Below are 57,461 nucleotides of genomic sequence, written 5' to 3'. Positions count from 1 at the left end.
GCCTCGCTCGCGCCGGTCCCGCTCGGCGAGCGCGCTTCGCCAGTCGACGTCCGTTCCGCGCCGGAGGCAGTCTCGGAGCCACGGCAGCGCGTGCTGGCGGTCGACGGCTTGTGAGGGCGGGATGAGCCGAACAGCCTGTTCCTCGATGGCCACTGCTGACCGCTGGTGCCGTGCGGCAATCTCTGCCATGGACAGCCCTTGGCCGATCGCCACGAGCAGATCGGAGCACTCCGAGTCGCTCCACGGACTCCCCTGTCGTGCCATCGGTGTGCTGTCACGCCGCTGTTCGCTGCCCACCGGCCACCTTCCGTACCAGGTCCCTGGCTCGAAGCTCGCTTGCTTGCTTCTCTTCGATCGGCCCGGCGGCGTCCGCCAGCGCCCGCTACCGACCGAAAAGCGCCCCCAAGGTCATACCAGAGGACTTCCGCAGCTGGGCGGCGATCAGCGGTTCGAAGCCATAGCGGATGGCCTCAGCGGCAGCGGCCCGGACCTCAGCGTCGGTGACCTGCTGGCCCCGAACAGACTCCAGCAGACGCAGCGCCGGGGCGGGTACGGTCATGCGCTGGCCACCGCCCTCGAAAGTGGCGCTCCCGTCGGCATGATGGATGACACGCTCCGGCGCATGCTCCGGAGGTGCCAGGGCCCCGGCGATGGCCTGGACGGATCCGCCGCTCGGCGCGGCGACTCGTTGGACAGCCACCTGCGGGTGAAGCGGCATCCACAGCTGGCGCACCCTGGCCGAACTCGGTCGGCACAGCACCATCCCGAGCGGATCCACGAGATACAGCGGCTCACCCGGCGGCAACGCAACGAAGCCAGCATCGGCGTAGTAGCCGACCAACTCCTCGTTCTCTTTCAGCAGCGTGCCGAGCACGACCCTGTAGCCCTGCTCGCGAGCCTCCCGGGCCGCCCGCTGCAGAAGGTGCCGGCCCAGCCGCCGGCCGCGGAATTCCTCGGACACCGCAACCGCTGACGCCTCGACGACACGTTGCGCCAGGCGCCGACGGTGGTCATCGCTGAGCCCCGGGATGGTGCTGATCCAAGACAAAGGCGGGCAGGTCACGACCACACCGGCCACATCACATCTGGTCGCTTCAGCCACCCACGCGCCAAGACCCACGCGTGCTGCGACACCCTGTGGTGACCCCAGAGCGCGGGCCACGCATCGTGCCTCGTCAGGGTCTTCGAACTCCACCAGCTCCAGCAGAGCAGCGGTGGCATCGTGATCGTCTGGCCGGGCCGGGCGGAGTGTGAACCCGCCGGCTGCTTGCCGATGCAGGCGTGCGCGGTGGCGTCCCTTGGATGCTCGTCCCACGGGCCGTCAACGACCCGTCGCGGGATCCGATACGCCGGGATGGGCCAAAAGGGGCGCGACCGCCAGAGGGCCGATGCGCGGGTATTTGCCGCGGCCCGACCGACAGTTCGTGCGTGCCGGCGCCCAGTCAGCTGTCACTCTCGTCGGATGCCTGCGGATCAGTTGGCGCCGGTGCCGTGTGAAGGTCAAAGGGGCCCCCACGAGCAGACAGGGCCGTTGGATGTGATGTGGACTTCAGGACCTGGCGGCGGTAGGGGATTCCGGACCCGTACTTTCGGGCCTCGATCTGCTGTGGGTTGTGCTGCCACTCCTCGAGGTGCTGCGCGATGGCGTCGAGCAGATCCCGCTCGGCCGGAGTGCCGGCCTGCACCGGCGCCTCTCGCAGGACAGCAATGACGGTGACCGCTGTGGGGAACGCGATGCCCGTGTGCGCTTTGCCTTCGGTGATGCTGGTCTGAAGACGAGTGAGGGTGGTGTCCAGCGGGTCTTTGAGCCAGGGAGCGGAGTCGGCGAAGCCCGGGTGCTCTGTCAGCCAGACAAGAAGCACCGCACACTCGAAGGCGTTGAGGTCGACGGCGCTGCCGGCGAACAGGTGGTGGAAGATCCGCATCAGGAGATCACGCCGACGGGGCGTATGGCGCCGCTCGTAGAGGCAGTGATGGCACAGCCAGTCCATCGCCGCGTAGGTCCGGGCGTCCTTGGGAGTGCGGAACCTGCCGATGAGGTCTCCGGCCTTGACCGGGTCGCTGCACAACCCGCAGGCAATATCAGCGTGTGCCGGCTTGAGCATGCGGGGGACGGGGAGTTGGGCGATACCTTCGGGCCGTTTCACCCGTGGCTTAGGGGCCGGCGGGGCGTATGAGTCCGGGGCGTTCAGCCACCGCCGCAGGACTCGCAAGGCTTCGCCCAGGTCAGCCTCGTCTGCGGCTGCCCAGTCCTTGATGCCGACGGTCTTGGCGAGCCGCTTTCGGACCTTATCGGGCGAGGCAGCCAGCAAGAGGGCGACGGCGCTGATGCCTGTGTCGGTCCACGAGCGCCGCTCCGCACCGCGCATAGCGTGGATCTCGTCGAGCGACGGGAAGTCGTGGCCGGCCATGTCCAGGGTGACTTCTTCGATGGTCATGCCGTCTGCTTTCGCCAAGATGGGTGGTCGCTCCAACATGGCGGTGTCTGCATGGTGCCCCGGTGCCTGGTCACCGGTTCGGTGCAGCAGGATCGCTCGGGCGAGGGAAGCAAGCATTGCGCCGGTGACGCCTGCCGCCGTCAAACGAACAGTGGGCCCCCTTGGCGGGATAGCACCGTCGGACGCCGGGTCTGGGCAAGCATCGCGCGGCGCCATCCCCGCCGGTTCGTGAAGCGGTTCGGGTCCAGGCGCGGGGAGCGGCTGCGCCATTCGGCCAGGTGCTGGGCCACCGCCTTGAGGACCACGGTCTGCGTGTCGATGGCACCCGGTTCGGCGCCTTGGTGCACGACGCGGACCACGGCGTGCGTGGGGCGGTGGGGCAGGTGAATCGAGGTTGCCTGGGTGTCGATGCCGTGCTGGAGCGCATCGAGCGCTTCCCGCAGCGGCTTTGATGGCGTCGCGCAGCTGCTCCGCGTCGGCATCGCCCCGCTGCCCGACGCCCATCACGTAATTGAACTGCATCTGGACAGCCGCGAAGGATGCATCGGTGGCGCCCGCTAGCGGACCTACCCAGCCATTGAGCGTCTGGCGAAGCTCGGCTTCATCAAGCGCGTCGAGCTCGTCCTCGGACAAGAGCAGTCGACGGGGACCGTCTGATCGTGGCACAAGCGAGGGGTCCTCGATCCACCGCTCCACCAGCGTCAGGGCCTCTCCGAGATCGAAGAGGGAGAACCACTCGCGCCCGCGCAGCTGCCGATCCCGGTTAATCAGCGTGTTGATCTCCCTCGCTGACCGCTTGGCCGCGCTGCCCGCCCGGCCGGCCAGGATGTTCAGCTCCTGCCGAGCCCGGCGCTTGGTGAGGAAGACCACTGGGTCACACAGCCAGCAGGGCACGCCCTCGGCGGCGGCCGCCCGCTGCCGACACCAGGAGCACACAAATCCTGGGCACTCCGCGCAGAGCGAGTCCGCTCCCTCCGGAACGTCCACGTACGCCCCGGCAGGCAGAACGGCCCGGAGCTGATCAGCCACCGACCGGCATTCCCGCTTGCACTGCTGGGCTGCCAACGCCATGCCCCTGCGCCGGGCCAGTGCCTTTCGCCGTACGGGCATCTCTGTCGGGTAGGTGTCCGTATCGACCTCAAGGTGCTCGCCCAGCGCTGCACGATAGGCATCCAGCAACGTCTCGTCGGCGCTGCAGTCGACCTTGCGGTTGTCGAAGTCGTCAAGGCACTTACACGGCAGCCGTTCTGCGTACCCTCCAAACGTCGCCCCGAAAGAGCCGCACAGCGGGCACACGGTCCATCGATAGGGGTGATCGTTCTCCGAGTACATGGCCAGGCCCTCGTCAGGGATCCCGCCCAGGGACAACAGCACCTGCCCCCGCCACCGCTCAGCGACCTCCATCGGGACGTCGGCGCACTCCACTTCATGCCCCTCCCACGGCATGCAGACGTAATCACTGTTCGTGGCGCCGGCGGCGAACGCCGCCCACCCCGCCGGTGGGCCTCGTCGGCGCCCTGCCCGAGGTGACGTCCACGACGACCTCGCTCGATCTCGCACCCGGGGAGTCGTGTCTGCTGTACACGGATGGGATCACCGAAGCCGTGGGCGGGCCGCTCGGCGATGAGCTCTTCGGCGAGGAACGACTGCGGTCCGCGCTGAGCGAGTGCGCGGGACTGCCCGCCGAAGCAGTCGTGGAACGGATCCGGATGCTCGCCGCCCAGTGGGTGGGCACCGGCCGCCACGACGACATGGCCGTGGTTGCCATCACCGCGCCCCACCGTGCACACCCCGACGCCATGGACCGCAACACCGGGGGCAGGTACCCGGCATGAGAACCGTTGCTGCGACACGAGGTGTGCCGATGACCGCCGATGGCCGGGAAGCGGCGGTGGCGGCCGGCCCGTCCCCCGGTGTGGGGCCGGGGGCCCGTCCGGGGAGCCGCGTACGTCCGGGGTCCATGGGCGGCCGCCCGTCGGGTAGGTGTGCGTCATGACCACTACGTCCGCTGCGACGAAGGAAAGCCTGGCCGCCCACGTGGAGCGCCTGTGGGACGCGGTGGTGTCCGTGGACGAGTACGCGGCCGTCCGCCGGGTGTACGACGCGGTGGACGCCGGTGTCCCGCCCGAGGACGTCCTGCTCGACATCATCGCGCCCGTCCAGCACCGGGTGGGTGAGCACTGGGCGGCGAACCGGATGACGGTGGCTCAGGAGCACGCCGCCACGGCCATCAACGACCGGGTCATCGCGGCCCTCGCGCATCACCGGCCGGCCACCCCGGCGGCGGAGCCGGGACGTCTCACGGTGGCCTGTGTCGACGGTGAATGGCATGCGCTGCCGGCGCGTCTCCTCGCGGAGGTGCTGCGGCTGCGCGGCTGGCAGGTGGACTTCCTCGGTGCGCAGGTGCCCGCGCCCCATCTGATCGCGCATCTGCACCGGACCGGGCCGCGGGCCGTCGCGCTGTCCAGCTCGATCGCCACCCGGCTGCCCACCGCACATGCGGCGATCACTGCCTGCCAGGCCGCGGGCGTCCCCGTGCTCGTCGGTGGCGCCGCGTTCGGTCCCGACGGCCGCTACGCCCGGCTCCTGGGGGCCGACGCCTGGGCGCCGGACGCCCGCACCGCCGCCGGCTTCCTCTCCCGGGGCCTGCCGGACACCAGGCCCCCCGCGCTCGGGCAGCAGCCCGTCGACGACCTGCCGCACCTGTCCGATCAGGAGTACTCCCTGGTCGCACGCAGCGCGCCCCAACTGGTCAGGGAGACCCTGACGCAGTTGGAGGAACGGTTTCCGGCGCTGCGCGACTACGACGACCGGCAGCGGCAGCACACCGCGGAAGACCTCGCGCACATCGCCGAGTTCCTCGCCACCGCGCTCTACACCGACGACGACGCACTGTTCAGCGGCTTTCTCACCTGGACCGGGGAGATTCTCACGGCCCGCGGGGTTCCGGCGCACTCCCTGCTCCCGACGCTGGACGCACTCGACGCACAGCTGAAGGACTTCCCGCGGGCCCGGCGCATCCTCAGCCACGCCCGCCGCACCCTCGACACCGGCCCCGACCCCCGAACCTCCGCATGACCACTCACCCGACCGACGACCGCTCCACCCTCGTCACCACCCCGGACAAGCACACCGCCCACCTCCACCTCACCGGGGACCTCGACCGCACCACCGCGGACGAACTGCTCGCCCTCGCCCTGCGGCAGATCGCCGAGCAGCCCGAACTCCGCGACCTCCACCTCAACTGCGCGCGGGTAGCGGCCTGCGACCCGATGGGCCTCTCCGTCCTGCTGGCCCTCCACCGCCGCACGACCGCCGCCGGGGTCCACCTCCATCTCGACGACCGCCCGCCCGCGCTGGACCGCCTCCTGACCGTCACCGGCACCCTCGGCCCCCTCACTGCCCCGCCCGGACGGAGCAGCTCCCCCACGGGCTGACGCGTGTCCCACGGGGCGGCCGCCGGCACCGAAGCCCGTCGGCACCGAGCGGTGCCGGCTCATGAACCTGGCCCACCGGGGCATACGCGGAGGCAGCACCCCGTCCCGACCGGGCGGGGCGGGGCGGGGACAGGCGCGGGCGACCGTATGGCACGACGAGCATCCCGGGGGAGTGGCGTATGACTGACGGTCAAAAAGCTTCGGCCGGAATGGACGGAATAGCCGGGACAGGCAAGACAGGCAAGACAGGCGGGACAGGCGGAACAGAGGGAATGGCCGGAACAGGGGAGGAAGGCGGTGGTCAGCTGCCCATCGCCGAGCACGGTCTGATCGGGGATCTGCGGGCCGCGGCGCTGGTCGGGACCGACGGCCGGATCAGCTGGTTCTGTGCCCCGCGGTTCGACTCGCCCAGCATTTTCGGGGCTCTGCTCGACGCCGGGAACGGCGGGCACTGGCAGATGGGTCCCGTCGCGGAGGTCGCCAAACACCAGCAGTTCTCTTCGATCGACGGCGCGTCCGAACGGCCCGAGCAGGCCCTCGACCACTGGGCGGGCTACCGGGGATCCGCCCCGGTCCGGGTGGGGAACGCCGCCGCCGGTCAGCTCACGGTGCGGGCCATCGGCGAGAACCTCGTCACCGACAGCCTGGTCTTCCGCTACGACCCGAAGGTCTCTCCGGACGGTCTGGACGGCACGGAGGGGACCTTCTCGATCTGCTCGTTCTGGTGGGTCGAGGCGCTCACCCGGACCGGGCGGACCGAAGAGGCCAGGGTGGCGCTGGAGAAGATGTTCACCTACGCCAATCACCTCGGTCTGTACGCGGAGCAGATCGGGATGACGGGCGAACACCTGGGGAATTTTCCGCAGGCATTCACCCACCTCGCACTGATCAGCGCGGCGACGAGACTGGACGCCGTCATGACGCAGGGACGGCCCGCGGCGGTGCGCGGTCCGGCGTAATTGGCCTGATCATGGCGGTCGGCGGCGGTCGGCGGCCATTCCCGATACCGGGTGACGGTGCCCGCCCGCCGGACCGTATGAGCCGGGCCCGGGCGAGCCGGGCCCCGACCTCAGGATTTCAGGGCGTCGGCCATGTCGTCGGCCAGTGTGAAGTATCCAGCGGTGCCGGTGACATCGAAGAGCCGGCGGACGACCTCGTGGAACGGGCCCGCGACGATCAGCTCACGCTGCTGCCGGTGGTGGGCGCGCTGCGCGGCGAGCAGGACGTGCAGCACCGTGGAGTCGGCGAAGTCGGTGAGCGACAGATCGACGACGGTACGTCGGACACCGGAGTCCTCCGCCAGCGCGCAGGCCTCTTCCAGGAGAGGGGCGCTGTCGTGATCGAGGGACCCGCTGACACGGACGGCAAAGACGTCGTCCTCGACAGTGTGGGTCACCTCAGCCGGTGTATGAACGTACATGGGCGACAGCATGTCATGCTTTTCGGGCACAGGTTCTAGGCAACCACTTGTTCGGCCAGACCAAAGGCCGACCCCCGTATGGCCCTCACCGCCCGGCCGATGAAGCGGCGTCCGGGCACCGGCATCTTCGCGCTCGTCCGGTGCGTACCGCGGCGCCGCCCGCATTTCTCATGAATTCTTCAGGAATTCCGCGACGGAGTCCTCCCGTCCACCGGCTGCGCCACTCAGCGGGGTGATTGTTCCATCGACACGCATAAGGGCCGCGGCACCGGGCAACAGGGCTGCTCAAACGACCTGAATCCCGGAGGTGGAGCATGAACACGGTTTTCGAGGACGTATGCGACACACAACTGCCGGCGCCCTGTGACGGGCCGTCGCCGCGGTCCGGAAGATATTCCACCACGCTTCCGCGCATCGGGGACGCGGGGAGTGTGGCGCCCCACGACGCCAAAGCGCTGTCGCCGCTCTTCTTCGAGCGGCTCGCGGAACTCGAAGAGGGCACCCCCGAGTATCAGTACGCCCGCAATACGCTCATCGAGATGAACCTGTCTCTGGTGCGCTATGTGGCGTGCCGGTACAGAAGCCACAGTGACCAGATGGAGGACATCGTCCAGGTCGGCACCATCGGCCTCATCAAGGCCATCGACCGGTTCGATCTCACTCGCCGGACGGAGTTCGCGGCCTTCGCCATTCCCCATGTCCTCGGGGAGATCAAGCGGTTCTTCCGCGACACCAGCTGGGCCGTTCATGTTCCGCGCCGGCTCCAGGAACTCCGCATCGACCTGGCCCGGGCCATGGAGCATCTCTCCACCGTCCTCGACCGGGAACCCACGGTCAAAGAGCTGGCCGAACACCTGCAGCTCACGGAAGAGGAGATCATCGAGGGCATCGTGGCCGGGAATGGCCACACGGCCGTCTCCCTGCACCTCTCCGGCGACAGCGACAGCGACACGGCCCGGACCGGCGGCGGACCCGCCTTCGCCGATCTCCTCGGCACCACCGATCCCGCCACGGAACACGTCGAAGACCGGTACGCCCTGGCCTCACTCCTGCAACTGCTCGGTGAGCGCGACCGGCTCATCATTCATCTGCGCTTCGAACGGGAGATGACCCAGGCCCAGATCGGTGCGGTGCTCGGCATCTCCCAGATGCATGTCTCCCGACTGCTCGCCCGCATCATCAAGCAACTGCGGAAAGGCATGCTCGGGCAGAAGTGACCCGGAGCGCACACTGCATTGGAGGTGAGTCCCCTGCGGGAACAGTGCCCGCCCCGGGCCGTACCTCTCGTGTTTCCCGGCGTGTGGTGATAATGCCTCAGCGGACACAGAAAATCAGGTGGGCCGGACAACACCGTGTTGTCCGGCCCACCTCGAAGAAGGGATTGCGGCGACTACCAGCGGTACCACCGGCCGCGCTTACCGCCGGCTCCCGCGGAACGCAGGACAAATCCCAGCGCCCATATGACGAGTACGGCCACGGCGACATACCAGAGTGCCTTCAGGGCGAATCCGGCGCCGAAAAGCAGCAGCGCGAGCAGAAGGACGAGAAGCAGGGGAACCATAGCTATCAACCTCCGAGACCTCGTGTGCCCGGGCGGCGGGTCCACATACAACGTTTCTTTGGAGAGGGACGGGGAATCCGTCGCGCGGACGGCGCCCCCTGACGCATCACGTCCCGTATCACGCACGACGGCGCGCAGTGGTGCCCTGACGGCAGCGCAACTGACCCCCGCCGAAGCGCTGTTGAATCCGTGTGTGTTCCGGAGGCATGGGGTGGATGGATCGGGGTAGGCGCCCCGCTGCAGCGTCCGCGGGTGCCGGGCGCGCGGGAAGGCGAGATGACCACCATCGTGAGCGACACCACCACCGCGCAGCGAGAGACCGACACGGCTTCTGTACTGCCGGAGGTGACGCAACCGCAGAAGGTGGCACCGCGCGACGCCAGGGAGCTGTCGAAGCAGTTCTTCGAACGCCTCCAGGACCTCGAAGAGGGCACGCACGAGTACCAGTACGCGCGTAACACCCTCATCGAGATGAACATGTCGATGGTGCGCTATGTCGCCCGCCGCTACCGCAACCGCGGCGACGACATGGAAGACGTCATCCAGGTGGGCACCATCGGCCTGATCAAGGCCATCGACCGCTTCGACATCGCGCGTGAGGTGGAGTTCTCCACCTTCGCCGTCCCCTACATCCTGGGTGAGATCAAGCGGTTCTTCCGTGACACCGGCTGGGCAGTCCATGTGCCCCGCCGCCTTCAGGAACTGCGCAGCGACCTGGCCAAGGCCAAGGAGCACCTCGCCGCCAAGCTCGACCGCGACCCCACCGTCCGCGAACTGGCCGGCCACCTCAACCTGTCGGAGGACGAGGTCATCGAGGGCATCGTCGCCGCCAACGGCTACACCGCCGGCTCGCTCGACACCCCCGCCGACCCCGACCCCTCGGAGCAGCGCCGCACCCTCGTCGACGTCCTGGGGGAGAACGACCCGGCGCTGGAGGCCGTCGAGGACTTCCAGGTGCTGGCTCCGCTGATCGACACGCTCAACGCGCGGGAACGGCGCCTGATCGAGCTGCGCTTCGGCGAGGAGATGACCCAGTCGCAGATCGGCGAGGTGCTCGGCGTCTCCCAGATGCATGTCTCCCGGCTGCTCACCCGCACCCTGTCGAAGCTCCGTGCCGGGATGCTCACCGAGAAGTGAGACCGCGGGCGCGGTGTGCGGGAATGCGGGCCCGTTGATCCGGCCATGAGCCTCTCCGCTGTCCGGTACTCGACGTGCCGGACATGTCAGACGCATAAGGGGGGCCGGGTCCGGGCATCCGCGACGGCGAACGTTTTTCGTAGTCGGAAGGAACCGGAAGATGCTGATGGCCCACCCTGCGGTGCTACGGGAACTCCTCCAGGAATACGAGGCGTTGGAGCTGCTGCACGCCCGGCAGGGCAAGGCCGAGGTGCGCCGGAGGATGGACGACATCGCCTACACCCTGTGCGTCTCCACCGGCACCCGCGATGTGGACGCGGCACTGATCGCCGCCCGCCACCGGCTCCCCGGCGCCCGGGTCCGGGACGACTCCCTCCTCACCGGCTGACCGGCCGGCGGTCCGGCGGCCGCTTCGGCCCGGGCCGCCGTCACACCCCGCCCTCCCCTCTCCGAGCCCCCGCCGCCTCGGGTGCCCCTCCCCGGGAGGCGCGGCTGTGGTGCCAGACGGCCGCGATCACCAGGGCGCAGCCGACGGCCTGGGCTGGGGTGGGGCGTTCGCCGATGGCGAGGCCCAGGCCGAATGCCAGCACCGGCTGGAGCAGCAGCAGTGCCGCACCGGTCTGCGGCGCCAGCCGGGGCAGCGCGGTGGCGATCAGCAGCCAGGCCAGGACCTGGCCCACCAGGGACAGGGCGAGCAGCCAACCCCACGCGGGCCAGCCCGGGTTGAGGTCGATGCCCGTCCACAGACCGCCCAGTACCGCCGCCGTCCCGGCGGCCGCCGCGGTCGACACGCATACCGGCGAGACGGTGTGTCCCTGCCCGCCGCCGAGCCGCATCAGGAACAGATACCCCGCATACGTCACGCCCGCCGCCGTCCCGAACACCACACCGGCGACCGGGTCGCTGCCCGGCGCCGACTGCCCGATCGCACCGCCCGCCAGCGCGACACCCGTCAGCATCACCGGGACCATCCATACGAAGCGCCTGGTGAGCCGGGTGCCCGTCACCAGCCGGGCGAGCAGCGGAAAGACCACGACCTGGAGGTTCAGCAGCACCGTGGCGACCGAGGCGCCGACGGTGCGCACGGCGGCCGCCCAGAACACCAGGTCGATGCCGAGCAGCACGCCGGCCCCGAGGTCCATCGACCGGTGGCGCAGCGGCCGGGGGCCCACCCTGCGCGCTTCCCGTACGGCGAGCGGCACCAGGACGAGCAGGGCGAGCGCACAGCGCAGAAACGCCCCCGTCCCCGCGTTCGTCCCCGACAGCTTCATGAACACGGCCGAGGCCGAGATACAGGCCGACCCGGCGATGACCGCCAGTACCGGACGGGCCGGACCGCCGGCCGCCCGCCGGGTGCCGTTCCCGTCCGGCGGGGTGGACACCTGCTTCTCCCGCAACGTCATGAACTCCACTGTGCCCGGCGGGATTCATAACGAAAAGCGATGATTCCATGGCAGTAATCGGTAGCATCCGTGGGGTGTTTGGAATGGACAGGCTCCGTGCGCTGGCCGCGGTGGCCGCACATGGTTCGATCGCCCAGGCCGCCCGTACGCTGCACATGACCGCGTCCGGGGTGTCGCAGCAACTGGCCAAGCTGGAGCGCGAAGCCGGGCACGCCCTCCTGGAGCCCCACGGGCGCAGTGTCCGCCTCACCCACGCCGGCCGGATCCTGGCCGGTCACGCCGACCGGCTTCTCGCCCAACTCGCGGTCGCCCAGCACGACTTGGCCGATCTCGGGCGCGAGGTGGTGGGCCCTCTCCGGATCGGCGGTGTGGGCAGTGCCGTCCGTAACCTGCTCCCCGACGCGCTGGCCGGCCTCGTCGCCGGCCACCCACGGCTCACCCCGACGGTGGTCGACGGGGAGGCCGTCGACCTGATGCCCCGGCTGGTTCACGGCGAACTCGACCTGCTGCTGATCGAGAGCTGGGCCGGCTGCCCGGTCCCCGCCCCCGCGGGCGTGACCCTGCGCACCCTGGTCAGGGAGGACGTCCGGGTCGCGCTGTCCGAGCGGCATCCGCTCGGCGACCGCGCGACCGTCGACCTGGCCGACCTCACGGGCACCCCGTGGGCCTGCTGTTCCCCGGGCACCGCGCCCCATGAATCCCTCGTCCAGGCGCTTCGCTCCCGTGGCGTCGAGCCCGACATCCGCTATCTCCTCGCCGAGCACTCCACCCAACTCGCCCTGGTCGCAAGGAATCTCGCCGCGGCCCTGGTCCCCGAGATGTCCTGCCGGCCGGCCCCGCCCGGCGTACGGTTCCTGGCCACCCGCCCTGCGCTGCGCCGCGACATCCGGGCCGCCTGGCTCACCCGCGGCGCGAGCCCGCCGGTACGCGCCTGCGTCGCCGCCGTGGAGGCCCGTCAGGAAGCCGAGGAGGTTCCGGGAGTCCAGGGGGCCCAGGAAGTCATCGCCGCTGATGAGGCCGGCGTGGAGGAATGAAGGCGGCGGGCGCCGGACGGCCAGGTATCCGGCGGCACGGACCGCGACCTGAGAGGCCCCCCACCGACGTCATCGACTTCCTCAACGCCGACCTGCCCCGCCACACCCGCGTCTTCCGCGACGACGTGGCCCTGCTCGCCCTGGCGCCGTCCCGCGACGCAATCGACGGGTTCGGTCCCCCCCCGGCTGACGGGCTCAGTCGCGCTGATGGGCGTCCCGTGCCGCGTCCACGAACTCCTCCAGGGCCCGCCAGAAGGGGCGGTAGGCGGCATCGAAGGCGTCGTGGCCGTCGGGGGCACCGGTCAGGTCGGCCCTGAGAGCGGCGTAGAAGGGGCGGGTGGCCTTCTGGAGGGCGAGGGCACAGGTGGCGGCCGAGGGCGGGCCCTCCAGTTCGACGACCCGTGCGCAGCGGCGGATCTTCGCGTACTCGGCGACCTCCCGGTCCTGGAGTTCACCGAGTGCGGTGGTACGGGCTTCGGAGCGGGGGAGCCGTAGCACGGTGGAGACCTCCCAGAACAACTCGCCCATCCGGTGGGTCTGTTCGATCAGATCCAGATAGGCGGTGCGGCGGCTCTCCCGCAGCCGCTCGGCACGCTGCGAGCGCGCGGCGATCTCGGCCTGGATCCGGGCGGCGCGGGCGCTGCCGCGGCTGGTGACCCAACTGGCGAGCACCGCCGTGCCACCGGTCACCGCCGCGATTGCCAGAGTCCATACCGTGCTGTCGCCCACGCGGCGCCACAATACCGAGCGGCTCGGGCGCACCGGACGCCGCTATGACGGGAACTCGCCCGGCGGCACCGTGCTCGTGGAGGCGTTGCCGCCGATCACCTTGTTCAGGGTGAAGGTCAGCACCGTGTACTGGGTCCCGCCGCTCACCTGCACCGTCCGGAAGTTCGCCTTGTCGTCGAACTTCTCGAAGCTGCAGCCACGGGTGAAGGAGTTCTTGGCCCCGTTCCAGTCCTGGCCGGTGGTGAAGTACACCGTGTACACACCGCTGTTGACGCTGCGTACGGTCGCCTTCGACCCCTTGCGGACGTACACGGAGAAGGCCGTTCCGCCGCCGCGGGTCAGCGTCACCACCGCATCGGAGGCGGTGCCGTTGTTCACGGTCAGCCGGCCCAGACCGCCCCGGCTGCCGTCGCGCACGAAGGCGCCGTTCGCCAGCCGCCGGTGCTTGGCCCGTTCCGTACGCGGCAGGCGCAGCGTGGCGCCATAGCCGAGGGCCTTGAGCGCGCGGACGGCCTCCTTGACGCTCTCCGGGCCGTGGGCGGTGTCGAGTTCGACGCGCGGGGAGGTGGCACAGCGGCCGCCGGTGCCGCGGGCGCTGCGCAGGTCCTGCCCCAAGGCCCTCAGCGCGGTGGCGAGTTCGCTGTTACCCGAGAGGGCGTTGTCCGGTGTGGCGGCCGTCTGCAGCGCGTCTGCGGCGGTCTCGGCCCTGGTCGCGGCGGTGTCCAGGGCCCTGCTCAGCGCACCGCCCTCGCGCGCTCCGTCGACCGTGCGCAGCGCGCTGTCGAGGGGGCGGAGGGCGCCGGTCAGCGCGTGGCGGTAGGCGTCGGGGTCGACGGTCGGCGTACGGCTGGCGGACGGTGCCGAACCGGCCGCCGAGGTGCTGCCGCCGCCCGCCCGGGCACCGCTCGCCCCGTCCGACGAACAGGCCGCCAGCGGCAGCGTCAGAGCGAGGGCGGCCCCTAGGGCGGCCGTCCGGCGGCGCGTTCTGCTCGGTGTCGACAGCGATGTCGATTTCGGGGGCGATGTCCGGTCCGAGCCCGTCGGTCTCTCAGCCGTCATGCGCGCAGACGTGTGCCCCATCATGAGTCCCCCGATTCCCCCGGTATCCCCCGACTTCCGGCGACTGCCGGAAGAACCAGATTTCTCCGGCCAGAAGTGGCTGTCAAGTCCGTTGCCGGGGGCGGAAGTTGCTCACGCAAGCGCAGTGGCGCGGAGGTCGCCCGGAATTCCCGGCTCCGCACCGGTGCGCCGATCACCTGCGGATACGCAGTGCTCGTGGGCGAGTGGGAGGGGAGACGCCGGGGAACGCGGTACGTGGCCGTATGGCCGCCCGGCCGCGGACAAGGCCCATACGGTCCGCCGTGACGGCATGGGTACCGGCCCGGCGCCGCCCACCCGCCGTCCCGGACGCACCCGACCGGGACGGCGGGCCCCGCGCCCCGTACGGCTATGCCGGGCCCCGCAGCGGCCTGACCGGCGGGTTCTCCCGGTGGGCCGTTCGATACCTCGCCGCGCGCGTCCCGGCCTCCGACCTCCCCTCGGACCTAAAATCGGGACATGCCCGCAGGGGAGTTCCCGACCCGCTCGCCCAGGGGCGGGCCGGTGTCCAGCGGCTGATCCGGAGGGCACATGACCACCGACGACGAGGGACGGCGGGGACGGCTGACCGGCACCGCGCGGCCGGACGGACCGCCGCGCACGCCGGCCCCCGAGCCCGCCACCGCCGCTCCCGATTCCGCTTCCGGCACCCCGGCCCCCGAGCCCGCCACCGCCGCTCCCGGTGCCACGGGTCCGCATGCGTCCGCTCCCGACGCCGTGACCTGCCGCGGCCTGCGTTATGCCTTCGGTGAGACCAAGGCCGTGGACGGCGTCGACCTCTCCGTCCGGCCCGGTGAGGTCTTCGGTCTGCTCGGTCCGAACGGCGCGGGGAAGACCACCGCGATCCGCTGTGTCACCACCCTGCTGCCCGTCCCGGCCGGCATGGTGCGTGTCTTCGGGCACGACGCGGCGAAGGAGCGGATGGCGGTGCGCCGGCTGCTCGGGTACGTCCCGCAGCAGCTGTCCGCGGACGCCGGGCTGACCGGGCGGGAGAACGTCGCGCTGTTCGCCCGGGTCTTTGACGTCTCCCGCCGCGAGCGCGCCGCACGGGTTGCCCAGGCGCTGGCGGCGGTCGGCCTCACCGAGGCGGCCGGGCGGCTGGCCAAGACGTACTCCGGCGGCATGATCCGCCGCCTGGAACTCGCCCAGGCCCTGGTCAGCGCGCCACGGCTGCTGATGCTCGACGAGCCGACGATCGGCCTCGACCCGATCGCCCGTACCAGCGTGTGGGAACACATCAACGCCGTACGGGCCGCGACCGGCATGACCGTCCTGGTGACCACGCACTACATGGACGAGGCGGACCAGTACTGCGACCGCGTCGCCCTGATGCACCACGGCCGGATCCGAGCCCTCGGCACCCCCGACGAGCTGCGGGCCGCCCTGCTCGCCCGCCGCCGCGCCGCCGGCACCCCGGCCACCCCCGCCGCTCCTGTCACCCCCACCACAACACCTGCCACCTCCTCCGCGCCTGCCGCCTCCGGCACCCCTTCCGCCCCGTCATCGGCCCCATCGCGCCCGTCCGACGCCGTGCCGACCCTGGAGGACGTCTTCCGGGACGTCGCCGGCAGCGGCCTCGACGAGCAGTCAGGAGACTTCCGCGATGTCCGAAGCACCCGCCGCACCGCCAACCGGGTCGGGTGACACCGCCACCGACCCCGTCCGGCTCGACCTGCTGCTGGTCCCGCCGCGCGCCCGCACCGGCTGGCGGGTGCCGGCCGCCCGCGTCGTCGCGATGTGCGTGGTCGAACTGCAGAAGCTGCGCCACGACCGCACCGAGCTGTACACCCGGGCCGTCCAGCCCGCCCTGTGGCTCCTGGTATTCGGCGAGACCTTCACCCGCCTCCGGGCCATCCCGACCGGCGGCACCCCGTACATCGACTATCTGGCGCCCGGCATCATCGCCCAGTCCGCCATGTTCGTCGCGATCTTCTACGGAATCATGATCATCTGGGAGCGGGACGCCGGCATTCTGACCAAACTGCTGGTCACCCCGACCCCGCGGTCCGCCCTGATCGCCGGGAAGGCCTTCGCCGCCGGGGTGAAGGCGATCGTGCAGGCCGTGGTGGTGATCGTCATCGCCGCACTGCTCGGTGTGGCCCTGACCTGGAACCCCCTCCGGCTGCTGGCCGTCGCCGTCGCGGTCCTCCTCGGCTCGGCTTTCTTCTCCTGTCTGTCCATGACGATCGCCGGGATCGTGCTCACCCGGGACCGCCTGCTGGGCATCGGCCAGGCCATCACCATGCCGCTCTTCTTCGCCTCCAACGCCCTCTACCCGGTGGCCATCATGCCCGGCTGGCTCCAGACGGTCAGCATGATCAACCCGCTGACTTATCAGGTCGACGCCCTCCGCGGCCTCCTCCTCGGCACACACGCCCACCTGGTCCTCGACTACACCGTCCTGACAGGCGCCGCCGCACTCGGCATCGCCGCCGCCGCGTCCCTGCTGGGGCGGCTGGCGCGCTGACGGGGGCGTGATCCACGGCGGCGTGACCCGCGGTGCGGTGACATCCGCTACGACGAAGACGAGGAACGTGACGAAGGCGATGAAGACGGCGAGCAAGGCGAGCCGGAAGGCAACGACTACAACGACGCCCGGCCCGGGTTGAGCAGTCGGTCCACCGCTTCCACCGTGCGTCCGGCGCCGTCCTCCCGGGCGAGTTCCGTCGCCAGCAGGCGGCTCCGTTCCGTGTGCTGTGGCCGGTCGACGGCCCTGCGGATCAGCTCGGCGAGCCGGTTGGCGTCCAGTTTTCCGAGCGGCAGGAAGCCGGGGGAGGCGCCCAGCGCCACGAGCCGGCGGGCCCAGAACGGCGCGTCCCCGAAGGCCGGCAGGCCCACTGCGGGTACCCCCGCGCGCAGGCCCGCTCCGGTCGTGCCGGCACCCATGTGGTGCACCACCGCGGCCATCCGCGGGAACAGCCAGTCGTGCGGTGCCTCGCCGATGGTGAGGACGGCGTCGTCGCTCACGTCCAGACCGACCCAGCCGGTCTGGACGACGCCTCGCACCCGGGCCCGCCGCAGCGCGCCGACGACCAGCTCGCCGATCCGCTGCGCGTCGCGGGGGTCGCCCACGCTGCCCAGGCCGATGCGTACGGGGGCGGGACCGGCGTCGAGGAAGTCCTGTAGTTCCCGGGACGGTTGCCGGTCCGCCTGCTCGGGCGGCCACCAGTAGCCGACGACCTCCACGCCGGGGCGCCAGTCGGCGGGGCGGGGGACCACGGTGGGGCTGAAGCCGTAGTGGACGGGCCATCGCTCCTCGGCCGTACGGCGGAAGGTCTCCGCGGTGTTCATCTGCGGCACCCCGATGCGCTTGCAGAATTCCCGCGAACTGGACCACGGGGTCAGCCCGGTGGTGAACATCAGCTGCCCCAGTGCGCGATTGGCCCAGGCGCCCAGGGAAGGGACGCCGACCGGTGGCGGGAAGTCCCCGGTGGGATGCAGCGGCTGCAGCCCCAGACCCATGCTGGGAATTCCGAGTGCCTTTGCCAGGTGGTAGCTGTGGAACATGGTCAGGCCGCTGCACAGCAGCAGGTCGGTGTCCTTCTCGGCGGCGGCGATCAGGCCGTCGCCGAGTTCCTCCAGGTGCTGGATTATGTCCTTCAGCCATCGGCCCGCGCGGAGTGAACCGCCTATTCCGGAATTGTTCAGACCGCCCTGTTCCGCGATTCCCAGTGCGCGGGGGTCGCCCGGCAGCGGACGGAACTCGCAGTTGTTCCGGCGGACCTGTCCGGCGAATGCTTCGTAAGTGGCTATGGCCACGGGGTGTCCGGCTGCCCGTAACCGGGTGGCCAGACCGAGGAACGGTGCGATGTCGCCCTGGGTTCCGGTGGCGGTGATGAGGACTGTCATGGCGGCATCGTAGGGTCCGGGGCGACGGGCCATACGTCGTTTTCCGGCGCCGGCCCGGGAGTTCGTGCGGCGGGCCGTGACCGACGGATTGCGGAAGCCGATCGATAACGAAACAAAATCTTCGATGGCTAGCCTGCAAAGCTGTCCGGCACCAGCTCCTGACTTCCAAGGATCTCCCGTGTCCACAGCTTCCGCCCGAGGGAAATCACCCGACGGCACACACCTGCCGAAGGCCGTGCCGCGGCTGAGTCTGCGCGAGAATCTCGTGGGGCTGGCGGAAATGCGGCGCGACCAATTGGCGTTCCTGGTGCGCTCCGTGCGGACCCATGGCGACATCTTCCATATGCGCCTGGGTGGACTGCCCACGGTGATGGTCAATCACCCCGACTATCTCCAGCACGTCCTGGTCGACAACCACCAGAACTACGACAAGGACAACTTCCTCTATCGCGCCACCCGGACCGTGCTGCGCGAGGGGCTCATCGCGAACAAGGGCGGCGAGCCCTGGCGCCGGCACCGCCGGATCATGCAGCCCTCCTTCAGCCGCTCCAGCGTCGCCGACTTCACCACGAACATCAGCGATCTGACCGGCGACCTGCTGCGGCAGTGGGAAGAGCCGGCCGGCCGGGGCGCGGTGGTCGATGTCACGACCGAAGTCGCCAATCTCGCGCTGCGGATCGTGCTGCGCGCGCTGTTCGGGGTCGACGCGGACGACCGCGGCCGGCGCTTCGAGCGGGACTTTCTGGAAGTGAACGCCATCGCGGGAGATTTCTTCCGGTTCCCGTTCCCGCCGCTTTCCTGGTATTCCCCGTCCCGGAACCGGCTGCGGCAGCTGATCCGGGAGATGGACGACTTCATCGCGTATCTCATCGATGCCCGCCTGGCCCGGGAGAGCGACAAGCCCGACCTCTTCACGCTGCTGCTCAACGCCATGGACGAGGAGACCGGCACCGGGCTCACCCATGCCCAATTGGCCAATGAGATCCTGGCCATGATCATCGCCGGGTACGAGACCTCCAGCAATTCCATCTCCTGGATCTTCTACCAGCTCGCCGCACACCCGGATATCCAGCACCGGGTGCACGACGAGGTGGACGGCGTGCTGAACGGACGCCTACCCACGCTCGACGATCTGCCGCGGCTGACCTACACCCGCATGGTGATCGACGAGACGCTGCGCCTTTTCACCCCGGCATGGCAGACCATGCGGCACGCCGTCGCCGACGACATCATCGGCGGATACCGCATTCCCAGGGGCACCGATGTCTATCTGAATCTCTTCACCTTCCACCGGCACCCCGATTTCTGGCCCGACCCGACCCGGTTCGATCCCGAACGGTTCACCCCGGAAGAAGTCGCCCGGCGCCCCCGCCACGTCTACCAGCCCTTCGGCAGCGGGCCCCGGCACTGCCTCGGCAAGCATTTCGCGCTCACCGAACTGCACATCATCACCGCCATGCTCGCCCAGACCTTCCACATCACCAGGCCGGCAGGCCAGGCCCCCGTGGGATTTGCGCCCCTGATCACGCTGCACCCCAAGGGCGGTATACACCTCCGGCTGAAACGCCGCTGATGCATCGCAAAAGAGGACATGAATGCCCCTGACTCCGCGTACCCGCGCCTCGCGCCGGACGCCTTCCCTCAGAGAGATTCCCACCGTCACTGCGCGGGACGGCATCGGCGGGACGCTGGCTTTCAAGCGCGACCAGCTCGCCTTCCTCGGCGACGGACTGGCGCGGCACGGAGACATCTTCCGGTTCCGCCCGCTCGGCATCCCCATGGTCATGGTCAACCACCCGGACCACATCCGGCACATCCTGGTCGAGAAGGGCGAGCAGTACGACAAGGACGCCGCCATCTTCAAGGTGGTCCGTCCGGTCCTGCGCAACGGCCTGATCGCCAATGCCGACATGGAGTTGTGGCGCCGCCAGCGCCGCATGATGGCACCGCATTTCACCCCGCGCACGGTCAGCGCCTTCGCCCGCAACATGACGGACGAGACCGTGCAGATGCTGGAGCGCTGGGAACGCCGCAGCGCCACCGCCGAAACCCTCGATATCACCGACGAAATCGGCCAGTTGGCGCTCCGCATCGTGAACCGGTCGCTCTTCAGCGCCGATGTGGGCGCCGCCGCCCAGGCCTTCGAGCGGGCCTTCGGCGAGGCGAACAGCATTCTCGGTGCCTTCTTCCGCTTCCCGTTCCCGCCGCTCAGCGTGCCGACGCCCAGTCACCGGCGGCTGCGCCGCGCGATCAACGGCATGGATGAATTCGTCTCCGGCTTCATCCAGCAGCGGCTGAACGACGAGGTCGCCACCGGTGAGGAAACCGATCTGCTGACCCTTCTGCTGCACTCCGTGGACGAGGAGGACGGCAAGGGAATGGACCTGGAGCAGCTGCACCACGAGGTCCTCAACATCTGCATCGGCGCCTACGAAACGACCACCAACACCCTTTCCTGGGCGTTCTACCTCCTGGCCCGGCACCCGGAGATCGAGGAGCGGCTGCACGCCGAGGTCGACGAGGTGCTCGGCGGCCGGGTGCCGGTATTCGAGGATCTGCCGAAGCTGGTGTACACCCGCATGGTCGTGGAGGAGACGCTGCGGATCTACTCCCCGGCGTACCAATTCATGCGCCGGGCACGGGAAGAGGACGAGATCGGCGGCTATCGGATGCCGGCCGGCACCAATGTCCTCATCAACAGTTACTTCCTGCACCGGCACCCGGACTTCTGGGACGACCCGGAACGCTTTGATCCCGAGCGTTTCACCCCCGAGCAGGTCGCCCGGCGCCCCAAGCACGTCTACGTACCGTTCGGCAGCGGCCACCGCATCTGTATCGGCAAGCACTTCGCGCTGACCGAACTCACCCTCGTACTGGCCACCGTGGCGCGGCACCACCGGCTGGTCATGCCCGAGGGCGCCCCCGAAGTGCATCCGGAGGCCCTGATCACCCTGCACCCCAAGGGCGGAGTGCACTTACGGCCGGAGCCGCGCACATGAACCGGAATGACCCGCGCGGTGCGTCGGCCGCGGTACCAGCGACAACAGCGGAGGCACCCGTGCCGGACATCTTCTGTCCGTTTCCCCACCGGATCAATCCCCATGTCGAAGAGGCCCGCGCGCATCTCGTGGACTGGACGCGACACACCGGGCTGATAGAGCGGGAAGCCGCCGGAAAGCGCTTTGCGAAAGCCGACTTCGGCTGGTTCGCGGCAATGGTGTATCCCACCGCGGACGCCGCCCGGCTGAATCTCATGGCGGACTGGTTCGCCTGGCTCTTTCTCGTCGACGACCAGCTGGATGACGGCAGCGTCGGGCGCAGCCTGGACTGGGCTCGGGACATCGTGGACGGAATGCGCGCGGTCCTGGAGAGCCCGGACCACGGCGCGGCGGCCGCGGCCGATCCGAACGTCCCGGTGGCCGTCTCCGCACTCGCCGATCTCTGGCTGCGTACGGCGCCGGACGCCACCGCGGACTGGCGCCGCCGGTTCGTCCGGCATCTCGACGACTGCCTCACCGTCGCCGCCACGTGGGAGGCCGGTAACCGCGTCGAGGGCACGGTGCCGGACGAGAAGACCTATATCGAAATGCGCCGGCACACCGGTGCGATCTATGTCTGCATGGACCTCATCGACATCGTCGAGCGTATCGATGTCCCGGAGTCGGTTCATGGCGGTGCGGCGTTCACGGAGGCGCTCGACGCGGCGTGCAATGTCGTGTGCTGGACCAATGACGTGTATTCGCTGGAAAAGGAGCGCGCGCTGGGCGAGGTGCACAATCTCGTCCATATCGTGGAGCATCATCGAGGCCTGGACACCCACCGGGCGCTGGAGGTGGTCTGTGCCGCCACCTCGACCGAGACCAGGCTTTTCCTCGCGAAGGAACGGGACCTGCTGGCGGCCTTTCCCGGGCACCATGCGGTACTGCTCCCCAGCCTCGCCGGTATGCGGACCTGGATGCGCGGAAACCTCGACTGGTCCAGGAGTACCAAGCGCTATCGGGCCGTGGACGGCGAGGAACACATACGGCCGGACGAGTACCTGGAGGCGAGTCTCATGAAGGTGGACCAGTGACCGCGGCAGGGGGCAGACCCGCAGCCGCGCAGCCCGGCCCCGCCACCCCCGGGGATTCCACCGCCCCCGATGCCTGGCACCTCCTCAAAACGGCCCGGGAACTGACCGAGCCGGAACTCCGCAAAGCGGTGGACCGCCTCGCGGAACCGGTCCGCTCGGTGGCCGGCTACCACTTCGGCTGGTCGGACGAGCGCGGCCGTCCGGCGGACGGGGGCGGCGGAAAGGGGGTACGCGCCGCCCTGGTCCTGGCCGCGGCGCAGGCCCTCGGGGCGGCGGCCGAGGAGGCGGTGGCCCCCGCGGCGGCGGTGGAGCTCGTCCACAACTTCTCCGTCGTGCACGACGACCTCATGGACGGTGACCGGGTGCGCCGGGGCCGTCGTACGGCGTGGTCGCTGTTCGGCCCCACACAAGCGGTCCTGACCGGCGACGCCCTCCTGGCCGTCGCCGTCGACACCCTCGCCCACCGCTTCCCCCGGAGGAGCGCCGAGGCCGTCCAGGAACTCTCCGGGGCCCTGCTCGCGCTGGTCGCCGGCCAGGGCGCCGACCTGGCCTTCGAGACCCGGGCGGACGTCGGCCTGGAGGAGTGCCTGGACATGGCGGCGGGCAAGACGGCGTCCCTGCTCGCCGCGTCCTGTGCGCTCGGTGCGCTCGCGGCGGGTGCCGGGGCCGAACGGGTCGATGCCCTGCGGCAGTTCGGCCGGCACCTCGGGCTCGCCTTTCAGCTCGTCGACGATCTGCTGGGTGTCTGGGGCGACACCGCCGTCACCGGAAAGCCGGTCGGTGCGGACCTCCGGTCCCGGAAGAAGAGCCTGCCCGTCGTCGCGGCCCTGCGCAGCGGCACCCCGGCCGGCGACCGGCTCGCCGCCCTCTACCTCCGTACGGACCCTTTGAGCGACGCCGAGATCCGTACGGCCACCCGGCTGATCGAGGAGGCCGGCGGCCGGCGCTGGGCACAGGAAGAGGCCGAACGACAGCGGACCGCCGCCCTCAACCGCCTGGCCACCGCCGACGCCACTCCGGCCGGCGCCCACGCACTCACCGCGCTCGCCGACCTGGTCACCCGGCGGGAGCTCTGATCACCTGGCGGGGCCGCTGAGCTGGTCGGACGACGTCGTCCGCTGCTGCGTTGCCGCGGACTCACCGTCGTCATAGCGGGCTTGGGCGGAAAGCACCTCGCCCGCATGCGCCCGGGTCCAGTCCGAAAGGGCGTCGAAGACCGGGATGAGGGTGCCGGCCAGGGGCGTCGTGGCGTACTCGACCCGCGGCGGGACCCCGGGGTGATGGGTACGGGCGACCAGCCCGTTCCGCTCCAGCTGGCGCAGCGTGTGGGAGAGCACTTTCGGCGTGATGGCGGGCAGCCGCCGCTGCAACTCGCCGAACCGCACCCGGTCGCCGTCCTGATCGAGGACCCACAGCACATCTGCGGTCCACCGGCCGAACAGCAGCTCCATCACCGGGCCGATCGGGCACGATTCCCCGGCTATGCCAGTCATGTGGCTCCCCTCACAACCGAATTACTATCCATTTGGTTACTACGATCTCCGCGATAGTAGCTTGAGGCACGCCCGCGAAGACGCGTACTACCTCCTCAGGGCCGCTCCATCATCCGGCTGAGCAGCGCACCAGCAGCTCAGCCAAATCCTCCTGACCGTGCCCGGCTTCGCGGCGAAATGGATTCACCTCAGGCAGGTGGCGCTGCCGAATGCGATGAGCGGGCAAGCGTCACCGAAAGAGTGCTGCGCCGAATACCGCACACACTGCGGGCTCAATTCTCCGGCCTGTCACCGGACCGTGCGCGGCAAGGAATGGAGAGGGGAAAACTGCCCATGGAGAGCAAGACACCGCACACCGGGCGAGAGGCGAGCGCCGCCGTACCGCACCACCCGTCGGCCGACGCGCCGCAGGTCTCGGGCCGGCTCCCGCGAAGGAAGGCATTGCAGGTCGCGGGGGCCGCACTGGCGACCCTGGGCCTGGCTGCCGCTCCTTCGCCCACCAGCTTCGCGGCGCCCCGGAGCAGGCCGAAAGGCGAAGAGGTCAAGTCGCTGGAGGAGTTGTACGCCGATGCGCGGGCCGAGGGCGGCAGGCTGACGATTTACGGCGGCGGAGATTTCAAGGAGATGCTGGCGCCGGTTGAGGAGGCGTGGGCGCGGCGGTTCCCCGGTGTGGTGATGACCATGATTGTGGACTACAGCAAATTCCACGACGTGCGGGTCGACAACCAACTGGCGACGGACACGCTCGTTCCGGATGTGGTGCACTTCCAGACGCTGCACGATTTCCCCCGGTGGAAGCAGGAGGGCAAGCTCCTGCCGTACAAACCCGCCGGGTTCGATAAGGTCCATGACATATTCAAGGATTCCGACGGTGCGTGGACGGCCGTCGCCGCATACGCCTTCAGCTACCTCTACGACACCGCTGCGGTGGGCGGTGCGCCGCCGCGGAGTGTGCGGGATCTCGCCGACCCCAAATGGAAAGGGAAGATTGCTTCTTCCTATCCCAACGACGACGATGCGACGCTGTACCTGTACAAGTTGTATGCCGAGAAGTACGGCTGGCCGTGGCTGTCGCGTCTGATGGGCCAGGACATCCAGTTCCAGCGCGGTACCAACAACCCCGGCGACGCGGTCCGCACACAGCAGAAGACCATCGCCATCGGCACGGCGTCGGTCTCCGCTCTCGCCTCCCCCCGTACCGAGGTCGAGTGGGTGCTGCCCACCGATGACCCGTTCATGGCGTGGGGGCAGCGGGCCGCGATCCTCGCCGGGGCCAAGCACACCGCGGCGGCGAAGCTCTATCTGAACTGGCTGCTGTCCACCGACATGCAGGCCGCCAACAATGCCTTCGGCTGGCCCGTGCGCACCGACGTGCCCACGGCACCGGGCCTGAAGCCGATCTGGGAGTACGGCAACGCCCACCTCGATGGCTTCGCCGCGTTCATGGCCGACCGTGCCGAGGTCGAGCGCTGGCGCCAGACGCTCACCTTGTACGTCGGGGAGGTCCAAGGGGCGCCGAGTCCCACCTGGCTCGGCCTCCACCCGGGTGCCGCGCGCTGAGCGGAGCGCTCCGTCCACCCCGGTGTGCCGCAGCCGGGGAGAAGCCTCTCAAGAGGGAGCCGGGCGGCGGCTTTCCACCGCCCGGCTCGCACGAGGCGCTGCGTCCGCTGGTCGCCGACGTCTCACCCGAACTGCGCACCCGGGGGCCGGCGGCTCAGAGCCAGCGGCGCCGCTTGAAGACGAGGTACAAGCTGGTGCACACGACGGCCATCAGGACGATGGCGACCGGGTACCCGAACACCCAGTGCAGCTCCGGCATGTGGTCGAAGTTCATGCCGTAGATGGTGCCGACCAGTGTCGGCGCGAAGAGGATCGCGGCCCAGGCCGAGATCTTCTTGACCTCCTCGTTCTGCTCGAAGCCGGCCTCGGCCAGGGCGCGCATCTCGGCGTTCTGCTGCTGGTTCACCAGGGTCGCGTTGACGGTGAGAATGTCCTGGAGCGCCTGCCGGAAGCCGTCCACGCGCTCGGTGATGTGCACGACGTGGTCGGCCACATCGCGCAGATAGCGGCGCAGCTCCTCGTCGATGGCGTATTTCTCGAAGCCCGCGGTCAGGCCCTCCAGGATGCCGTTCAGCGGGCGGGTGGCGCGCTGGAATTCGACCATCTCGCGGGAGAGTTCATAGATCCGGCGGGAGACCCGGGGGTCGCCGCCGAAGACCTCGGTCTCGATTTCGTCGATGTCGTTCTGGACGCCGTCGACGACCGGTGCGTAGCCGTCGACGACGGCGTCGAGAATCGCGTAGAGCACGGCCTCGGGGCCGCGCTTGAGGAGTTCGGGGGTGTCCTCCATGCGCCGGCGTACGGCCGAGAGGTCGGGGGCGCCGCCGTGCCGCACGGTGATCACGAAGTCCCGGCCGACGAAGACGTGCAATTCGCCGAAGTCGACCTCCTCGGGGTCGTCGAGGTAGCGCGCGGCCCGCAGGACGACGAAGAGCGTGCCGCCGTAGCGCTCCAGCTTGGGCCGCTGGTGGGCCTCCAGGGCGTCTTCGATGGCGAGCGGGTGGAGGTCGAACTCCGAGGCCAGCGTGACCAGTTCCTCGGGAGTGGGGCGGTGCAGGCCGATCCAGGCGAGGGTTCCGGAGGCGGCGCGCTGCTGCCGGAAGGCGTCGGCGAGCGTGTCATGGGTGCTGACCCGCTGCCCGTCGCGGTAGAGGGCGGCGCTGATGATGGTGGTGTTCTCGGCCGGTGGTTCCGGTGTGGCGGAGCCGCCCGTGGTCTCGGCGGGCTGGGTTCCGGCGGGCCGCTTCTTGGCGGGTTTGCGCAGGCCACGCAGGCCACGCGGCCGACGGCCGGGAGGATCGGAGCTCACGGCGGAACGGACCTCCGTCACAAGGGGGATGAACGGGCACACAGAATCTCGACGCAGGATATCTGCCGAGGATGTCCGCACAGGTCAGCGGGCATGGTGCAGGATGGAACCGGGACGTGACGCGGAGTGTCGCGCCCACCGAGCTTTGTGCGTTTATCCCTACAATTGCGCGATGCAGATACCGCAGACAGCCAGCGCTCCCCTGGGTGAGGTGATTCGGTGAACGGCCCCGATGCCACCGACGAGCAGTGGGAAGGGCTTGCCGAGGTCGTCCCGCTCCGCAGCAGCAGCGAGTGGCCTTCCTGGCCCGACCACCGTGCCCTCCCCGAGGAGGAGCCGGCGGAGCAGATGCGCCGGTTCATCGTCATCCGCGTCCAGACCTTCGCGGACGCCCGCGAGGTCGCCGAGTATTTGATGGCGCAGATCCCCGTCCTCCTGGACCTCAGCAGCGCCGACACCGATGTCGCCAAGCGCATCCTGGATTTCTCCAGCGGAGTCGTCTTCGGGCTCGGCAGCGGGATGCACCGTGTCGACACCAATGTCTTCCTGCTGGCGCCCGTTGGCACCGAGGTCGCGGAGACGGCACTGGGGGGCATCCCCCGTTCGTAGGAAGAGCTGTTGGGCGTAACGGTTCTCCGGTCGGGGCGCTGCATAGCGTCCCCGCATGAATACCGACACTGTCCGGCCGGCGGTCACCGCGTTACGGCTGTCCGCCTTCAAGGCCCATCGCGGCGTCACCCTGCCGCTCACCCGGCTGACCCTGCTGAGCGGTGGGAGCGGCAGCGGCAAGTCCAGTGCGCTGCAGGCCTACGAGATCCTCGCCCGGCTCGGCAGCGGGGAGTCGCTCACGCGGGCCGTGGGGGAGGTGGCGGGCAGCCCGGCGGCGTGTGTGCCGGCGGGTGCGCGCCCCGACGGACAGGGGCGGCGGGGGTTCCGTATCGGCTGCACGGTCGACGGTCCGGCCGGCCCGGTCACCCTGGATCTCGCCGTGCAGGCCGAGCCCGAACTGCGCATCGTCGGCGAGCGGTTGACCGGTGGTGGCGAGACCTTGTTGACCACCGCGCTCACCGACCCGAACCGCCCCGCCGTCCAGGCGGCCTGGTACACCGCGGGGGCGACTCCGGTGACCCGGGCGCCGCTGCCCGACGACCGGCTCGGCACCGCGCTGCTGCCGTTGCGCGTCGCGGGCAAGACGGCGGGCCAGCGGCTGGTGCTCGCCGCGGCCGAACAGGTCGTGGTCGCGCTGCGGTCGGCGTTCGTGTGCGACCCGCGGCCTGAAGTCATGCGGGAAGCGGGGGCGGGCGGTACGGGGGAGGCCGGGCGGGGCGCTGGAGGCGGTGCGGACGGCGCCGAGGGGGCGGGGCGTATTGCCGGGCCGCGGCGCGGTGGACGGGAAGCGGGCTCGCGGGGCGGCGGCCCGGGGCAGCCGGGCGGGGCCGGTGGGGCTGCCGGGGCCTGGGGGACGCGGAACCGAAACGGGAGTAGTGGCCGGGAGGCGGGCGGCCGGGCCCGTGATGCGGAGAGGGCGCGAGGCGAGGGGCGGCTGCGGCCGTCCTGCGACAACCTGCCCGCGGTGCTGGAGCGTACGAGCCAGGAGTGCGCACGCCGGCATGCGGTGCTGGTCGCGGCGGTACGGGAGGCGTGTGCCGGTCCCGTCGAGGGGCTGCGCGCGGTGCCGCGGCCGGCGGGCTGCGGGGGAGAAGGGGCCGCCGATGCCGCTGTGGCGGCCGGGCCGGGTGGTTCACCGGGGCCACGGGCCGGGGCGGCGGGCGCGCCGGCGGTGCGGGCCGTCCTCGACCGGGGGGCACTGGGCGAGCTGCCCGTCGAGCAGCTCGGCGACGGCGAGCTGCGGTTCCTCGCCCTGGCGCTGGTGCTCCTCACCGGGCCGGACGTACTGGCCATGGACCCGGTGGGGGAGGTTCCCTCCGCTCACCAGCAGATGACGGTGCTGGCGGACGGTATGGACCGCTGTCTGGACCCGAGGCAGGCGCGTGAGCTGGTGTCGCTGGCCCTGCGGATGACCGAGCGCGGGCATGTACGGCTGCTGGGGACGGTGCGCGATCCCTCGGTCGCCGAGGGGGTGCCCGGTGTGCAGGTGCTACACCTAGGGGTATGAGCGAGGATCTTCATGCGCTGCAGCGACGCCTGGCCGAGTTCGCGGCCGCCCGGGACTGGCAGCAGTACCACACGCCCAAGAACCTGGCCGCGGCGCTCAGTGTCGAGGCCGCGGAACTCGTCGAGATCTTCCAGTGGTTGACGCCGGAGGAGTCGGCGAAGGTGATGGCGAACCCCGGGAAGGCCGCCCGGGTCGAGGACGAGGTCGCGGACGTGCTGGCGTATCTGCTGCAGTTCTGCGAGGCGCTGGGGATCGACCCCTTGACGGCGCTCGCTGCGAAGATCGAGCGCAATGAGTCACGGTTCCCGGCGGTCCGTCCGGCACGGCCGGACCGGCCGCGGGAGGGCGAGGAGTAGGGGAAGCGCGGGGCGGGACGGGCCAGGGCGCGAAGGGCCCGGGGCGGGGCCGGCGGGGTGCGAGCGCCGGCCCCGCTTCTGCGTTCTCCGGCCCTCGCGCGCCCGGCTCGTACCACTCCTGCGTCGCGCGACCCGTGGCCCCCTCCGGCTTTTCCGTCGGGTGTTTCACGTGGCATGTGCCGGTCGTGTGAGAGGTGGGGCTGTCGGGGTGGGAGGGGAGGGAGCGGGGCCGTAGCCGCCGCTTGTCACTCTCCGGAGTCATGGATCTTTCCACATCGCCTCGCTTGTCCACAGATCTGCGAATTCCCCTGGCTTTTTTGGGTGTTCGCATTCACTCTGGGTAGTGGAAACAGTGCAGGGTGCAGGCGAATGGAGAGGGAAGGAGGGAGCGGATGGACGCGGTGCGGATCATCGCGGCCAGTCGGCGCGGGCTGGCGGAGGCGAACACGGTTCAAGGAGTGATCGTCGAGGCCTGGCAGGCGCAGGCCCTGGCAGAGGCGGTCGGCAGTCACCTCGCGATATTCGGGCCGTACGAAGTGCGGTCCAGGGCCCGGGGGCTGGGCGACGCGGGCGGGCGGTTCAGCGGGGGACTGCTGTGCCCGACGTCGGTCACCGGCGGGCTGCGGGCGGCTCAGCTTTCCGAGGTGCGTGATGCCAAGGCGGCTTTAACCGGCCTGAGCCGACTGCTGCGAGAGGTGTGCGAGGCGCTGGTGGCGGTGGTGCTGCTGGCGGACGAGGAGGGGATGTACTGGACCTGCGTCGAGGCGATGGACACGGTCGATGAGGCGAGGGACCGCGTGGCCGGAATACTGGAGAAGCTGGAGGTGCGCGACCGGAATCCCGCCTGAGCACCACCGCACCGAACCGACCGCGACCCCGCGGTACGCATGCCCCGAGCGGTAACTCACCGACCGCGGGCCGGGGGCGCTCGCGCCCGGCACCCCGACGGTACGTCCGAGCCGTCACGCCTGCCTCTCGGCTGCCACTGCCACTGCCCCTGCCCCTGCCGCTGCCATTGCTGATTGCACCCGCACGACCGCGCCCCCGCCGCTCGCCCCACCACCCGCCCACCCCCACTGCACCGCTCCGTGCTCCGGCGGTTGGGGAGACGCCCGGAGTGCAGGATGGAGGCATGGACCTACGAATCTTCACCGAGCCCCAGCAGGGGGCGTCCTACGACACTCTGCTGAAGGTCGCCAAGGCCACCGAGGATCTTGGTTTCGACGCCTTCTTCCGTTCGGACCACTATCTGCGGATGGGCAACGTCGACGGGCTGCCCGGCCCGACCGATGCCTGGATCACGCTGGCGGGCCTCGCCCGTGAGACCCGGCGCATCCGGCTCGGGACGCTGATGACGGCAGGCACCTTCCGGCTGCCGGGTGTGCTCGCCGTCCAGGTGGCGCAGGTCGACCAGATGTCCGGCGGCCGGGTCGAACTCGGCCTCGGGGCGGGCTGGTTCGAGGAGGAGCACAAGGCTTACGGCATTCCGTTCCCCAAGGAGAAGTTCGCGCGGCTGGAAGAGCAGCTGGCGATCATCACCGGCCTCTGGGCCACCGAGACAGGAAAGGAGTTCACCTACGAAGGGACCCACTACCGGCTGGAGCATTCGCCCGCACTGCCCAAGCCCGCCCAGGGCAAGGTGCCGGTGCTGATCGGCGGACACGGTGCGACACGCACGCCGCGGCTGGCGGCGCAGTACGCCGATGAGTTCAATATCCCCTTCGCCTCGCTCGAAGACAGCGAGCGCCAGTTCGGACGGGTGCGGGCGGCCGCGGAGGCCGCCGGGCGGAAGAGCGATGAGCTGGTGTACTCCAACGCCCTGGTGGCCTGCGTCGGGAAGGACGACGCGGAGGTGGCGCGACGGGCCGCGGCCATCGGGCGCGACGTGGACGAGCTGAAGGCCAACGGCCTCGCGGGCTCACCCGCCGAGGTCGTCGACAAGATCGGCCGCTACGGGGCGATCGGCGCGTCCCGTGTCTACCTCCAGATGCTGGACCTGGACGATCTGGACCACCTCGAACTGATCTCGGCACAGGTGCAGTCGCAGCTGAGCTGACGCCGGCGGGGCGGCGCTGCCGGAAAAGCGGTGGGGATCGGGCGGTCGTACGGCAATACTCGGACGGGTGTTCCTGACGATAACCACCACCGGCAGCGCCGAACGTCCCGCGACCGACCTCGGATTCCTGCTGCACAAGCATCCCGACAAGGCACAGCAGTTCTCGACGTCGCACGGCACCGCGCACGTCCTCTATCCGGAGGCCGACGCACAGCGGTGCACCGCCGCACTGCTGTTGGAGATCGATCCGATCGCCCTGGTGCGCCGGAGCCGCGGCAAGGGCCGGGGCGGCGCCCCGGATTCGGCGCTGGGCCAGTATGTGAACGACCGGCCGTACGCGGCCTCTTCGCTGCTGGCGGTGGCGCTGCGGAGCGTCTTCGCGAGCGCGATGAAGGGGCAGTGCACGGCACGGCCCGAGCTGGTGGCGCGGGCGTTGCCGCTGCGCATCGAGGTGCCGGTGCTGCCCGCCCGGGGCGGCGCGGAGCTGGTGGACAAGCTGTTCCGGCCGCTGGGCTGGACGGTGCGGGCCGAGGCGGTGCCGCTGGACGAGACGTTCCCCGAGTGGGGTGACTCCCGCTACGTCCGGCTCGTCCTGGAAGGCGAGCGGACGGTCGCCGAGGCGCTGCGGCATCTGTATGTTCTGCTGCCGGTGCTGGACGACGCCAAGCACTACTGGGTCGCGCCCGACGAGGTCGACAAGCTGCTGCGGGCCGGTGAGGGCTGGCTGGAGGACCACCCGGAGCAGCGGGTGATCGTCGGCCGCTATCTCGCGCGGCGTCGGTCGCTGACCCAGCGGGCCATGGAGCGGCTGGAGCTGGAACGGCTGGCCGAGTCGGACGGTGTGGCCGCCGAGGAGCTGGACAACGCGGTGGACGAGGAGGCGGACACCGAGGAGAAGCCGGTGCCGCTCGCGGTGCGGCGGCGGGAGGCGATCCTCGCCGTGCTGCGCTCGGCCGGGGCGGCGCGAGTGCTCGACCTGGGCTGCGGACAGGGCCAGTTGGCCGGTGCGCTGCTCAAGGAAGGGCAGTTCACCGAGGTCGTCGGCGTGGACGTGTCGATGCGGGCGCTGCACGAGGCGCGGCGCCGGCTGCGGCTGGACCGGATGCCCGAGCGGCAGGCGGAGCGCGTACGGCTGGTGCAGGGGTCGCTGGCGTACACCGACAGCCGGCTGACGGGGTATGACGCGGCGGTGCTCAGCGAGGTCGTCGAGCATGTCGATCCGGCGCGGCTGCCGGCGCTGGAGTACGCCGTGTTCGGGTCGGCCCGGCCGCGCACGGTCGTCGTGACAACGCCGAACGTCGAGTACAACGTGCGCTGGGAGTCGCTGCCGGCCGGACGGGTGCGCCATCCGGACCACCGCTTCGAGTGGACCCGGGAGGAGTTCCGGCAGTGGGCGCGCGCGGTGGCCGCCCGGCACGGCTACGAGGTGACCTTCGGCCCGGTGGGGCCGGACGACCCCGAGGTCGGGCCGCCCACCCAGCTCGCGCACTTCCACCGGGCCGGTGACGACAACTGCGGCTCAGAGGGCGGCGGGAGCGGCCGGGCCCGGCCGGGGCCGGAGGACGGCAACCGCGCTGCGGACGGCAGCGCTTCGATGAGCGGAAAGGAGGTCGCGGCATGAGGGACGACGACCGCACGGCGTACGACGCGAAGAGCCGGCACCCGCACGAGGACCGGCCGGAGAGCGGGACCGAGCAGGACAGCGGGACCCGGCCGGCGGGCAGCAGCGGCCGGGAGCACGGGGAGCAGCCCCGGCGCGCACCCGGGCCGCGCACGCTCGCCGTGCCCGACCTCTCGCTCGTGGTGCTGATCGGCGCCACCGGCTCCGGCAAGTCCACCTTCGCCGCCCGGCACTTCCGGCCGACCGAGGTGCTCTCCTCCGACTTCTGCCGGGGGCTGGTCAGCGGCGACGAGAACGACCAGAGCGCCAGCGGCGACGCCTTCGACGTCCTGCACTTCATCGCGGGCAAGCGGCTGGCCGCCGGGCGGCTGACCGTCGTGGACGCCACCAATGTGCAGTCCGAGGCGCGCGCCCAGCTGGTGCGGCTGGCCCGGGAGCACGACGTCCTCCCGGTGGCCATCGTGCTGGACATGCCCGAGCAGGTCTGCGCCGCACGCAACGCGGCGCGCGCCGACCGGGCCGGGCTGCCCCGCCGGGTCATCCAGCGCCACCAGCGTGAACTGCGGCGTTCCCTGCGCCACTTGGAGCGGGAGGGCTTCCGCAAGGTGCATGTCCTGCGGGGCCCGGAGGAGGTGGAGTCCGCAGAGGTCGTCACGGAGCGGCGGTTCAACGATCTGCGCCACCTCACCGGCCCGTTCGACATCATCGGCGACATCCACGGCTGCCGTTCCGAACTGGAGACCCTGCTCGGCAGGCTGGGCTATGCGCTGGTGCGCGACGCGCTCGGCCGGCCGGTGGACGCGGCACACCCCGAGGGCCGTACCGCTGTCTTCGTCGGTGACCTCGTCGACCGCGGACCGGACAGCCCCGGGGTGCTGCGGCTGGTGATGGGCATGGTCGGGGCCGGGCACGCGCTCTGTGTGCCGGGCAACCACGAGAACAAGCTCGGCCGTTACCTCAAGGGCAAAAAGGTCCAGCACACCCATGGGCTCGCCGAGACCGTCGAGCAGCTGGAGAAGGAGGACGAAGCCTTCCGCACCGAGGTCGGGGAGTTCATCCGCGGCCTGGTCAGCCACTACGTCCTGGACGGCGGCTCCCTTGTGGTGTGCCACGCCGGACTGCCGGAGAAGTACCACGGCCGGACGTCGGGACGGGTGCGCTCCTTCGCTCTGTACGGCGACACGACCGGTGAGACCGACGAGTTCGGCCTGCCGGTGCGCTACCCGTGGGCCGAGGACTACCGCGGCCGCGCCGCCGTCGTCTACGGCCACACCCCCACCCCGCGCGCGAGCTGGCTCAACAACACCCTCTGCCTGGACACCGGCTGTGTCTTCGGCGGGGCGATGACCGCGCTGCGGTGGCCGGAGCGCGAGCTGGTGGACGTACCGGCGGAGCAGGTCTGGTACGAGCCGACGAAACCGCTCGCGTCGGAGGCACCGGGCGGGGCGGACGGCCGCCCGCTCGATCTGAAGGATGTGACCGGGCGGCGGATCGTGGAGACCCGGCAGATGGGCCGGCTCGCGGTCAGGGAGGAGAACGCCGCGGCCGCGCTGGAGGTGATGAGCCGCTTCGCGATCGACCCGCGGCTGCTGCCGTACCTCCCGCCGACGATGGCGCCCTGCGCGACCTCGGCGGAGGAGGGGTATCTGGAGCACCCCGCGGAGGCGTTCGCCGGCTACCGCGCCGACGGTGTGCGGGAAGTGGTGTGCGAGGAGAAGCACATGGGGTCCCGTGCGGTGGCCCTGGTGTGCCGCGACGAGGCCGCGGCCGCCGGGTTCCCGCACGGCCCCAAGGGCATCGGAGGCGCCCCCGCCGGTGTGCCGAAGGGGGTGTCGGGCGCCCTCTACACCCGCACCGGCCGCCCGTTCTTCGACGACCCGGAGCTGACCGAACGCGTCCTGCGGCGGGTCCGGGACTGCGCCGAGGAGGCCGGTCTGTGGGACGAGCTGGAGACCGACTGGCTGCTGCTGGACGCCGAGCTGATGCCCTGGTCCCTGAAGGCGGCGGGTCTGCTGCGTCAGCAGTACGCGGCGGTGGGCGCGGCGTCCGGCGCGGCGTTCCCGGGTGTGCTCGACGCGCTGGAGGCGGCAGCCGCCCGGGGCGTCGAGGTGTCGCCGCTGCTCGGCCGGCAGCGGGACCGGGCGGCGGACGCGGCCGCGTTCACCGAGGCGTACCGGCGCTACTGCTGGCGCGTCGGGGTGCGGTCGGCCGGCGACGGGGCACCGGAGCAGCCGGACGGCGGCGCCGGGCTCGGCGAGCTGGACGGCATCCGGCTCGCACCGTTCCAGATCCTCGCGGTCCGGGGCCGCAGCCTCGCCGGGCTGCCGCACACCGAGCAGCTCGCCCTGCTCGACCGGCTGATAGCGGCCGAGACCGCGATGGCGGCCCGGGACGGCGGCGCCCCGGACCGGCCGGGGCTGCTCGCCGTGACCCGGCGCCTGCTCGTCGACACCGAGGACGAGACCTCGGTCGCGGCCGGTGTCGCCTGGTGGCAGGAGCTGACCGCCGAGGGCGGCGAGGGCATGGTCGTCAAGCCGGTGCAGGCGCTGGTCCGGCGGGCCGACGGACGGCTCGTCCAGCCGGGCGTCAAGTGCCGTGGCCGCGAGTACCTGCGGATCATCTACGGGCCGGAGTACACCCGCCCGGAGAACCTCGCCCGGCTGCGGGGCCGACACCTGGGCCACAAGCGCTCGCTGGCGCTGCGGGAGTACGCGCTCGGCCTGGAGGCGCTCGACCGGCTGGCGGACGGCGAACCGCTGTGGCGGATCCACGAGGCGGTCTTCGCGGTGCTCGCGCTGGAGTCGGAGCCGGTGGACCCGCGGTTGTAGGGCGGGTGGGGGAGGGCCCGTCGTCCGCCCGGGGAGCGGGCCCGAAGAGGAGGGACGGCCGTACGGAGAGGGACGGCCGTCCGCCCTCCCCGGCCCGGCCGCCCGGCCCGACGGAACCAACATCGCCCGACTCCCTCCGTAGAGCCGTCCGAGCGGCCAAGATGGACGGATGGGATTCCAAGTCGACTCCGAGGCCGGGCGGCTGCGCCGGGTCATCCTGCACCGACCCGATCTGGAGCTGAAGCGGCTCACGCCCTCGAACAAGGACGCCTTGCTCTTCGACGACGTGCTGTGGGTGCGCCGGGCGCGGGCCGAGCACGACGGGTTCGCCGATGTGCTCCGGGACCGCGGGGTGGAAGTACACCTCTTCGGCGATCTGCTGGCCGAGAGCCTGCAGATCCCCGAGGCACGGCGGCTCGTCCTGGACCGGGTCTTCGACGAGAAGGAATACGGGCCGCTGGCCACCGACCATCTGCGGTCGGCCTTCGACGAGCTGCCGGTGCCGGAGCTGGTCGAGGCGCTGGTCGGAGGCATGACCAAGCGGGAGTTCCTGGAGCGGCACGCCGAGCCGGTCTCGGTCCGCTTCCATGTGATGGACCTGGACGACTTCTTGCTCGGCCCGCTGCCCAACCACCTCTTCACCCGCGACACCTCCGCCTGGATCTACGACGGGGTGTCGATCAACTCGATGCGCTGGCCCGCCCGGCAGCGCGAGACCGTGCACTACGAGGCGATCTACCGGCATCATCCGCTCTTCCGCGGTGCGGGCTTCCACGTCTGGTCCGAGGGGCAGGCGGACTTCCCCTCGACGATCGAGGGCGGCGACGTCCTGGTGATGGGCAGTGGCGCGGTCCTGATCGGGATGAGCGAGCGGACCACGCCGCAGGCCGTCGAGCTGCTGGCCCGGGGGCTGTTCGCGTCGGGTTCGGCGCGCACGATCGTGGCGCTGGACATGCCCAAGCGCCGGGCGTTCATGCATCTGGACACCGTCATGACGATGATCGACGGGGATACCTTCACCCAGTACGAGGGGCTGGGGATGCTCCGCTCGTACACCATCGAGCCGGGCTCGGGCGATCAGGATCTCAAGGTCACCGACCATCCGCCGGAGCACATGCACCGCGCCATAGCGGCCTCGCTGGGCCTCTCGGACATCCGGGTGCTGACCGCGACCCAGGACGTCCAGTCGGCCGAGCGTGAGCAGTGGGACGACGGCTGCAATGTGCTGGCGGTGGAGCCGGGCGTGGTGGTGGCGTACGAGCGGAACGTCACCACGAACACCTTCCTCCGCAAGCGCGGCATCGAGGTGATCACGATCCCGGGGAGCGAGCTGGGGCGCGGCCGCGGCGGGCCGCGCTGTATGAGCTGTCCGGTGGCGAGGGACGCGGTGCCCGGGGCAGCCTGAGCGTGACCGGTATACCGCCGGGGAGCGCGGACCGGCCGTGCGGAAGCAGGTAGCCCGTATAGGGATACAGGTGTTCGTATATAATTCCAAGGTCCGAGTCCGTTCCGACCGCCGCGAACCAGGAGCCCACCCATGGCGATAGACCTCACGGGCCGCCACTTCCTCAAGGAGCTGGACTTCAGCGCCGAGGAGTTCCGCCGACTGATCGACCTGGCGGCCGAGCTGAAAGCGGCCAAGCGGGCCGGCACCGAGGTCCCCCGCCTCCAGGGGAAGAACATCGCCCTGATCTTCGAGAAGACCTCGACCCGGACCCGCTGCTCCTTCGAGGTCGCGGCCGCGGACCAGGGCGCCTCCACTACCTACCTGGACCCGTCCGGCTCCCAGATCGGGCACAAGGAGTCGGTGAAGGACACCGCCCGGGTCCTGGGCCGGATGTTCGACGGCATCGAGTTCCGCGGCAGTCGGCAGTCCGATGTCGAGGAGCTGGCCGCGTACGCCGGGGTGCCGGTCTTCAACGGGCTGACCGACGACTGGCATCCGACCCAGATGCTCGCCGACGTACTGACCATGGTCGAGCACGGACCGGGCCGCCCCCTGACGGAGACCGCCTTCGCCTACCTCGGCGACGCCCGCAACAACATGGGCAACTCCTACCTCGTCACCGGCGCCCTGCTCGGCATGGACGTCCGGATCGTGGCGCCCAAGCAGCTCTGGCCCGAGGAGACCGTCGTCGCCGAGGCGCGGCGGCTGGCCGAAGCCAGTGGCGCCCGCGTCACCCTCACCGAGGACGTGGCCGAGGGCGTGCGCGGTGCGCACTTCGTCACGACCGACGTCTGGGTCTCCATGGGCGAGCCCAAGGAGGTCTGGGACGAGCGGATCGAGCTGCTCGCCCCGTACGCGGTCACGATGGACGTGCTGCGCGCCACCGGCACGCCGGACGTGAAGTTCCTGCACTGCCTGCCCGCGTACCACGACCTGGGCACCGCGCTCGGCCGGGAGATCCACGAGCGGCACGGACTGTCGTCGCTGGAGGTCACCGACGAGGTCTTCGAGTCCGCGCACTCCGTCGTCTTCGACGAGGCGGAGAACCGGATGCACACGATCAAGGCGGTGCTGGTCGCGACGCTCGCCCCGTAGGGCCGTGCCTGCCCGGACGCGGACCGGACGGAACGGGGCGCCGCATAGCCATACGCACGCAAGGGCGATCAGTCGGCGCCAGCGGTTACCATCGAGCGCTCGCGGGGTTCGGACCCACCGGTCCGGACCCCGCTCCGTGCGTGGCCCACCCCCGCCGCGCGCACCGCACCATCAGAGAGAGAACCACCGTGCGCCCGCCCGCCCTCCGTCCGTCCGGACTGCGCATCAAATCGCCCGACCTCCTCGTCGCCGAATCGGGCGCGGATCTCGAAGGCAACGGCCTCCAGCGCAGCATGGGGCTCTTCCAGCTCATCTGCTTCGGCATCGGTGCCATCGTCGGCACCGGAATCTTCGTCGGTCTGTCCGACACCGTGGCCGAGTCCGGCCCCGCGGTCATCGTGTCGTTCGTCCTGGCGGCCGTCACCTGCGTCTTCACCGCCTTCTCCTTCGCGGAGCTGGGCGGCGCGATACCGGTGTCCGGCAGCGCCTACTCGTACGCCTACGCCACCCTCGGCGAGCGGATCGCCTTCCTCGTCGGCTGGTGCCTGCTGCTCGAATACGGCATCTCGGTCTCGGCGGTCGCCGTCGGCTGGGGCCAGTACCTCAACGAGCTGCTCGGCAGCCTGACCGGCTGGCAGCTGCCCGCCGCGCTCTCCCAGCCGCCCGGCGACGGCGGCATCGTCAACATCCCGGCCGTCGTCGTGATGCTGCTCGCCGCGCTGCTGCTGGTCCGCGGCATCCGGGAGAGCGCCCGCGCGACCGCCGCGATGGCCGTGCTGAAGCTGGCGATCCTGGTGCTGTTCTGCGTGATCGGCTTCAGCGCCTTCCGGGCCGGGAACCTGACGCCGTTCGCCCCGGAGGGCGTCGCCGGCATCACCTCCGGTGCCTCGCTCGCGTTCTTCTCGTACATCGGCTTCGACGCGATCACCACGGCCGGTGAGGAGGTCAGGGACCCGCGGCGGAACATCCCCCTCGCGATCATGGTCTCCCTCGGTGTGGTCACCGTCCTGTACTGCCTGGTCGCGGTCTCCGCCATCGGCGCGCTCTCCGCCGACCAGGTCGGCGGCCGGCCCGCCGCGCTGTCGCTGATCGTCAACCACGTCACCCACTCGACGCTCGGCGGCGCGGTCATCGCGTTCGGCGCCGTCGTCGCCATCGCCTCGGTCGTCCTGGCGGTCCTGTACGGCCAGACCCGCATCCTGATGTCGATGTCGCGGGACGGGCTGGTCCCGCGGATCTTCGAGCGGATCTCGCCCCGGACCTCCACGCCCGTCGCCAACACCTGGATCGTCACCGCCGTCTTCGCCGTGCCGGCCGCCGTCGTCCCCCTGGACGCGGTGATGAATCTGTCGACCATCGGGACGCTGGCGGTCATGGCGGTGGTCAACCTCAGCGTGCTGGTGCTCCGCCGCAGCCGCCCCGATCTGCCGCGCCGCTTCCGCGTCCCGCTCTTCCCGGCCAGCCCGCTGCTCGGCATCGGCTTCTGCCTCTACCTGATGTACGGCACCGGTCCGGCGACCTGGCTCCAGTTCGCCGGGTTCCTGGTGGCCGGTGCGCTGGTCTACGCCTGCTACGGTCGCCGTCGCTCGCGGATCGGCGCGGCGCCGCAGCCCCCGGCGGCCGACGCCGACGCGTCCTCGGCGCCCGCCGTCAGCGCCGTCGCGGGCGCCGCAGCTCGGGAAGGGTGAACCAGACGGCCTTGCCGCGCGGCGTCGGCCGGCAGCCGGAGGCCACACTGAGGGACCGGATCAGCTTCAGCCCACGGCCGTCCTCCCTCCCCGAGCCCTCCGCGCGCTGTGCCGGGACCTGGCCGTCGGCCGGGCGGGGGCCGTCCGTCGGGCGGGGGCCGTCCGTCGGATGGGCCGGCAGAGGATCGGCCGAAGCCGATGCCGCCACCGGGGCGTTCGGTTCGGCCAGGGGGACGGGGTCGCCGAGTCCCTCGACGAGCACCGGGTTGTCGTCGTGCACCTCGATCCGGCAGCCCGCCGGGCGCAGCTCCACGACCAGCTCGATGGGGCCGGCGCCACAGGTGTGCTTGAGGACGTTGTTGACCAGTTCGGCGGTCAGTAGTTGTGCGGTGGTCCGGTCGGCCGTGACCCGGAGATCCTGCATGGCCGTACGGACCATGGCACGGGCGATGGGGACGGCGGTCGCGGCGCGCGGCAAGGTGATGCGCCAGGTCGCAGGGGTGAGCGGTTCCAGCATGCGCAGTTCGTCCGTTCACGAAAGGCCGGGTCGGCGGCCCGAGACGGGATCGGATGCCTCCACCGTAGGAGGCGCGCGGGCGCGCACTCAGGGGCGAGTGGCCGGAGCCGGCATGACCTACGTCATCCGACGGCCGGGACCTTCGGCGGGTTCAGCCGACCGCCGGGCCCCCGCTTCCACCCCCACACGCCCTATCGCGTCCTCATGACGACAGTCATGGATGGGTGATAACTTCGAGAGGCATCCGGAACAGCATCCACGGCCGGCACCGGCCAAAGGGGGCAGGCAGCCCGATGAGCCCGTTCGCAGGATCCGCCCGCAGTACCGAGACCTGGCAGCACCTCCGCGTGACGCGGAAGGACGGCGTCGTCACCGTCACCCTCGCCCGCCCGGACAAGCTCAACGCGCTCACCTTCGAGGCCTACGCCGACCTCCGTGACCTGCTCGCGGAGCTGTCCCGGGAGCGTGCGGTGCGCGCTCTGGTGCTCGCGGGGGAGGGGCGCGGCTTCTGCTCCGGCGGCGACGTCGAGGAGATCATCGGCGCCACTCTGGGCATGGACACCGCACAGCTGCTGGACTTCAACCGGATGACCGGGCAGGTCGTGCGGGCGGTGCGGGAGTGCCCGTTCCCGGTGATCGCGGCCGTGCACGGGGTCGCGGCGGGGGCGGGCGCGGTGCTCGCACTGGCCGCGGACTTCCGTGTCGCCGACCCGTCCGCCCGGTTCGCCTTCCTCTTCACCCGGGTCGGGCTGTCCGGCGGAGACATGGGCGCGGCCTATCTGCTGCCCCGCGTCATCGGCCTCGGCCACGCCACCCGGCTGCTGATGCTCGGCGACACCGTCCGCGCGCCGGAGGCCGAACGGCTCGGTCTGATCAGCGAGTTGGCCGAGGAGGGCCGGGCCGACGAGGCAGCCGCCGCGCTCGCCCGGCGGCTCGCCGAGGGGCCCGCGATGGCGCACGCCCAGACCAAGGCGCTGCTCACCGCCGAGCTCGACATGCCGCTGGCCGCGGCCGTGGAGATGGACGCCGCCACCCAGGCGCTGCTGATGAACAGCGACGACTACGCGGAATTCCACGCCGCCTTCACGGAGAAGCGGGCCCCCAAGTGGCAGGGGAAATAGCCATGCGGGTCGCCGTCATCGGCGGCGGGCCGGGCGGGCTGTACGCCGCGGCCCTGCTCAAGCGCCTCGACCCCGCCCGCGAGATCACCGTATGGGAGCGCAACGCGCCCCAGGACACCTTCGGCTTCGGCGTGGTGCTCTCCGACGAGACCCTCGGCGGCATCGAGCACGCCGATCCGGAGGTCTACCGCGCCCTCCAGGCGGAGTTCGTCCGCTGGGACGACATCGACATCGTCCACCGGGGCCGCACCCTGACCTCCGGCGGGCACGGCTTCGCGGCGCTCGGCCGGCGCCGGCTGCTGGCCGTGCTCCACCGGCGCTGCCGCGACCTCGGCATCGAGCTGCGCTTTTGCACCGAGGCCCCGCCCGCCGCCGAATTGGCGCGCTCGTACGACCTGGTGATCGCCGCCGACGGGGTGCACAGCACGACCCGCACCGCGTACGCCGACGCCTTCCGCCCGCGGCTGACCACCCACCGCTGCCGCTACATCTGGCTCGCCGCCGACTTCGCCTTCGACGCCTTCCGCTTCGAGATCGCGGAGACCGAACACGGCGTCGTACAGCTCCACGCCTACCCCTTCGCCCGCCCGGAGCCCGGTGACCGCCCCGCGGCACCGGCCGCCGGGTCAGAAGGCCCGGCCGGCGCCAGCACCGTCATCGTCGAGATGCGCGAGGAGGTCTGGCGGGCGGCCGGACTCGACCGCTGCGACGAGCGCGAGTCGGCCGAATGGTGCGCCAAGGTCTTCACCGATGCCCTGCGCGGCCGGTCGCTGCGCGGCAACAACTCCAGCTGGATCGCCTTCCGCACCGTCGTCAACGACCGCTGGTCGCATGGCAACACGGTGCTGCTCGGCGACGCGGCGCACACCGCGCACTTCTCCATCGGCTCCGGCACCAAGCTCGCCGTCGAGGACGCCCTGGCGCTGGCGGCCTGTCTCCAGGAGCAGCCCGACACGGCCCGCGCGCTGGCCGCGTACGAGGAGGAGCGCCGCCCCGTCGTCGCGTCCACCCAGCGCGCCGCCCGCGCCAGCCTCGCCTGGTTCGAGGAGCTGGCCACCTACCTGGACCAGCCGCCGCACCAGTTCGCCTTCAACCTCCTCACCCGCAGCCGCCGCGTCACCCATGACAACCTGCGGCTGCGCGACCCCGGCTTCGTCACGGCGGTCGAGGACGAGGCGGGCACGCCACCCGGCACACCCCCCATGTTCCTGCCGTTCCGGCTGGGTGAACTCACGCTGCGCAACCGCGTCGTGGTCTCCCCGATGGACATGTACTCCGCCGCGGACGGCAACGGCACCCCCGGCGACTTCCATCTCGTCCACCTCGGCGCCCGCGCGATGGGCGGCGCCGGACTGGTGATGACGGAGATGGTGTGTGTCAGCCCGGAGGGGCGGATCACCCCCGGCTGTACGGGGCTGTACGCGCCGGAGCACGAGACGGCCTGGCGCCGGGTCACCGACTTCGTGCACACCTCCGCCCCCGGCACCGCCATCGGCGTCCAGCTCGGCCACTCCGGCCGCAAGGGCTCGACCCGGCTGATGTGGGACGGCATCGACCAGCCGCTTCCGCACGGCAACTGGCCCCTCGTCGCGCCCTCCGCACTGCCCTACCGCCCCGGCGTCAACCAGACCCCGCACGCCCTGGCCGGACCGGAACTCGCCCTCATCCGCGACCAGTTCGTCCGCGCCGCGGTGTCCGCCGCCCGCGCCGGCTTCGATCTGCTCGAACTCCACTGCGCCCACGGCTATCTGCTCTCCGGCTTCCTCTCCCCGCTCACCAACCACCGCACCGACAGCTACGGCGGCGACCTCACCGGCCGGCTGCGCTTCCCGCTGGAGGTCTTCGACGCGGTCCGCGCGGTCTGGCCGGCCGGGCGCCCGATGACGGTCCGGATCTCCGCGACCGACTGGGCGGACGGCGGCACCACCGCGGCGGACGCGGTGGCGATGGCGCGGGCCTTCACCGAGCACGGCGCCGACGCCATCGATGTGTCCACCGGCCAGGTCGTGCCCGACGAACGCCCCGACTTCGGCCGCTCCTACCAGACCCCGTTCGCCGACCGCATCCGCAACACCCTCGGCGTGCCGGTCATCGCGGTCGGCGCCATCTCCTCCTGGGACGACGTCAACTCCCTGGTGCTGGCCGGGCGCGCGGACCTGTGCGCGCTGGCCCGGCCGCACCTCTACGACCCGCACTGGACGCTGCACGCCGCCGCGGAGCAGGGGTACACCGGCCCCGGCGCGCCCTGGCCGCTGCCCTACCAGGCGGGGAGCCGCACTCCGCCCACCGGCCGCACCGACGCGCCGAAGCCCCGCCTCACGCTGCGATGACGGGGAGGCAGGCAGCGGGGCGGGGCCGTTATCGGGGCCGGTCCGGTGGGGGACCGGCGGCGGGACGGTCGGCGGAGAGGGCGGTCAGGGGACCGGCGGGCCGGTGCGGAGGGCGGTCAGGGGCCGGTCAGGGGGTCGGCACGCTGGTGATCTGCGCCGCGATGACCGGCTGGCCGTGCTGTTCGACGGTGACCTCGACCTGCCGGCGGTCGCCGTCGTCGCGGCCGGTGGTCCGCGCCTCGACCCAGGACGGCGCGTCGAGTTCGGCGTAGCGGGAGAAGGAGCAGTCCATCGAGACCGGGAGGGTGACGCCGGGGGTGGCGGCCTGTGCGGCCTGCCGGGCGGCCTCGACCATCAGCATGCCGGGCGCGTGGTCCACGGGGTGGTCGAAGAGGACCGGGTGCGAGGTGTCCACCCGTAATTGCCAGCGGTCGGGGCGGCCGGTGGGGGAGAGCACCACATCGCGGTCGTGCTCCCGGGCGACCAGCCGCGGGCTCACGGCCCCGGGCAGCGGCAGCGCACGGGAGTTGGCGAGTGCCAGATCGCTGTACTCGCCGCGCAGCCGGCGGTAGACCGCCGGGCTGTGACAGGAGTAGTCGAGCGTCGCGGAGGCCAGATCGGCGCCGTCGCACACGATCCGGAACTCCTGGAGGGCGCTGACCAGGCGCTTGCCTCGGAACACCATGTCGTGGTCGGTGATGTGCAGTTCGACCTCGGCGGGCTGCTGGGCGGTGCGCAGCGCCTGCGGCGCGAGGTCGTAGCGGACCCGTTGCCAGATGATCGGGTGGTCGAGCGGCACCCGGTGCACGACATGGCTGAGTAATATCCCGGCCTGCCGCACCGTCTCTATGAGCAGGATCGGGTCGTGCATCCCGTGGAGCGGGCCGTAGAACGTGTGGGCGCGCGGCCACTGGGCGCTGACCACCCAGCCGTCGGCCGCGCCCCGCCGCCAGTTGGTCAGGAACACCTCCGACACCGCGGCGCGGTGGACGTACTCACGCGGCACGGTCGTGGTGAGCTCCGACGGTCGGTTTCCGTCGGCGGACCGGCCTTCGAGGTCGTGGTGCTGATCGCGTGAGTACGGCGTGAGCGTGGCGCCGGCGGCCATAGGTGGATCCTTTCTGAGGTGCGGCTCTCAGTCCCCCGACGGCTGAGGCTTGGTGACGGCTCTGCCAACACTAAGATACGGACCATGTGGTTTGTTTTCCAGGGTCAGTGAGGGCCGGCAGCCCGTCAGGGCGAGGGCGTGTGGCGTCAGACCGGGATCTGCACGCAGCGGCCGTGCGGGTCCAGATGGCTCAGCGCGCCGGGTGACGCGAGGCCCGGAAGCGTGTGCTTCCACAGCGCCGTGACCCGCTCCGGAAGATCGGCGCGGTTGGTCGCGGCGCGGGAGAACAACTGCACTCCCATATAGGCGGCGACGAAGAACTCGGCCGCCCGGTCCGGTGCCACCCCGGGCAGCAATTCCCCTTTGTCCCGGGCCTCGGTGAACATCGTCGTGATGATGTCGGTCCAGGCCTGGTACGGCACGAGCGGGTCCTCGCTGAAGGTCGTCTCCACCGCGATACGCGTCCCGGCCTGCAACAACGGGTCGCTGCGCAGGGCCAGCGCCACCTGGTGGGTGAAGTCGATGGCGTCCTGGAGCCGGGACTCACTGACCTTGGGCAGAAACGGATCGGTCTGCTCCGTTATGACCGCACGGGCCAGCGCGTCCTTGGACGTGAAGTGGAAGTACACCGCTCCTTTGGTGACCCCGGCGCGCTGGATGATCTCGGCCATCGTGGCGGCCTGGTACCCGCGGGTGCCGATGACATGAGCCGCTGCTTCGAGGACGGCGCGTCGGGTGCGCACTGCGCGTTCCTGCTTGACCACCGATCATCCTCCGTATGCTCTCTTGGAGTTGTTGTGCCTGAGTGCGACCCGCTGCCGTGGCCGCGCAGTCTATTTCCGCATCATAAAGAAGCCAACCATGCGGTATTGAATTTGCGCCCGGTCCCGGGGCGGGGCCCGGCGGGCACCAACCGGCGTAACCCTCCGGTGCGCGCCGTCGAGTCCTGCCAGTGCGAGGAGCTGTCCGATGTCCCCCACCGTCGTCCCCGCCATACCCGCCGTCCACCGGGAGGTCCGGCTGGCGTCCCGGGTCCAAGGTGACCTGGCCACCCGCCATTTCATCATTGCCGAGGTACCGGTGCCGCAGCCGCGGGCGGACCAGGTCCTGGTGCGCAACCATGTGATGGCGGTGACCGCGGTGATGCGGTCGCAGATGACCGGAATCCGGCTGCCGATGGCCTCATTCGTACCGGGCGAGGCGCTGTGGGGAGCGGCGGTCGGCGAGGTGGTGGCGGCACCCGGCGGCGGCTTCACGCCCGGCGAACTGGTCCATCACCCCTGCGGCTGGCGGGAGTTCGCGGCGGTCGATGCCTCGTGGGTGCGGCGCCTCGACCCGGATGCGCTGCCGACGCCGGCCGCCCATCTGTCGCAGGGGGCGACCGCCTGGGGCGCCCTGCGCCGGGCCGCCGAGGTCAGGCCGGGCGACACCGTGTTCATCAGCGGCGCGGCGGGCAGCGTGGGCAGCCTCGCCGGACAGCTCGCACGGCGGCTGGGCGCCGGACGGGTCGTCGGCAGCACCGGCTCGGAGCGCAAGGCCGCGCGGCTGCGCGCCGAGTTGGGCTACGACGACACGATCGTGCGCGGCGCCGGGCCGATCGAGCGGCAGCTGCGACGGGCGGCGCCGGACGGTATCGACGTCCTGCTGGACACCGTGGGCGGCGAACAGCTCACGGCGGCGCTCGCGGTGGCCCGCCCCGACGCGCGGTTCGCACTGGTCGGCGCGCTCTCCGGTCAGTTGGGCGGCGAGGACGGCGCCATCGTCCCCGTGGAACTGGACCCGGGACTGATCATCATGCGGCGGGTGGCACTGCGCGGCTTCGGGCTGCACGCCCACCCGGACCTGCCGCAGGAGTGGACCGAGGAGTTCGGCCAGGGCCTGCGGGAGGGCACGCTGGTCTTCCCGCACGCCCTTTTGAAGGGGATCGAGCAGGCGCCACGGGCGCTGTGCGAGCTTACGCAGGGGCGTCATATCGGGGCCGTGCTGGTCGAGTTGTGAGGTCGGGGTACGAGAACCGGGGCGGGCCCGGGGTGCCGCGGTCAGCCGGCCGCCGGGAGCTGCGCCGTCGCCTGCATCGCCGCCGGAATCCGCCCCGGCGCGGACGGCAGCAGCGCCCACAGGTCGACGACGGCCTCCTCCTCCCACCACGTCCCGTCCTCGCTGCCCAGATGCAGCAGCCCCACCACGATGGAGGTCAACAGCTGTGCCGTGCGCCGCGGTTCGGCGTCCGACGTGTGCGCACCGGACGGTCCGCCGGTACCGCAGGTCACCGCCTTGTCGAGGAACAGCGCGTACCAGCGCTGCTCCAGGGCGTAGATGCCGAGCCCCGGCGCGGTCTCCGGCCGCAGCCGCAGTCCGGCGCGCAGCACGGCGTCCGACTGCACGCGGCCGAACAGTGCGACGGTGAAGTCCCGTACGGCGGCGGCCAGCGGCTCCGGGGAGCGGGTGAAGGCGTCCTCAAGCTCCTGGAGGGCCTCCAGCGCGGCGTCCCGCACCGCGAGCGTGAGGTCGTCCTTGGAGGTGAAGTGGAAGTAGAGGGCCCCCTTGCTCAGCCGGGCCCGCCGGCTGATCTCGACCATGCCCGCTGCGGGAACCCCCTTCTCCAGGAAGGTCTCTGCGGCCGAGCGGATGAGTGCCTGGCGGCTCTGAATGGCGCGATGTTGGGTGGGCACGGTGTCCGTCCCGTCTCTAGTACGGCTGCGAGCTCATTGCAGTCTACATAGAAAACCAACCATGCGGTTCGATATGCTCCCCGGTATTGGCTGGAACTCGCGGGCAGTGGCACGAACGCGGCGCCCGGGCGCGCGTACCGGCGCTTCGCGCCTCACGGGGTTCTGTCCCCAGTCTGGCTGCGCAAAGGGGTGTTGTCGACCCGTCAGGGGCGATAGGCATGCATTGACAAACAGCGCAGGCGGTTTTTAAATCTCGGGAGGCGGCAACGGGACGTTCCCGTTGCGCCGCCTCGACGGTTGCGTACCGCCCGGACGGAGGTGCGCCATGGCGAGACCGCCGCAGCCCTGACCAGTCGTCGACCGCAGGCCGCCCCAGCTGCCGGGCCGGCAATGTCCCCGAACCCCGCACCCCCATCGGAATCCGGAAAGGTCTCCATCCATGCGCGTAGCAACGGAAGTCGCCGAACGTCCCGTGAGAGGTGTGCGAGGTGTGCGGGGCGCCGGCGGCGAGACGATCAGGGCCGCCGTCTTCGACCTGGACGGCACTCTCGCCAACACCCTCCCGGCGATCAGTAAACTGCTGGTCAAGGTGGCCGCGGAGCAGGGCTGTTCGGTGACCGCCCGGCAGGCGGCCGCCGCCATCGGCAAGCCTCCCGGGCCCGCCTTCGGCCGCCTGCTGGGCCGGCCCGAGGACGACGGCCGGGTGCAGGCCGCGATCTCCCGCTACCGCGAGCTGTTCGCCTACGAAGTGCTGTGCCTGGGGCCGCAGCTGCTCTTCCCGGGCGTGACCGCCGGGCTGTCCGCGCTGCGCGCCCACGGGGTGGAGCTGGCCGTCGCCACCTCCAAGACGACCCGCAGTGCGGAGGCGCTGCTCGATGTCATGGGCATCCGCGACCTGGTCGGGCCGGTCGTCGGCCAGGACATGGTCCGGCGCGGCAAACCGCACCCGGAGATGGTGCTGCGGGCAGCCGGCCGGATCGGTGTCGCGGCCTGGCAGAGCGCGTATGTGGGGGACACCGTGGGGGATATGAGGATGGCCGTCACCGCCCGCATGGAACCGGTCGCGGTGACCTACGGCGTCGGCACGTTCGGTGAACTCGCCGGGGTCGCCGGCACCCGTATGTGCGGCTCCTTCAAGGACGTGGTCTCCGTGATCGCCGCCGCCCGGCCGCGTTCGGGCGTCGGGGTGGGAGCCCAGCCGCGCCGTCGCTGAGGCCGGTGGGCGGGGGCCACCGCTACACGCCGGTCACCGTCTCGTGCGCGTAACGGGCCCCGGCGGCCCGGAGTTTGGTGTGCAGCCGGCCGAACACCTCCGCCGCGCGGCCGCCCGGCCAGTCCTCCGGCAGGAGGGGAGAGGGCAGTCCGGGATCCGCGTAGGGCAGCCGGCGCCAGGCGTCCAGCGCCAGCAGATAGTCGCGGTAGGCCGCTTCGGGGGGTACCGAGCGGCGCCGCGACCACCGCTGGAGCACCGGCTCCTGCTCCTCGAGGAAGGCGCGGTGCTGCGCGGCCACGGCGTCCAGGTCCCACCAGCGCGCGACCGCGTCCTTCGTGGGGGCGAAGCCGGCGTGCGCACCGGTGAACAGATCGACGTACGGGTCCAGTTGCAGCCGCTCCAGGGTGTGCCGGGTCTCCTCGTAGAGCTGCGCGGGGGCGATCCACACCCCGGGTGCGGCGGTGCCGAAACCGAGCCGGGCCAGCCGGGAGCGCAGCAGGTGCCGCTTGTGCCGCTCCTCCTCGGGGACGGAGAAGACGGCCAGCACCCAGCCGTCGGACAGCCGCGCGGCCGGCCGGCCGAAGATCCGGCGGTCGCCGTCCTCCAGCAGCTGGCGGGCCGCCTCGGACAGTCCGTACGCGGCCGCGCCGGCGGCCGTCCGGGCCGGGGCCAGCAGCCCGCGCCGCTTGAGCCGGGAGACCGCCGAGCGCACGGACGGCGGATCGACCCCGAGCGCACCGAGCAGCCGGATCAGGGCGGCCACCGGCACCGGGCCGCCCGGGTCCTCCGGTCCGCCGCGCCCGTAGGCGCCGTAGAACGTGACGATCAGGGACCGTGGGGTGCGCTGCGTTTGCTGGTCGTTCACCGGGTCACTCTAGATCGGGTTCCCGCAGCCGGAAGCGCTGGAGCTTGCCGGTCGGGGTGCGCGGCAGTGCGGTGTGGAAGACGATCTCGCGCGGGCATTTGTACGGCGCGATACGGCTCTTGGTGAAGGCGCGCAGCGAGGCGACGGTGGCATCGCCCCGCGGAACCCCGGACCGCAGCACGACATGGGCGACGACCACCTGCCCGCGGTCCTCGTCGGGCCGTCCGACCACCGCCGCCTCGGTCACATCGGGGTGCCGCAGCAGCGCATCCTCCACCTCGGGACCCGCGATGTTGTAGCCGGCCGAGATGATCATGTCGTCCGCGCGGGCCACATGGCGGAAGTAGCCGTCGGGCTCGCGGACATAGGTGTCGCCGGTGATGTTCCAGCCGTCGCGGACGTACTCCGTCTGCCGGGCGTCCGCGAGATAGCGGCAGCCGGTCGGCCCGCGCACCGCCAGCAGCCCCGGTGCGCCGTCCGGCAGCGGACCGCCGTCGGGGTCCACCACCCGCGCCTGGAAGCCGGGGACCGGCAGCCCCGTCGTCCCGGGCCGGATCGCGTCGTCGGCCGCCGCGATGAAGATGTGCAGCAGCTCGGTGGCGCCGATGCCGTTGATGATCCGCAGGCCGGTCGCCTCGTACCAGGCCTGCCAGGTCGCGGCGGGCAGATTCTCCCCGGCCGACACGCACCGGCGGAGCGCGGAGACGTCGTGCCCGGCGAGCTTGGGCAGCATCGCGCGATAGGCGGTCGGCGCGGTGAACAGGACCGAGATCCGGTGCGCCGCGATGTCGCCGAGCAGCTGCTCCGGCCCGCCCCAGTCGGCGAGGAAGGCCGAGGCGCCCGCCCGCAGCGGGAAGATGACCAGTCCGCCGAGCCCGAAGGTGAAACCGAGCGGGGGACTGCCGGCGAACACATCGTCCGGCTCCGGGCGCAGCACCTGCGCCGAGAAGGTGTCCGCGATGGCGAGCACATCGCGGTGGAAGTGCATACAGCCCTTGGGGCGCCCGGTCGTGCCCGAGGTGAAGGCGATCAGCGCGACATCGTCGGCGGCGGTGGCCACGGCCGGGTACGGCACCCCGTCCGGCCGGGCGAGCTGCCGCAGATCGCCCGGACCGTCCCCGCCGAACGTGGTGATCCGCAGGTCCGGTACCTCCGCCTTGGCGAGATCGTCGACCGCCCGCACCGCGCACAGCGCATGGCGCACCTCCGCGACCCGGCAGATCGTGGCGAGCTCCTCGGGGCGCTGGGCGGCCAGGACCGTCACCGCGACCGCCCCCGCCTTCATCACGGCGAGCCAGCAGGCGGCCAGCCAGGGCGTGGTGGGGCCGCGCAGCAGCACGCGGTTGCCCGGCAGCACCCCCAGCCGGCCGGTGAGCGCATGCGCGATCGCGTCGACCTGCGCGCGCAGCTGACCGTACGTCCAGACCGGTCCGCTCGCGTCGCGGACCGCGGGCCGGTCGGCGCCGAGCCGCGCGATGGTGCCGTCCAGCAGCTCGGCGCCGCAGTTCAACCGGTCGGGATAGCCCAGATCGGTGAGGAGCGGCCACTGGTCGGGGGGCGGCAGCCGGTCGCGCGCGAAGGTGTCGGTGTGGGCCGAGGACCGTAGCTCCATGTCGGTGCCCCCTAGGGCGGTGGCCGACGGGCGGCCGGGAGAGGAATCGGGGACGGTGGAGGCCGGTGCGGAAACCGGTCGGGGAGTGCTCGGTTGGCTGCGCGTTCCGCGTGCGGTACTGCCGTTCGGATCCTTCGTCAGCGTAACGTGTTCGTGACGGCAGTCAACAGACCGCGATAGAGGACCGCTACCAGGGAGCCGCCTCGTGACCGTATTCGCGCTGGGACCGGATGAGCAGCAATGGTGCGCCGAACTGCGCGCGCTGACCGCCGAACGGCTGAGCCCGCTGGCGGAGAAGGGCGCGGAGGGCCGGGTCAACCGCCCGTTGGTCGCCGCCCTCGGCGAACTGGGCCTGCTGCGCCGTCTGTTCCCCGCCCACCGCCCGCTGCGCGCACTGGACCTGTGTCTGCTGCGGGAATCCCTCGCCCAGGAGTGCACGGCGGCGGAGACCGCGCTGGCGCTGCAGGGCCTGGGGACCTACCCGGTGGTGCAGGCGGGCACCGCGGAACAGCGGGCCCGCTGGCTGCCGGAGGTGTCCGCGGGCCGCGCGGTCGCGGCCTTCGCGCTGAGCGAGCCGGGCGCCGGCTCGGACGCCGCCGCGCTGTCCCTGGCCGCCGAACCGGACGGCCCGGACGGCTGGCGGCTCACCGGCGAGAAGTGCTGGATCTCCAACGCGCCCGAGGCCGACTTCGCCACCGTCTTCGCCCGGACCGGCGGCGCGGCGGGCGCGCGCGGTGTCACCGCCTTCCTCGTTCCGGCCGACCGTCCCGGCCTGACCGGTGCGCATCTCGACCTGCTCAGCCCGCACCCGATCGGCACCCTGGAGTTCGACGGCACGCCGGTGACCAGGGCGGATGTGCTGGGTGAGGTGGACGGTGGATTCGCCGTCGCGATGGCCACGCTGAACCTCTTCCGGCCGAGCGTCGGCGCCTTCGCGGTCGGCATGGCGCAGGCCGCGCTGGACGCGGCGCTGGCGCATGCGGGCGACCGCACCGCGTTCGGCGGGCCCCTCAAGGACCTCCAGTCCGTCGGCCACCAGCTCGCCGAGATGGCCACCCGGGTCGAGGCGGCCCGCCTCCTGGTCTACGCGGCGGCCTCGGCGTACGACTCAGGGGCCCCGGACGTCGCCCGCCGCTCGGCCATGGCCAAGCTGCTGGCGACCGAGACCGCCCAGTACGTCGTCGACGCGGCGGTGCAGATCCACGGCGCCCGCGCACTGCGCCGTGGCCATCTGCTGGAGCACCTCTACCGCGAGGTCCGCGCGCCACGCATCTACGAGGGCGCGACCGAGGTGCAGCGCTCACTCATCGCCAAGGAGCTGTACCGGTCGCGGACCTGAACTCCGCGACCGGGACCGCCCGTTGTGGACCTCAGTGGTTCAGCTTCCAGACCTGGCCCAGCTTGCACTTGCCCGACTTCGGCCCCTGGCCGCCCGGGCCCGTGATGAAGGTGCCGGAGACCGTTGCGGCCTGGGTCTGGCCGGCGGGCACCCTGTTGACGTCGATCTCCGCCGAGCCGAAGCGGGCGCCGGTCTCGTCGGTGAACTGCACGATGCCGTTGTAGGTCGCCGCGCTCCCGGTGTTGCCGTTGGTCACGCTCAGCTTGGCGCTCAGCGTCCCGGCCGCACTGTCCACCTGGCAGTCGGTGATCCGGATGTCCGACTCGGGCGGGGTGGTGGACCCGTCGGTCGGCGAACCGCCCGTGGTGGTGCCGCTGCTGGTGGTGCTCCCGGAGCTGCTGTAGCCGCCGTCGCTGCTGCTGTAGCCGCCGCTGGAGCTGCTTCCCGAGCTGTGGTTGTTGCCGCAGCCCCCGCCGTGCGAATGCCGGGCACCGGTCAGCGCGACCACCACCAGTGCGCAGGCGGCGACGGCGCGGACATGACGAAACTGCATAGTTATTTCTCCCCCGTGTGACGGCCGTCCCTGAGGACGCCCGTTCTCCACGCGTACTCATACGCGCGTGCGATTGATGATGCGCCCGCCGAGCGTGCTTGACGAGCGCGCGTCAGGCTAGCAAGCACGGGCACGGACGCCGAATTCCGGCCGACGGGCGAGTGGCAGTGGCGGATGTCAGGCTGAAGCAGAGAGGATCCGCGAAGGGAAGCGCCATGATCACTACTGACTTCGTTCCCGGCTCCCCGTCCTGGCTCGATCTCGGTGCCCCGGACGTCGAGGCCGCAGCGGCCTTCTACCGGGCCGTGTTCGGCTGGCAGGCCGAACCGCACGGCGACGAAGCGGGCGGATACACGCTCTTCCGGCTGGACGGCAAGGTCGTCGGCGCGGTCGGCCCGCTCACCGAGGAGGGCGCGCGCTCCGCCTGGACGGTCTACTTCCACACCTCCGACGCGGATGCCACGGCCCGGGAGGTGGAGCGGGCGGGCGGCGCGGTCCGCGTGGCACCGGTCGCGGTCGGCGCGGACGAAGGACGGTTCGCCCAGCTCACGGACCCGCAGGGAGCGGAGTTCGCCGTCTGGGAACCGGCCGCGTACCCGGGCATCGAGGACGCGGACGGACCGGGCACCCTGGTCTGGACCGAGCTCTACACCACCGATCCGGCCGCCGCGCAGACCTTCTACACCTCCGTCTTCGGCTGGAGCACCCAGGACATGCCGCTCCCCGGCGGCGGTGGCACCTACACCCTGCTCACCCCCGCGGGCTGCGGCGAGGAACGGATGCACGGCGGCCTCATGGGCGTCCCGGCGGACCTGCTCGGCCCGGGCGGGAAGCCGTACTGGCACCCGGTGTTCGGCTCCAAGGACTGCGACGCCACGGTCGGCCTGACGACGGGCAACGGCGGCACCCTGTCGATGGGCCCGGAAACCGCCGAGGGCGTCGGCCGCCTCGCCGTCTGCAACGACCCTTCGGGGGCTGAGTTCGTGGTGCTGACTCCTGAGGTGCCGGGCTGAGCGCCGACGGCAACGGGGGACCGAGGGGGAAGGAATGACGCGAAGTCAGAATCATTGCCATGCAAGGCTCCTGGGCATTGCCGTGCCAGGTTCCTGAGTCCAGCTTCGGTGCAACGGGAACCGACAGCCGGGACCTTGGTATCCCCAGCGCATCCCGGTGCTTCCCCGGCGCATCCCCAACGCCGAGCACCAGCCGTTGTCAGTGGCTCATGTGACGATCCTTCGCGTACGGCCGGTGTACGCGTAACGCCCATCGGCCGATGCCCATCGGCCACCGCCCACCGGCCCGGCCACAGCTCGCGAAGGGGAACCGCCACCCGTGAACCACACCACCCGCCTGGCCCTCCGCCTCGCGCTGCGCCACGCCGACCCGGCGACCGCCGATCAGCTCGCCGAACGGCTGCGCCCGGAGCTGCTGGCCCTGCTCGCCGACCGGTTCGGGCTCCCGAAGGGGATGGTCGACGAGCTGCTGGGCGGAGACGCAGCGCAGATGCGGGCCGCGCTGGACATCGAGCCGGCGGAATGGCTCCTGGGGGCGGCCGAACTCGGCGATCCCGCGGTCGGCCGGGCGCTCTGGTACGCGGCGTTCCGCGACGCCGACGACGACCGCCGGAGCGCGATGCGGCACGTCCCCGGCCTGATGGCGACCCTGCTGCAGGCCGCCGACCTCACGGACCCGCGCTGGTACGACGAGGACGGCCTGTTCCCGGTCCTCACCGCCCAGCGCGTCGGCCCGGCGCTCGTCCCCCTCCTCACCGGCGGGTTCCACGAGGTGAACGTCGTCGGCCTCGCGGTCTTCGGCGTGCACCTCCCCCCGCCGGTCGTCCTGGACGCCTGCCTCCACCTCATGGCGCTCCACGGCAGCACCGAACCGTGCACCCACCTCCTGGAGCTGGCCGAGGAGGTCCCGGCCCTGACAACCGGGCATCCCTGGCTGCCGGATCTGCTGCGGAAGGCGCTCGACGCCGCCGACCCGGAGGCCCTCCTGCGGGCGCACCGGCCCGACGGGGAGTGGACCGACCCCGACCACCTCCGCGCGCTGCTGGAACTCCGCTACGGTGACGGCCCCGCCGAGCGGCCCGAAGGCCTCGACTGGGACCTGATCCGGCGGGAACACGACCGGCTGCCCCTGGGCAAGGCCCCGGGATACTCCGGCAACTACGGCCCGGGGCTGCACCGCCTCACCCAGTGGGAGGGCTGCCCCGCCGACCTGGTGCGGGAGAGCTTCCGCCACCACGCCTACGGGACCGCCCGGCAGGCCGCCGACATCCCCTTCGAGCTCCTCGCGGAGGCCGATGCGGACGACCTCCCGCTGAGCCACCTCCTCCAGCACGGCATCGGCGAGGGCCGGCTCTCCGTGCACCGGGTGCTGACCGAGCTGACCCCCGCGGCGGCCGTGCTCCGCGCGCTTCCCTACGACCACGAACCGACCCGCAAGGCCGTCGCCGCTCTGCTGGCCCCGCTCGGCGCGGACCCCGTCAACTGGCTGACGTACTACGACCGGATGCGGCGCTTCCCCCGGAACAGCGTCGCCGCCCTGGTCACGGACGTCACCGACCCGCGCTCCCGCAAGCGGCGCTGCACCAGCTGGTACCGGCCGCGGAAGGCGCACTTCCCGCCGGGCTACACCCCCGAGGCGTCCCGGGCGGCCTTCCTCGCGATGCTCGAATGCGCCCCGGAGGAGGCGCAGATCGCCGTCGTCCCGCACCTCGACCCGCTGGCCGTCCAGCAGTTCCTCGTGGAGGGGAACCCTTCCCCCACCGTCCGCGACGCGGTGGCGTCGGCCCACGGCCTTCCCGCCCTGCTGGCAATGGCCGCCGGCCACCTCTGCGAGGAGAAGCTGGCCTACCTCCTCGATCTCGACGAACCCATGGTGGATGCCCTGCTGTTCCGCGAGCACCACCTCGGCCCGTCCGAACGGGCGCGGCTGCTCGCCGGCCGGCTGCGCGGCGGCGGCACCCGCCCGGTGCCCGCGGAGCTGCTCGCCGAGCTGGACGACCTCATCATCAACCAGGACCGCGACCGGCTGCTGTCCGGCCTGGAATCCGGCGATCTGAATGTGGCCCGCCGGATCATGGAGCGCCTGCGGCTGTATCTGCCGGCCGGGCGGCTGAAGCTGCTGATCGCGGTATGGGAGCGCGGCGGTCCGGACGCCGTACGGGAGATCCTCGCCATGGACCGCCTCCCGGTCACCCTCCGCCGCCGGACGGAGAAACTGCTGGACCTCCCCGACGGCCTGCAGCGGCTACGGGCCCGGCTCACCGAGGAAGCGGCGCCGGAGCGGCTGGCGGCCTATCTCATCAGGCCGGGCGACCGCCCCGACATCCGCCTGAACCGCCTTCTCGCCGAAGGCATGGACCTGCCCTGGCAAGCCCTGCTGGAAGCCCACCGCGCCACCCCGCTCTCCGCGGACCTCCTGGACACCCTCGTGACGACGCGCCCGGACTGCCCCCGCGAACTGCTGCGGGCGGCCCTGGCCCACGCCCCCAAACGCTGGGGAAGCTGGACCGACACCGCCCTGCGGAAGGGCTCCCTCACCCTGGAGGACCTCCTCAACCACACGGCCCCCGCCGACTCGGCCCTCAACCTCCTCCACCGTCACCGCTACGCAAACCCCGACAACCGCTCCCCCGAAGAAACCTGGCACCCCGTACGCACCCGCGCCACCACCCTCATCCACGATCACCTGACCACATCCCCCGAAGCCTGGCCCGTCTTCCTCCGCCTCCTCCCGACCTTCGCCGGCACCTTGCCCGAACTCGCCATAACGGCGGGGGCGATCACGCGGGTCGCGGTCTGAGGCTGATCCCACGGGTGGCGTGCGCCGTCAGAGCCCCGTATGCAGGCAGCTCCGAACGACCGGCAGAAGACCGGTCCCGGCCCAAGGTTCCAACGAGTCCCCGAGGCACCGCCGCACCCCTCTTCCGACGCGGCCGCCGAGATCGTCGAGGCGCTGATGCTCTCCGCCGCAACGGCGGCGCTCGGCGCACCTCCTGGAGAGCGACGAAACCTTCAGCCGAGCGGGAGGACAGGACCAATGCTCAACGCGTCCATCACGGTTCCCCTCGCAGGCGGCCTACCACTGCGAGTGTGCTGAACCGTGACAGACCATCGGAATACACCCGCCTCGCGGGTGCCCCAGTGACCAGGTGGCCCAGTCGCCCGGCGGGTCCCGGATGGCTCGAACCACCGCGGACACCCCCCCAAGTCGTGCTGCACCCCCAGGAGCGTGTAAGTTCTTCGAGTTGCCACAGAGCCGGAAGGGTTCTGCGACAACCATCCCGCCGCTTCGCGGCACACCACTACTGCACGGCCCCTCACCGGGAACAATTTCGGCGTGCCGAAATTCGGACCGTGACGTGATTATGCGT

49 protein-coding genes and 3 pseudogenes (1 of these 52 running past the window's edge) are annotated in these 57,461 nt (G+C 71.2%); 33 read left to right on the top strand and 19 right to left on the bottom strand.

Annotation, left to right across the window (positions count from 1 at the left end; all coding sequences use genetic code 11):
- The 4 genes from ACFW5B_RS11795 to ACFW5B_RS11780 form a co-directional block, all read right to left on the bottom strand.
- Positions 1–189 carry the beginning of a DUF6083 domain-containing protein gene (locus ACFW5B_RS11795; protein ID WP_386437288.1) on the bottom strand. The gene continues 639 nt to the left of window position 1, outside the view, so the window shows 189 of its 828 coding nt (coding positions 1–189); the start codon lies at positions 187–189; its stop codon lies beyond the left edge, outside the window.
- Between the two features lie 193 nt (positions 190–382).
- Positions 383–1,102, bottom strand: a complete 720-nt coding sequence (locus tag ACFW5B_RS11790; protein WP_386437031.1) for a GNAT family N-acetyltransferase — start codon at positions 1,100–1,102, stop codon at positions 383–385.
- 340 nt (positions 1,103–1,442) lie between these two features.
- Positions 1,443–2,438 (bottom strand): hypothetical protein, encoded by a 996-nt coding sequence (locus ACFW5B_RS11785; protein WP_386437028.1) that lies wholly within the window; start codon positions 2,436–2,438, stop codon positions 1,443–1,445.
- 140 nt (positions 2,439–2,578) lie between these two features.
- Positions 2,579–2,920 (bottom strand): hypothetical protein, encoded by a 342-nt coding sequence (locus tag ACFW5B_RS11780; RefSeq protein WP_386437025.1) that lies wholly within the window; start codon positions 2,918–2,920, stop codon positions 2,579–2,581.
- A 945-nt stretch (positions 2,921–3,865) separates the two neighbouring features.
- On the opposite strand from ACFW5B_RS11780, the pseudogene ACFW5B_RS11775 reads away from it, so the two are divergent.
- From ACFW5B_RS11775 to ACFW5B_RS11755, 5 genes and pseudogenes are all read left to right on the top strand, one after another.
- Positions 3,866–4,273: pseudogene (locus tag ACFW5B_RS11775) on the top strand (PP2C family protein-serine/threonine phosphatase); the annotation flags it as partial.
- A gap of 157 nt (positions 4,274–4,430) precedes the next feature.
- Entirely contained in the window at positions 4,431–5,516 is a 1,086-nt protein-coding gene (locus ACFW5B_RS11770; protein WP_386437022.1) for a cobalamin-dependent protein, read from the top strand.
- On the top strand, positions 5,513–5,875 hold the full coding sequence (locus tag ACFW5B_RS11765; RefSeq protein WP_386437019.1) for an STAS domain-containing protein: 363 nt from the start codon (positions 5,513–5,515) through the stop codon (positions 5,873–5,875). The genes ACFW5B_RS11770 and ACFW5B_RS11765 overlap by 4 nt, the downstream gene beginning before the upstream one ends.
- Positions 5,876–6,054: 179 nt before the next feature.
- Positions 6,055–6,345 (top strand): annotated as a pseudogene (locus ACFW5B_RS11760) (trehalase-like domain-containing protein); the annotation flags it as partial.
- A gap of 135 nt (positions 6,346–6,480) precedes the next feature.
- Positions 6,481–6,834: pseudogene (locus tag ACFW5B_RS11755) on the top strand (glycoside hydrolase family 15 protein); the annotation flags it as partial.
- A gap of 110 nt (positions 6,835–6,944) precedes the next feature.
- Here ACFW5B_RS11755 and ACFW5B_RS11750 read toward each other — a convergent pair.
- Positions 6,945–7,271 carry an STAS domain-containing protein gene (locus ACFW5B_RS11750; RefSeq protein ID WP_386437016.1) on the bottom strand — a complete coding sequence of 109 codons (327 nt, stop codon included), beginning with the start codon at positions 7,269–7,271 and terminating at the stop codon, positions 6,945–6,947.
- 338 nt (positions 7,272–7,609) lie between these two features.
- On the opposite strand from ACFW5B_RS11750, the gene ACFW5B_RS11745 reads away from it, so the two are divergent.
- Positions 7,610–8,512, top strand: a complete 903-nt coding sequence (locus tag ACFW5B_RS11745; RefSeq protein ID WP_386437013.1) for a SigB/SigF/SigG family RNA polymerase sigma factor — start codon at positions 7,610–7,612, stop codon at positions 8,510–8,512.
- A 173-nt stretch (positions 8,513–8,685) separates the two neighbouring features.
- Here ACFW5B_RS11745 and ACFW5B_RS11740 read toward each other — a convergent pair whose 3' ends face one another.
- Entirely contained in the window at positions 8,686–8,856 is a 171-nt protein-coding gene (locus ACFW5B_RS11740; protein ID WP_386437010.1) for a hydrophobic protein, read from the bottom strand.
- Positions 8,857–9,132: 276 nt separating this feature from the next.
- Between ACFW5B_RS11740 and ACFW5B_RS11735 the strand changes: the two genes are divergently transcribed.
- Both ACFW5B_RS11735 and ACFW5B_RS11730 read left to right on the top strand, forming a co-directional pair.
- Entirely contained in the window at positions 9,133–9,993 is an 861-nt protein-coding gene (locus tag ACFW5B_RS11735) for an RNA polymerase sigma factor SigF (protein ID WP_386437007.1), read from the top strand.
- Between the two features lie 160 nt (positions 9,994–10,153).
- Entirely contained in the window at positions 10,154–10,381 is a 228-nt protein-coding gene (locus tag ACFW5B_RS11730; RefSeq protein ID WP_386437004.1) for a DUF5133 domain-containing protein, read from the top strand.
- Between the two features lie 40 nt (positions 10,382–10,421).
- Here the strand turns inward: ACFW5B_RS11730 and ACFW5B_RS11725 are convergent, their stop codons facing one another.
- Positions 10,422–11,396, bottom strand: a complete 975-nt coding sequence (locus ACFW5B_RS11725) for a DMT family transporter (protein ID WP_386437001.1) — start codon at positions 11,394–11,396, stop codon at positions 10,422–10,424.
- A gap of 74 nt (positions 11,397–11,470) precedes the next feature.
- Here ACFW5B_RS11725 and ACFW5B_RS11720 point away from each other — a divergent pair, with 74 nt between their 5' ends.
- Entirely contained in the window at positions 11,471–12,430 is a 960-nt protein-coding gene (locus ACFW5B_RS11720; RefSeq protein ID WP_386436998.1) for a LysR family transcriptional regulator, read from the top strand.
- A 195-nt stretch (positions 12,431–12,625) separates the two neighbouring features.
- Here ACFW5B_RS11720 and ACFW5B_RS11715 read toward each other — a convergent pair whose 3' ends face one another.
- The gene (locus tag ACFW5B_RS11715; RefSeq protein ID WP_386436995.1) at positions 12,626–13,159 is read right to left on the bottom strand and encodes a hypothetical protein; all 534 of its coding nucleotides are present in this window, start codon (positions 13,157–13,159) and stop codon (positions 12,626–12,628) included.
- Positions 13,160–13,201: 42 nt separating this feature from the next.
- The gene (locus ACFW5B_RS11710) at positions 13,202–14,218 is read right to left on the bottom strand and encodes a hypothetical protein (protein WP_386436992.1); all 1,017 of its coding nucleotides are present in this window, start codon (positions 14,216–14,218) and stop codon (positions 13,202–13,204) included.
- A gap of 570 nt (positions 14,219–14,788) precedes the next feature.
- Between ACFW5B_RS11710 and ACFW5B_RS11705 the strand changes: the two genes are divergently transcribed.
- On the top strand, positions 14,789–15,901 hold the full coding sequence (locus ACFW5B_RS11705; RefSeq protein WP_386436989.1) for an ATP-binding cassette domain-containing protein: 1,113 nt from the start codon (positions 14,789–14,791) through the stop codon (positions 15,899–15,901).
- Positions 15,861–16,724 carry an ABC transporter permease gene (locus tag ACFW5B_RS11700; protein WP_386436986.1) on the top strand — a complete coding sequence of 288 codons (864 nt, stop codon included), beginning with the start codon at positions 15,861–15,863 and terminating at the stop codon, positions 16,722–16,724. Before ACFW5B_RS11705 ends, ACFW5B_RS11700 begins: the two co-directional genes overlap by 41 nt.
- Positions 16,725–16,840: 116 nt before the next feature.
- Here the strand turns inward: ACFW5B_RS11700 and ACFW5B_RS11695 are convergent, their stop codons facing one another.
- Positions 16,841–18,106, bottom strand: coding sequence for a glycosyltransferase (locus ACFW5B_RS11695; protein ID WP_386436983.1), 1,266 nt, complete (start codon positions 18,104–18,106; stop codon positions 16,841–16,843).
- Positions 18,107–18,284: 178 nt separating this feature from the next.
- Between ACFW5B_RS11695 and ACFW5B_RS11690 the strand changes: the two genes are divergently transcribed.
- Genes ACFW5B_RS11690 through ACFW5B_RS11675 form a run of 4 tightly spaced genes read left to right on the top strand, consistent with a single transcriptional unit; the run spans position 18,285 to position 23,254 of the window.
- Positions 18,285–19,679 (top strand): cytochrome P450, encoded by a 1,395-nt coding sequence (locus tag ACFW5B_RS11690; RefSeq protein WP_386436980.1) that lies wholly within the window; start codon positions 18,285–18,287, stop codon positions 19,677–19,679.
- A 22-nt stretch (positions 19,680–19,701) separates the two neighbouring features.
- The gene (locus ACFW5B_RS11685; protein WP_386436977.1) at positions 19,702–21,105 is read left to right on the top strand and encodes a cytochrome P450; all 1,404 of its coding nucleotides are present in this window, start codon (positions 19,702–19,704) and stop codon (positions 21,103–21,105) included.
- 59 nt (positions 21,106–21,164) lie between these two features.
- Positions 21,165–22,178 carry a terpene cyclase gene (locus ACFW5B_RS11680; protein WP_386436974.1) on the top strand — a complete coding sequence of 338 codons (1,014 nt, stop codon included), beginning with the start codon at positions 21,165–21,167 and terminating at the stop codon, positions 22,176–22,178.
- Positions 22,175–23,254 carry a polyprenyl synthetase family protein gene (locus ACFW5B_RS11675; protein ID WP_386436971.1) on the top strand — a complete coding sequence of 360 codons (1,080 nt, stop codon included), beginning with the start codon at positions 22,175–22,177 and terminating at the stop codon, positions 23,252–23,254. The genes ACFW5B_RS11680 and ACFW5B_RS11675 overlap by 4 nt, the downstream gene beginning before the upstream one ends.
- Here ACFW5B_RS11675 and ACFW5B_RS11670 read toward each other — a convergent pair whose 3' ends face one another.
- The gene (locus tag ACFW5B_RS11670; protein WP_386436968.1) at positions 23,255–23,671 is read right to left on the bottom strand and encodes a winged helix-turn-helix transcriptional regulator; all 417 of its coding nucleotides are present in this window, start codon (positions 23,669–23,671) and stop codon (positions 23,255–23,257) included.
- A gap of 333 nt (positions 23,672–24,004) precedes the next feature.
- On the opposite strand from ACFW5B_RS11670, the gene ACFW5B_RS11665 reads away from it, so the two are divergent.
- A complete protein-coding gene (locus tag ACFW5B_RS11665; RefSeq protein WP_386436966.1) occupies positions 24,005–25,231 on the top strand; it encodes an ABC transporter substrate-binding protein in 1,227 nt (408 codons plus the stop codon).
- A gap of 154 nt (positions 25,232–25,385) precedes the next feature.
- Here the strand turns inward: ACFW5B_RS11665 and corA are convergent, their stop codons facing one another.
- The gene (corA, locus tag ACFW5B_RS11660) at positions 25,386–26,540 is read right to left on the bottom strand and encodes a magnesium/cobalt transporter CorA (protein WP_386436964.1); all 1,155 of its coding nucleotides are present in this window, start codon (positions 26,538–26,540) and stop codon (positions 25,386–25,388) included.
- 219 nt (positions 26,541–26,759) lie between these two features.
- Here corA and ACFW5B_RS11655 point away from each other — a divergent pair, with 219 nt between their 5' ends.
- The 10 genes from ACFW5B_RS11655 (at position 26,760) to ACFW5B_RS11610 (ending at position 39,747) form a co-directional block, all read left to right on the top strand.
- On the top strand, positions 26,760–27,149 hold the full coding sequence (locus ACFW5B_RS11655) for a cell division protein SepF (protein ID WP_386436961.1): 390 nt from the start codon (positions 26,760–26,762) through the stop codon (positions 27,147–27,149).
- A gap of 55 nt (positions 27,150–27,204) precedes the next feature.
- Positions 27,205–28,656, top strand: coding sequence for a biotin transporter BioY (locus tag ACFW5B_RS11650; RefSeq protein ID WP_386436958.1), 1,452 nt, complete (start codon positions 27,205–27,207; stop codon positions 28,654–28,656).
- Positions 28,653–29,012, top strand: a complete 360-nt coding sequence (locus ACFW5B_RS11645; protein WP_386436956.1) for a nucleotide pyrophosphohydrolase — start codon at positions 28,653–28,655, stop codon at positions 29,010–29,012. The genes ACFW5B_RS11650 and ACFW5B_RS11645 overlap by 4 nt, the downstream gene beginning before the upstream one ends.
- Before the next feature lie 392 nt (positions 29,013–29,404).
- Positions 29,405–29,860 (top strand): DUF6099 family protein, encoded by a 456-nt coding sequence (locus tag ACFW5B_RS11640; RefSeq protein ID WP_386436953.1) that lies wholly within the window; start codon positions 29,405–29,407, stop codon positions 29,858–29,860.
- Between the two features lie 284 nt (positions 29,861–30,144).
- Positions 30,145–31,068 carry an LLM class F420-dependent oxidoreductase gene (locus ACFW5B_RS11635; protein ID WP_386436951.1) on the top strand — a complete coding sequence of 308 codons (924 nt, stop codon included), beginning with the start codon at positions 30,145–30,147 and terminating at the stop codon, positions 31,066–31,068.
- A gap of 67 nt (positions 31,069–31,135) precedes the next feature.
- Positions 31,136–32,689, top strand: a complete 1,554-nt coding sequence (locus ACFW5B_RS11630) for a 3' terminal RNA ribose 2'-O-methyltransferase Hen1 (protein ID WP_386436948.1) — start codon at positions 31,136–31,138, stop codon at positions 32,687–32,689.
- Positions 32,686–35,517 carry a polynucleotide kinase-phosphatase gene (locus tag ACFW5B_RS11625; RefSeq protein WP_386436946.1) on the top strand — a complete coding sequence of 944 codons (2,832 nt, stop codon included), beginning with the start codon at positions 32,686–32,688 and terminating at the stop codon, positions 35,515–35,517. Before ACFW5B_RS11630 ends, ACFW5B_RS11625 begins: the two co-directional genes overlap by 4 nt.
- 169 nt (positions 35,518–35,686) lie before the next feature.
- Positions 35,687–36,922 (top strand): arginine deiminase, encoded by a 1,236-nt coding sequence (locus tag ACFW5B_RS11620; RefSeq protein ID WP_386436943.1) that lies wholly within the window; start codon positions 35,687–35,689, stop codon positions 36,920–36,922.
- A gap of 132 nt (positions 36,923–37,054) precedes the next feature.
- Positions 37,055–38,059 (top strand): ornithine carbamoyltransferase, encoded by a 1,005-nt coding sequence (gene argF / locus ACFW5B_RS11615; RefSeq protein WP_386436940.1) that lies wholly within the window; start codon positions 37,055–37,057, stop codon positions 38,057–38,059.
- Positions 38,060–38,247: 188 nt separating this feature from the next.
- Positions 38,248–39,747, top strand: a complete 1,500-nt coding sequence (locus ACFW5B_RS11610) for an amino acid permease (RefSeq protein WP_386436937.1) — start codon at positions 38,248–38,250, stop codon at positions 39,745–39,747.
- Here the strand turns inward: ACFW5B_RS11610 and ACFW5B_RS11605 are convergent.
- On the bottom strand, positions 39,710–40,264 hold the full coding sequence (locus ACFW5B_RS11605; protein WP_386436934.1) for an ATP-binding protein: 555 nt from the start codon (positions 40,262–40,264) through the stop codon (positions 39,710–39,712). The two genes, ACFW5B_RS11610 and ACFW5B_RS11605, sit on opposite strands and share 38 nt — an antisense overlap.
- A 293-nt stretch (positions 40,265–40,557) precedes the next feature.
- On the opposite strand from ACFW5B_RS11605, the gene ACFW5B_RS11600 reads away from it, so the two are divergent.
- Together ACFW5B_RS11600 and ACFW5B_RS11595 are read left to right on the top strand one after the other, a co-directional pair.
- The gene (locus ACFW5B_RS11600) at positions 40,558–41,385 is read left to right on the top strand and encodes an enoyl-CoA hydratase family protein (RefSeq protein WP_386436931.1); all 828 of its coding nucleotides are present in this window, start codon (positions 40,558–40,560) and stop codon (positions 41,383–41,385) included.
- 2 nt (positions 41,386–41,387) lie between these two features.
- A complete protein-coding gene (locus ACFW5B_RS11595; protein ID WP_386437285.1) occupies positions 41,388–43,715 on the top strand; it encodes a bifunctional salicylyl-CoA 5-hydroxylase/oxidoreductase in 2,328 nt (775 codons plus the stop codon).
- Positions 43,716–43,842: 127 nt separating this feature from the next.
- On the opposite strand, the gene ACFW5B_RS11590 is transcribed toward ACFW5B_RS11595, so the two are convergent.
- Entirely contained in the window at positions 43,843–44,823 is a 981-nt protein-coding gene (locus ACFW5B_RS11590) for a ScbA/BarX family gamma-butyrolactone biosynthesis protein (protein ID WP_386436928.1), read from the bottom strand.
- A gap of 146 nt (positions 44,824–44,969) precedes the next feature.
- Positions 44,970–45,566 (bottom strand): ScbR family autoregulator-binding transcription factor, encoded by a 597-nt coding sequence (locus ACFW5B_RS11585; RefSeq protein WP_386436925.1) that lies wholly within the window; start codon positions 45,564–45,566, stop codon positions 44,970–44,972.
- 226 nt (positions 45,567–45,792) lie between these two features.
- On the opposite strand from ACFW5B_RS11585, the gene ACFW5B_RS11580 reads away from it, so the two are divergent.
- Positions 45,793–46,821 (top strand): MDR family NADP-dependent oxidoreductase, encoded by a 1,029-nt coding sequence (locus ACFW5B_RS11580; RefSeq protein WP_386436923.1) that lies wholly within the window; start codon positions 45,793–45,795, stop codon positions 46,819–46,821.
- A 41-nt stretch (positions 46,822–46,862) separates the two neighbouring features.
- Here ACFW5B_RS11580 and ACFW5B_RS11575 read toward each other — a convergent pair whose 3' ends face one another.
- On the bottom strand, positions 46,863–47,495 hold the full coding sequence (locus tag ACFW5B_RS11575; protein ID WP_386436921.1) for a TetR family transcriptional regulator: 633 nt from the start codon (positions 47,493–47,495) through the stop codon (positions 46,863–46,865).
- A gap of 481 nt (positions 47,496–47,976) precedes the next feature.
- Here ACFW5B_RS11575 and ACFW5B_RS11570 point away from each other — a divergent pair, with 481 nt between their 5' ends.
- Positions 47,977–48,708 (top strand): HAD family hydrolase, encoded by a 732-nt coding sequence (locus tag ACFW5B_RS11570; protein WP_386436918.1) that lies wholly within the window; start codon positions 47,977–47,979, stop codon positions 48,706–48,708.
- A gap of 22 nt (positions 48,709–48,730) precedes the next feature.
- Here the strand turns inward: ACFW5B_RS11570 and ACFW5B_RS11565 are convergent, their stop codons facing one another.
- A complete protein-coding gene (locus ACFW5B_RS11565) occupies positions 48,731–49,573 on the bottom strand; it encodes a PaaX family transcriptional regulator C-terminal domain-containing protein (protein ID WP_386436916.1) in 843 nt (280 codons plus the stop codon).
- 4 nt (positions 49,574–49,577) lie between these two features.
- Complete coding sequence (locus ACFW5B_RS11560; protein WP_386436914.1) at positions 49,578–51,185, bottom strand: AMP-binding protein; 1,608 nt, start codon at positions 51,183–51,185, stop codon at positions 49,578–49,580.
- 205 nt (positions 51,186–51,390) lie between these two features.
- On the opposite strand from ACFW5B_RS11560, the gene ACFW5B_RS11555 reads away from it, so the two are divergent.
- Entirely contained in the window at positions 51,391–52,524 is a 1,134-nt protein-coding gene (locus ACFW5B_RS11555; RefSeq protein WP_386436911.1) for an acyl-CoA dehydrogenase family protein, read from the top strand.
- 31 nt (positions 52,525–52,555) lie between these two features.
- Here ACFW5B_RS11555 and ACFW5B_RS11550 read toward each other — a convergent pair whose 3' ends face one another.
- Entirely contained in the window at positions 52,556–53,077 is a 522-nt protein-coding gene (locus ACFW5B_RS11550; protein WP_386436908.1) for a hypothetical protein, read from the bottom strand.
- Between the two features lie 215 nt (positions 53,078–53,292).
- Between ACFW5B_RS11550 and ACFW5B_RS11545 the strand changes: the two genes are divergently transcribed.
- A complete protein-coding gene (locus ACFW5B_RS11545; RefSeq protein ID WP_386436906.1) occupies positions 53,293–54,090 on the top strand; it encodes a VOC family protein in 798 nt (265 codons plus the stop codon).
- Between the two features lie 319 nt (positions 54,091–54,409).
- Complete coding sequence (locus tag ACFW5B_RS11540) at positions 54,410–56,890, top strand: hypothetical protein (RefSeq protein ID WP_386436902.1); 2,481 nt, start codon at positions 54,410–54,412, stop codon at positions 56,888–56,890.
- The last annotated feature ends 571 nt before the right edge of the window (positions 56,891–57,461 follow it).

This window comes from Streptomyces sp. NPDC058773 (assembly GCF_042746015.1).
Classification (GTDB): Bacteria; Actinomycetota; Actinomycetes; order Streptomycetales; family Streptomycetaceae; genus Streptomyces.
Note: the sequence above shows the minus strand (reverse complement) of the source record. Positions and strands in the feature narration are given on the sequence as shown.

Bases quoted from the DNA above. Each gene is read 5' to 3' on its own strand.
- ACFW5B_RS11785 (WP_386437028.1), bottom strand. From the start codon at position 2,438: ATGACCATCGAAGAAGTCACCCTGGACATGGCCGGCCACGACTTCCCG.
- ACFW5B_RS11780 (WP_386437025.1), bottom strand. From the start codon at position 2,920: ATGCCGACGCGGAGCAGCTGCGCGACGCCATCAAAGCCGCTGCGGGAA.
- ACFW5B_RS11770 (WP_386437022.1), top strand. From the start codon at position 4,431: ATGACCACTACGTCCGCTGCGACGAAGGAAAGCCTGGCCGCCCACGTG.
- ACFW5B_RS11765 (WP_386437019.1), top strand. From the start codon at position 5,513: ATGACCACTCACCCGACCGACGACCGCTCCACCCTCGTCACCACCCCG.
- ACFW5B_RS11745 (WP_386437013.1), top strand. From the start codon at position 7,610: ATGAACACGGTTTTCGAGGACGTATGCGACACACAACTGCCGGCGCCC.
- ACFW5B_RS11740 (WP_386437010.1), bottom strand. From the start codon at position 8,856: ATGGTTCCCCTGCTTCTCGTCCTTCTGCTCGCGCTGCTGCTTTTCGGC.
- ACFW5B_RS11735 (WP_386437007.1), top strand. From the start codon at position 9,133: ATGACCACCATCGTGAGCGACACCACCACCGCGCAGCGAGAGACCGAC.
- ACFW5B_RS11730 (WP_386437004.1), top strand. From the start codon at position 10,154: ATGCTGATGGCCCACCCTGCGGTGCTACGGGAACTCCTCCAGGAATAC.
- ACFW5B_RS11725 (WP_386437001.1), bottom strand. From the start codon at position 11,396: ATGACGTTGCGGGAGAAGCAGGTGTCCACCCCGCCGGACGGGAACGGC.
- ACFW5B_RS11710 (WP_386436992.1), bottom strand. From the start codon at position 14,218: ATGACGGCTGAGAGACCGACGGGCTCGGACCGGACATCGCCCCCGAAA.
- ACFW5B_RS11705 (WP_386436989.1), top strand. From the start codon at position 14,789: ATGACCACCGACGACGAGGGACGGCGGGGACGGCTGACCGGCACCGCG.
- ACFW5B_RS11700 (WP_386436986.1), top strand. From the start codon at position 15,861: ATGTCCGAAGCACCCGCCGCACCGCCAACCGGGTCGGGTGACACCGCC.
- ACFW5B_RS11695 (WP_386436983.1), bottom strand. From the start codon at position 18,106: ATGACAGTCCTCATCACCGCCACCGGAACCCAGGGCGACATCGCACCG.
- ACFW5B_RS11685 (WP_386436977.1), top strand. From the start codon at position 19,702: ATGCCCCTGACTCCGCGTACCCGCGCCTCGCGCCGGACGCCTTCCCTC.
- ACFW5B_RS11670 (WP_386436968.1), bottom strand. From the start codon at position 23,671: ATGACTGGCATAGCCGGGGAATCGTGCCCGATCGGCCCGGTGATGGAG.
- ACFW5B_RS11665 (WP_386436966.1), top strand. From the start codon at position 24,005: ATGGAGAGCAAGACACCGCACACCGGGCGAGAGGCGAGCGCCGCCGTA.
- ACFW5B_RS11650 (WP_386436958.1), top strand. From the start codon at position 27,205: ATGAATACCGACACTGTCCGGCCGGCGGTCACCGCGTTACGGCTGTCC.
- ACFW5B_RS11645 (WP_386436956.1), top strand. From the start codon at position 28,653: ATGAGCGAGGATCTTCATGCGCTGCAGCGACGCCTGGCCGAGTTCGCG.
- ACFW5B_RS11640 (WP_386436953.1), top strand. From the start codon at position 29,405: ATGGACGCGGTGCGGATCATCGCGGCCAGTCGGCGCGGGCTGGCGGAG.
- ACFW5B_RS11635 (WP_386436951.1), top strand. From the start codon at position 30,145: ATGGACCTACGAATCTTCACCGAGCCCCAGCAGGGGGCGTCCTACGAC.
- ACFW5B_RS11625 (WP_386436946.1), top strand. From the start codon at position 32,686: ATGAGGGACGACGACCGCACGGCGTACGACGCGAAGAGCCGGCACCCG.
- ACFW5B_RS11620 (WP_386436943.1), top strand. From the start codon at position 35,687: ATGGGATTCCAAGTCGACTCCGAGGCCGGGCGGCTGCGCCGGGTCATC.
- argF (WP_386436940.1), top strand. From the start codon at position 37,055: ATGGCGATAGACCTCACGGGCCGCCACTTCCTCAAGGAGCTGGACTTC.
- ACFW5B_RS11605 (WP_386436934.1), bottom strand. From the start codon at position 40,264: ATGCTGGAACCGCTCACCCCTGCGACCTGGCGCATCACCTTGCCGCGC.
- ACFW5B_RS11600 (WP_386436931.1), top strand. From the start codon at position 40,558: ATGAGCCCGTTCGCAGGATCCGCCCGCAGTACCGAGACCTGGCAGCAC.
- ACFW5B_RS11595 (WP_386437285.1), top strand. From the start codon at position 41,388: ATGCGGGTCGCCGTCATCGGCGGCGGGCCGGGCGGGCTGTACGCCGCG.
- ACFW5B_RS11590 (WP_386436928.1), bottom strand. From the start codon at position 44,823: ATGGCCGCCGGCGCCACGCTCACGCCGTACTCACGCGATCAGCACCAC.
- ACFW5B_RS11580 (WP_386436923.1), top strand. From the start codon at position 45,793: ATGTCCCCCACCGTCGTCCCCGCCATACCCGCCGTCCACCGGGAGGTC.
- ACFW5B_RS11560 (WP_386436914.1), bottom strand. From the start codon at position 51,185: ATGGAGCTACGGTCCTCGGCCCACACCGACACCTTCGCGCGCGACCGG.
- ACFW5B_RS11550 (WP_386436908.1), bottom strand. From the start codon at position 53,077: ATGCAGTTTCGTCATGTCCGCGCCGTCGCCGCCTGCGCACTGGTGGTG.
- ACFW5B_RS11545 (WP_386436906.1), top strand. From the start codon at position 53,293: ATGATCACTACTGACTTCGTTCCCGGCTCCCCGTCCTGGCTCGATCTC.